At 43.4% G+C, this 57,671-nt stretch carries 47 protein-coding genes and 1 pseudogene (1 of these 48 cut by a window edge); 32 read left to right on the top strand and 16 right to left on the bottom strand.

Features of this window, described 5'->3' with window-relative positions:
* The 3 genes from ECA01S_RS08090 to ECA01S_RS08080 form a co-directional block, all read left to right on the top strand.
* Window positions 1–712, top strand: partial view of a hypothetical protein gene (locus ECA01S_RS08090; RefSeq protein ID WP_067393768.1) — the 3' portion only. It extends 248 nt beyond the left edge of the window; the window shows 712 of its 960 coding nt (coding positions 249–960); its start codon lies beyond the left edge, outside the window; the stop codon is at window positions 710–712.
* Window positions 713–769: 57 nt separating this feature from the next.
* Window positions 770–1,414: a lactate utilization protein gene (locus ECA01S_RS08085; protein WP_245631208.1), complete on the top strand. Its 645-nt coding sequence runs from the start codon at window positions 770–772 to the stop codon at window positions 1,412–1,414.
* A 78-nt stretch (window positions 1,415–1,492) separates the two neighbouring features.
* Window positions 1,493–3,454: a fructose-bisphosphatase class III gene (locus ECA01S_RS08080; protein WP_067393765.1), complete on the top strand. Its 1,962-nt coding sequence runs from the start codon at window positions 1,493–1,495 to the stop codon at window positions 3,452–3,454.
* 108 nt (window positions 3,455–3,562) lie between these two features.
* On the opposite strand, the gene ECA01S_RS08075 is transcribed toward ECA01S_RS08080, so the two are convergent.
* The gene (locus ECA01S_RS08075; protein WP_067393763.1) at window positions 3,563–4,432 is read right to left on the bottom strand and encodes a YtnP family quorum-quenching lactonase; all 870 of its coding nucleotides are present in this window, start codon (window positions 4,430–4,432) and stop codon (window positions 3,563–3,565) included.
* A gap of 212 nt (window positions 4,433–4,644) precedes the next feature.
* On the opposite strand from ECA01S_RS08075, the gene ECA01S_RS08070 reads away from it, so the two are divergent.
* Window positions 4,645–5,013 carry a pyridoxamine 5'-phosphate oxidase family protein gene (locus tag ECA01S_RS08070; RefSeq protein WP_067393760.1) on the top strand — a complete coding sequence of 123 codons (369 nt, stop codon included), beginning with the start codon at window positions 4,645–4,647 and terminating at the stop codon, window positions 5,011–5,013.
* A 95-nt stretch (window positions 5,014–5,108) separates the two neighbouring features.
* Here ECA01S_RS08070 and ECA01S_RS08065 read toward each other — a convergent pair whose 3' ends face one another.
* A complete protein-coding gene (locus ECA01S_RS08065; RefSeq protein ID WP_067393757.1) occupies window positions 5,109–6,098 on the bottom strand; it encodes a PocR ligand-binding domain-containing protein in 990 nt (329 codons plus the stop codon).
* 170 nt (window positions 6,099–6,268) lie between these two features.
* On the opposite strand from ECA01S_RS08065, the gene ECA01S_RS08060 reads away from it, so the two are divergent.
* Genes ECA01S_RS08060 through dhaL form a run of 4 tightly spaced genes read left to right on the top strand, consistent with a single transcriptional unit; the run spans window position 6,269 to window position 9,413 of the window.
* Window positions 6,269–7,399, top strand: a complete 1,131-nt coding sequence (locus ECA01S_RS08060) for a glycerol dehydrogenase (protein ID WP_067393749.1) — start codon at window positions 6,269–6,271, stop codon at window positions 7,397–7,399.
* 19 nt (window positions 7,400–7,418) lie between these two features.
* Window positions 7,419–7,814: a dihydroxyacetone kinase phosphoryl donor subunit DhaM gene (gene dhaM / locus ECA01S_RS08055; protein ID WP_067393746.1), complete on the top strand. Its 396-nt coding sequence runs from the start codon at window positions 7,419–7,421 to the stop codon at window positions 7,812–7,814.
* Window positions 7,815–8,795, top strand: a complete 981-nt coding sequence (dhaK, locus tag ECA01S_RS08050) for a dihydroxyacetone kinase subunit DhaK (RefSeq protein ID WP_067393741.1) — start codon at window positions 7,815–7,817, stop codon at window positions 8,793–8,795.
* A gap of 21 nt (window positions 8,796–8,816) precedes the next feature.
* Window positions 8,817–9,413 carry a dihydroxyacetone kinase subunit DhaL gene (dhaL, locus tag ECA01S_RS08045; RefSeq protein WP_067393739.1) on the top strand — a complete coding sequence of 199 codons (597 nt, stop codon included), beginning with the start codon at window positions 8,817–8,819 and terminating at the stop codon, window positions 9,411–9,413.
* 51 nt (window positions 9,414–9,464) lie between these two features.
* Here the strand turns inward: dhaL and ECA01S_RS08040 are convergent, their stop codons facing one another.
* Window positions 9,465–10,883 (bottom strand): glycoside hydrolase family 1 protein, encoded by a 1,419-nt coding sequence (locus ECA01S_RS08040; RefSeq protein ID WP_067393736.1) that lies wholly within the window; start codon window positions 10,881–10,883, stop codon window positions 9,465–9,467.
* Window positions 10,884–11,059: 176 nt separating this feature from the next.
* Between ECA01S_RS08040 and ECA01S_RS08035 the strand changes: the two genes are divergently transcribed.
* Both ECA01S_RS08035 and ECA01S_RS08030 read left to right on the top strand, forming a co-directional pair.
* Window positions 11,060–11,773: a GntR family transcriptional regulator gene (locus ECA01S_RS08035; RefSeq protein WP_067393733.1), complete on the top strand. Its 714-nt coding sequence runs from the start codon at window positions 11,060–11,062 to the stop codon at window positions 11,771–11,773.
* 145 nt (window positions 11,774–11,918) lie between these two features.
* Window positions 11,919–13,244 (top strand): PTS sugar transporter subunit IIC, encoded by a 1,326-nt coding sequence (locus tag ECA01S_RS08030; RefSeq protein ID WP_067393731.1) that lies wholly within the window; start codon window positions 11,919–11,921, stop codon window positions 13,242–13,244.
* A gap of 74 nt (window positions 13,245–13,318) precedes the next feature.
* Here ECA01S_RS08030 and ECA01S_RS08025 read toward each other — a convergent pair whose 3' ends face one another.
* On the bottom strand, window positions 13,319–13,807 hold the full coding sequence (locus ECA01S_RS08025; RefSeq protein WP_067393728.1) for a GNAT family N-acetyltransferase: 489 nt from the start codon (window positions 13,805–13,807) through the stop codon (window positions 13,319–13,321).
* Window positions 13,808–14,075: 268 nt separating this feature from the next.
* Here ECA01S_RS08025 and ECA01S_RS08020 point away from each other — a divergent pair, with 268 nt between their 5' ends.
* From ECA01S_RS08020 to ECA01S_RS08005, 4 genes are all read left to right on the top strand, one after another.
* Window positions 14,076–15,380 carry a PcsB-like coiled-coil domain-containing protein gene (locus tag ECA01S_RS08020; protein WP_067393726.1) on the top strand — a complete coding sequence of 435 codons (1,305 nt, stop codon included), beginning with the start codon at window positions 14,076–14,078 and terminating at the stop codon, window positions 15,378–15,380.
* A gap of 145 nt (window positions 15,381–15,525) precedes the next feature.
* The gene (locus tag ECA01S_RS08015; RefSeq protein ID WP_067393721.1) at window positions 15,526–16,860 is read left to right on the top strand and encodes a PTS sugar transporter subunit IIC; all 1,335 of its coding nucleotides are present in this window, start codon (window positions 15,526–15,528) and stop codon (window positions 16,858–16,860) included.
* Entirely contained in the window at window positions 16,853–19,147 is a 2,295-nt protein-coding gene (locus ECA01S_RS08010; protein ID WP_071858970.1) for a glycoside hydrolase family 3 C-terminal domain-containing protein, read from the top strand. Before ECA01S_RS08015 ends, ECA01S_RS08010 begins: the two co-directional genes overlap by 8 nt.
* Before the next feature lie 3 nt (window positions 19,148–19,150).
* Window positions 19,151–20,113 (top strand): LacI family DNA-binding transcriptional regulator, encoded by a 963-nt coding sequence (locus ECA01S_RS08005; protein WP_067393714.1) that lies wholly within the window; start codon window positions 19,151–19,153, stop codon window positions 20,111–20,113.
* 228 nt (window positions 20,114–20,341) lie between these two features.
* Here ECA01S_RS08005 and ECA01S_RS08000 read toward each other — a convergent pair whose 3' ends face one another.
* Window positions 20,342–20,674, bottom strand: a complete 333-nt coding sequence (locus ECA01S_RS08000) for a hypothetical protein (RefSeq protein ID WP_067393710.1) — start codon at window positions 20,672–20,674, stop codon at window positions 20,342–20,344.
* Between the two features lie 191 nt (window positions 20,675–20,865).
* Here ECA01S_RS08000 and ECA01S_RS07995 point away from each other — a divergent pair, with 191 nt between their 5' ends.
* Both ECA01S_RS07995 and ypfJ read left to right on the top strand, forming a co-directional pair.
* Window positions 20,866–22,128: an MFS transporter gene (locus ECA01S_RS07995; RefSeq protein ID WP_067393705.1), complete on the top strand. Its 1,263-nt coding sequence runs from the start codon at window positions 20,866–20,868 to the stop codon at window positions 22,126–22,128.
* Window positions 22,129–22,243: 115 nt separating this feature from the next.
* Window positions 22,244–23,128, top strand: a complete 885-nt coding sequence (ypfJ, locus tag ECA01S_RS07990) for a KPN_02809 family neutral zinc metallopeptidase (protein ID WP_067393702.1) — start codon at window positions 22,244–22,246, stop codon at window positions 23,126–23,128.
* Between the two features lie 107 nt (window positions 23,129–23,235).
* Here ypfJ and ECA01S_RS07985 read toward each other — a convergent pair whose 3' ends face one another.
* From ECA01S_RS07985 to rsxC, 3 genes are read right to left on the bottom strand one after another with little or no spacing between them, the layout of a single operon-like run.
* A complete protein-coding gene (locus tag ECA01S_RS07985) occupies window positions 23,236–23,790 on the bottom strand; it encodes a hypothetical protein (protein ID WP_067393699.1) in 555 nt (184 codons plus the stop codon).
* An 11-nt stretch (window positions 23,791–23,801) separates the two neighbouring features.
* Entirely contained in the window at window positions 23,802–24,794 is a 993-nt protein-coding gene (locus ECA01S_RS07980; RefSeq protein WP_067393697.1) for an RnfABCDGE type electron transport complex subunit D, read from the bottom strand.
* Window positions 24,787–26,088: an electron transport complex subunit RsxC gene (rsxC, locus tag ECA01S_RS07975; RefSeq protein ID WP_067393695.1), complete on the bottom strand. Its 1,302-nt coding sequence runs from the start codon at window positions 26,086–26,088 to the stop codon at window positions 24,787–24,789. Before rsxC ends, ECA01S_RS07980 begins: the two co-directional genes overlap by 8 nt.
* A 178-nt stretch (window positions 26,089–26,266) precedes the next feature.
* On the opposite strand from rsxC, the gene ECA01S_RS07970 reads away from it, so the two are divergent.
* On the top strand, window positions 26,267–27,733 hold the full coding sequence (locus ECA01S_RS07970; protein WP_067393687.1) for an aldehyde dehydrogenase family protein: 1,467 nt from the start codon (window positions 26,267–26,269) through the stop codon (window positions 27,731–27,733).
* Between the two features lie 71 nt (window positions 27,734–27,804).
* Here the strand turns inward: ECA01S_RS07970 and ECA01S_RS07965 are convergent, their stop codons facing one another.
* The 3 genes from ECA01S_RS07965 to ECA01S_RS07955 all read right to left on the bottom strand — a co-directional run bounded on the left by ECA01S_RS07965 (window position 27,805) and on the right by ECA01S_RS07955 (window position 31,771).
* Window positions 27,805–28,455 (bottom strand): MIP/aquaporin family protein, encoded by a 651-nt coding sequence (locus ECA01S_RS07965; protein WP_067393684.1) that lies wholly within the window; start codon window positions 28,453–28,455, stop codon window positions 27,805–27,807.
* A 140-nt stretch (window positions 28,456–28,595) separates the two neighbouring features.
* The gene (locus tag ECA01S_RS07960) at window positions 28,596–29,762 is read right to left on the bottom strand and encodes a cation diffusion facilitator family transporter (RefSeq protein WP_067393681.1); all 1,167 of its coding nucleotides are present in this window, start codon (window positions 29,760–29,762) and stop codon (window positions 28,596–28,598) included.
* 245 nt (window positions 29,763–30,007) lie between these two features.
* Window positions 30,008–31,771 carry an FAD/NAD(P)-binding protein gene (locus ECA01S_RS07955; protein ID WP_067393678.1) on the bottom strand — a complete coding sequence of 588 codons (1,764 nt, stop codon included), beginning with the start codon at window positions 31,769–31,771 and terminating at the stop codon, window positions 30,008–30,010.
* Window positions 31,772–32,071: 300 nt separating this feature from the next.
* Between ECA01S_RS07955 and ECA01S_RS07950 the strand changes: the two genes are divergently transcribed.
* The 11 genes and pseudogenes from ECA01S_RS07950 (at window position 32,072) to ECA01S_RS07900 (ending at window position 46,286) form a co-directional block, all read left to right on the top strand.
* Window positions 32,072–33,184 (top strand): glycerol dehydrogenase, encoded by a 1,113-nt coding sequence (locus tag ECA01S_RS07950; protein ID WP_067393675.1) that lies wholly within the window; start codon window positions 32,072–32,074, stop codon window positions 33,182–33,184.
* Window positions 33,185–33,244: 60 nt separating this feature from the next.
* Window positions 33,245–33,808, top strand: a complete 564-nt coding sequence (locus tag ECA01S_RS07945; RefSeq protein WP_067393672.1) for a glycerol-3-phosphate responsive antiterminator — start codon at window positions 33,245–33,247, stop codon at window positions 33,806–33,808.
* Window positions 33,809–33,904: 96 nt separating this feature from the next.
* Window positions 33,905–35,341, top strand: coding sequence for an FGGY-family carbohydrate kinase (locus ECA01S_RS07940; RefSeq protein ID WP_067393668.1), 1,437 nt, complete (start codon window positions 33,905–33,907; stop codon window positions 35,339–35,341).
* 11 nt (window positions 35,342–35,352) lie between these two features.
* A complete protein-coding gene (locus tag ECA01S_RS07935; RefSeq protein WP_067393663.1) occupies window positions 35,353–36,864 on the top strand; it encodes an FAD-binding oxidoreductase in 1,512 nt (503 codons plus the stop codon).
* Between the two features lie 21 nt (window positions 36,865–36,885).
* Window positions 36,886–37,758: a DUF7973 family transport facilitator gene (locus tag ECA01S_RS07930; protein WP_169792771.1), complete on the top strand. Its 873-nt coding sequence runs from the start codon at window positions 36,886–36,888 to the stop codon at window positions 37,756–37,758.
* A 151-nt stretch (window positions 37,759–37,909) separates the two neighbouring features.
* A complete protein-coding gene (locus ECA01S_RS07925; RefSeq protein WP_067393657.1) occupies window positions 37,910–38,965 on the top strand; it encodes a GntR family transcriptional regulator in 1,056 nt (351 codons plus the stop codon).
* Between the two features lie 131 nt (window positions 38,966–39,096).
* Entirely contained in the window at window positions 39,097–40,680 is a 1,584-nt protein-coding gene (locus ECA01S_RS07920; protein ID WP_373277547.1) for a xylulokinase, read from the top strand.
* Window positions 40,681–40,692: 12 nt separating this feature from the next.
* Entirely contained in the window at window positions 40,693–41,388 is a 696-nt protein-coding gene (locus ECA01S_RS07915; protein ID WP_067393651.1) for an L-ribulose-5-phosphate 4-epimerase, read from the top strand.
* A gap of 13 nt (window positions 41,389–41,401) precedes the next feature.
* Window positions 41,402–42,826 carry an L-arabinose isomerase gene (gene araA, locus ECA01S_RS07910; protein ID WP_067393649.1) on the top strand — a complete coding sequence of 475 codons (1,425 nt, stop codon included), beginning with the start codon at window positions 41,402–41,404 and terminating at the stop codon, window positions 42,824–42,826.
* A 177-nt stretch (window positions 42,827–43,003) separates the two neighbouring features.
* Window positions 43,004–45,391, top strand: a pseudogene (locus ECA01S_RS07905) (phosphoketolase family protein); the annotation flags it as partial.
* 139 nt (window positions 45,392–45,530) lie between these two features.
* Window positions 45,531–46,286, top strand: a complete 756-nt coding sequence (locus ECA01S_RS07900; RefSeq protein ID WP_067393645.1) for a MurR/RpiR family transcriptional regulator — start codon at window positions 45,531–45,533, stop codon at window positions 46,284–46,286.
* Window positions 46,287–46,348: 62 nt separating this feature from the next.
* Here the strand turns inward: ECA01S_RS07900 and ECA01S_RS07895 are convergent, their stop codons facing one another.
* The 4 genes from ECA01S_RS07895 to ECA01S_RS07880 form a co-directional block, all read right to left on the bottom strand.
* Window positions 46,349–47,683, bottom strand: a complete 1,335-nt coding sequence (locus ECA01S_RS07895) for a PTS sugar transporter subunit IIC (RefSeq protein ID WP_067393644.1) — start codon at window positions 47,681–47,683, stop codon at window positions 46,349–46,351.
* The gene (locus tag ECA01S_RS07890; RefSeq protein ID WP_067393641.1) at window positions 47,680–49,047 is read right to left on the bottom strand and encodes a glycoside hydrolase family 1 protein; all 1,368 of its coding nucleotides are present in this window, start codon (window positions 49,045–49,047) and stop codon (window positions 47,680–47,682) included. The genes ECA01S_RS07895 and ECA01S_RS07890 overlap by 4 nt, the downstream gene beginning before the upstream one ends.
* Before the next feature lie 171 nt (window positions 49,048–49,218).
* Window positions 49,219–50,994, bottom strand: coding sequence for an ABC transporter ATP-binding protein (locus ECA01S_RS07885; RefSeq protein WP_067393639.1), 1,776 nt, complete (start codon window positions 50,992–50,994; stop codon window positions 49,219–49,221).
* A complete protein-coding gene (locus tag ECA01S_RS07880) occupies window positions 50,978–52,711 on the bottom strand; it encodes an ABC transporter ATP-binding protein (RefSeq protein WP_067393635.1) in 1,734 nt (577 codons plus the stop codon). The genes ECA01S_RS07885 and ECA01S_RS07880 overlap by 17 nt, the downstream gene beginning before the upstream one ends.
* Window positions 52,712–52,779: 68 nt before the next feature.
* On the opposite strand from ECA01S_RS07880, the gene ECA01S_RS07875 reads away from it, so the two are divergent.
* Both ECA01S_RS07875 and efp read left to right on the top strand, forming a co-directional pair.
* Window positions 52,780–53,616, top strand: coding sequence for a MerR family transcriptional regulator (locus tag ECA01S_RS07875; RefSeq protein WP_067393633.1), 837 nt, complete (start codon window positions 52,780–52,782; stop codon window positions 53,614–53,616).
* 73 nt (window positions 53,617–53,689) lie between these two features.
* Window positions 53,690–54,253 (top strand): elongation factor P, encoded by a 564-nt coding sequence (gene efp / locus ECA01S_RS07870; protein ID WP_067393630.1) that lies wholly within the window; start codon window positions 53,690–53,692, stop codon window positions 54,251–54,253.
* A gap of 40 nt (window positions 54,254–54,293) precedes the next feature.
* On the opposite strand, the gene ECA01S_RS07865 is transcribed toward efp, so the two are convergent.
* Window positions 54,294–54,893: a TetR/AcrR family transcriptional regulator gene (locus tag ECA01S_RS07865; RefSeq protein ID WP_067393627.1), complete on the bottom strand. Its 600-nt coding sequence runs from the start codon at window positions 54,891–54,893 to the stop codon at window positions 54,294–54,296.
* Window positions 54,894–55,094: 201 nt separating this feature from the next.
* On the opposite strand from ECA01S_RS07865, the gene ECA01S_RS07860 reads away from it, so the two are divergent.
* Entirely contained in the window at window positions 55,095–55,976 is an 882-nt protein-coding gene (locus tag ECA01S_RS07860; RefSeq protein WP_067393624.1) for an ABC transporter ATP-binding protein, read from the top strand.
* An 18-nt stretch (window positions 55,977–55,994) separates the two neighbouring features.
* A complete protein-coding gene (locus ECA01S_RS07855; protein WP_067393621.1) occupies window positions 55,995–57,605 on the top strand; it encodes an ABC transporter permease in 1,611 nt (536 codons plus the stop codon).
* The last annotated feature ends 66 nt before the right edge of the window (window positions 57,606–57,671 follow it).

Below are 57,671 nucleotides of genomic sequence, written 5' to 3'. Positions count from 1 at the left end.
TAAAGAAAAAGGGGACTTAGAAGAAGGGGTGAACACAGCTAGTAAGATATTAAATAATAAAGATACACCAAGTAGTATCAAGAAAAAAGCGGAGGCTCTAAATTTAGAATTGACAGCTGTACAAACAGAAATGGCAACTCATACTCAAACGTATACTGAAGCAGAGGCATTATCTAAAGAGAAAAAATATGAAGATTCTAATAAGAAACTCGAGACTATTCTGGATGTAGATTTAAATGGTCCTTTTTTCGATACGCTTTTATCACAAGCCAATAATCTTAAAAAAGCAAATGACGGAGAAATAAATCGTGAATCTGAACAGAGAAAACTTGAAGAAGCTAAGATAGAAGAGGAGCAGCAAGCAGCTGCGGAGGCAGAGGCTGAACGTGTAGCTGAAGAGCAACAAACTGCCAGTCAATCAGGAATAATACCTGAAAAATTTAGAGGTCATTGGGGCGAGGCTGGTGCGAATACATCGTTGTTTGAGTTAACAGCGACACATTATATTGACAGTATAGGAGGTAAAGAGTATCGGATTATAAATGTCTCTACGCAAGATGGTGTTTTAGTATTATCTTGGGACCTTGAGGATTTTTCAGATAAATATGGTGCCGCTAGCTTGGGTCCTGGTCCGCAACCGTTTATGTATGTTATAAATGCAGATGATACCTTAAGTAGTATGTCAGGAGCTGACTTACAGAGAATTTCATAAACTATTCCTCTTGCACTACCTCATCTCATAGGTGACAATAGCCTTGGAGGTGTTGAGATGTTGAAGGAATTTCAGAGTCAGCGCTACAAGTTAGCGGCTGAGTCATTGCGGCGTAAGTTGGAGCGACGTAATTTTCAGGTGGAGATCTGTGAAAGTGTTGCGGCAGCCAAAGCCTTGGCTTTAGCAAAACTGGATCCAACTTACGAAGTCGCTTTTGGTGGTTCACTGACCTTGGTGGAGATGGGGTTGATTGAAGCACTGTATGAGCGGCAACAGCCAATTGTTGACCGAGAAAAGGCGCAAACGATTGAGGAACGTTACGAACGAATGCGGCAGAGTTTGCTGACGGATGTTTATTTGACAAGCCTCAACGGTATCTCAGAAGATGGTCAGCTGGTCAACGTGGATAGTGTTGGGAACCGCGTGGCGGCACTGACCTTTGGCCCTAAAGAGGTCTGGGCATTTGTGGGTATGAATAAAGTTTATCCGGATTTGGAGACAGCTATCACAATGGTGCGCAAGAAAACCGCCCCAGATAACGCTAATCGCTTGGGTCTAAAGCAAACGCCCTGTGTGAAAAAAGGCAATTGTGGCGACTGCTTGCAAGAAGAGTGCATTTGTAACACGATTGCGGTGACGCGTCGCTCCCATGATCCTAAGCGTATCACGATTTTTTTGATTACAGATGAAATTGGTCTATAAACAAATCCGTCTTTAGTTAGACGGATTTTTTGTGTTGTAATAGTATTCGAGGATAATTTGTGTCATAATTATTTGGAAATGGTTTACGTGTATTGGCAGCTAGTCACTTGTGGCGAAAATCTAATTGGAGGCGAGCTATTGGATAAGTATCAGTCCTTACTACGTAGTCTTTATCCTAGTAAAAGTGCTATCGCAACAGAAATCATCAACCTTAGTGCAATTTTGAATCTCCCTAAGGCTACGGAACATTTTATTAGTGATATTCATGGTGAATATGAGGCGTTTCAACACGTTTTACGGAATGGCTCTGGCAATGTCCGCAAAAAAATCGACTTTTTATTTGCTGATCGTTACGGGGAAGAAGCCTTACGTGCGTTAGCAACATTGGTTTATTATCCAGAAGAAATCACGGAAAAGGTACGGGAGGAGCTTTCAGAAACGGATTATCACGCGTGGTATGAGCAGAATCTGACTGATTTAATTGAATTGTGTGTGTTTGCCTCCAAACGTTATACTCGCTCGAAAGTCCGCAAAGCGTTGCCCGCAGATAGTGCCTATATTTTGGAGGAATTGCTTTACCAGGCCCGGGAATATTCAGATAAAGACAATTATTATAAAGAGATTTTCAAAACAATTTTTGAGCTGGACCAGGAGCAACAATTGATTATTTCATTAGGTTATTTGATTCAGCGATTTGTGGTGGATCATTTGCATGTGGTGGGTGATATTTATGACCGCGGCCCCTATCCAGACAAAATCATGGACACCTTGCTAGATTATCATTCAGTGGATATTCAGTGGGGGAATCATGACATTCTATGGATGGCCGCAGCTTGTGGTGTCAAAGTTTCTTTGGCCAACGTGATCCGCATCTGCGCTCGCTATAACAACCTGGACATTTTGGAAGATCACTATGGCATTAATCTCTTGCCATTATTGAATCTAGCGACTAGCCACTATCAGGTGAGTGATGTTTTTTTACCGAAAGAAACCAAAAAGCAAACCAGCTTAGAGGTAGCACAGGTAGCGAAGATTCATCAAGCAATCACAATTATTCAATTTAAATTGGAAGGTCAAATTTTGCAGCGTCAGCCAGAATTTTTAATGGCAGATCGCGATTTATTATCAAAAATTGATTATCAGCAGCAGACCATTAAACTCAACGGGGCAACTTACTCATTGCTGGATGGCCAGTTTCCCACCATTGATCCAACAGATCCCTTACGCTTCGCGGAGGAAGAGGAGCAGGTACTCACACATTTGGTAAAAGCCTTCCAAACCTCGGAAAAATTGCAGCGTCATGTGGCCTTTCTTTTCGAGAAGGGGCAAATGTATCAAGTGTATAATGACAGCTTGCTGATTCATGGCTGTATCCCCTTAGATGATGCCCAGACCTTCAAAAATTTTTCCTATCAAGGTACGACTTACAAGGGACGTGAGCTATTGGACTTTTTTGATCATTATTTGCGGAAACTTTATACAGGCAAGGCTGAAGATGAAGGTGATTTGGCGTGGTATTTGTGGACAGGGGAATGTTCCCCACTATTTGGCAAACAGCAGATGACCACCTTTGAGCGCTATTTTATTGCGGATAAAAAGACACATAAAGAAGTCAAAAATTGCTACTATTCATTACGAGATAACGAAGCAGTCTGTCGCATGATTTTACAAGAATTCGACTTGGATGAGGAAAAAGGGCATATTATCAATGGGCATACCCCTATCAAGGAAAAGGATGGCGAAGACCCCATCAAAGGCAACGGCAAAATGATTGTGATTGATGGTGGCTTTTCTAGGGCCTATCAGAAGAAGACGGGGATTGCAGGTTATACGTTGCTGAATAATTCTTATGGGATGGAATTGGTGGCGCATCAGCCATTTACTTCAAAAAAGGATGCCATTAAAAATGGCACAGATATTATTTCAACTAAACGGGTAGTTGATCGTCAACTAAAGCGAAAAACCGTGGGGGAGACCACCGTAGGCACCCAATTATTGGAACAATTGGCTGATCTCAAGGCTCTTTATCAGCAAGTCTAGTCAAAACCGTTGTTAGTGACAGAACATAAATTAAAAAGCAGTTAGGTAGCATTATCGATTAGTGGGAATGCTACTAACTGCTTTTATTGGGTTATCTTACTGTCCCATTTAAAGAGCAGGGATAAAATTTTTCAAGGTTCGTGGTAAGCTGTCGAGACGTTCCTTGCCATCAGGTGACCACTGAACCATTCGGTAGTAGGCGTCATGATAAAAAATAAAACGAGCTTGTCTTTCGTAGGCCTCTTTCAAAATACGTTCCTTGGCAAAAATGGAATCCATCGGGTAATCATCATAGGCGAGGACCCAAAGTGGATTTTGATGGGCTTGAGTAGGCATTAGATCGGCCATGTGGTACAAGTATTCTCCTTGCTGTTCGATCGTAATAATACCGTGACCGTTGCTGTGGCCCCCCGTGTGTAGCAGCTGGATATGGGGGATTTCTAGGTAACTGTCACGATAGGTAACAACCTGCTCCTGTACGGCTTCCCAATTTTCTTGCCAATAGGTGCTTTTTGAGCGAATATTTGGCGCCTTAGTTTCCGCCCATTCGATGTCATTAACGATGATCTCTGCCTTAGGAAAGCGTGAAACTAATTCACCAGCCTGATTGGGAATCGTCAGGCCACCAGCATGGTCAAAATGCATATGGGTCATTAGAATCGTATCAATATCAGTACTTTGCAGCCCTAATTCGGCCAGGCTTTCTTCTAGGCGTGGCTCTGCCCAAACGCCGAAGTTCCGTTTTTGCTTTGCAGAAAGCTTGCCATTACCGACGCTGGTATCAATTAAGATGTTTTTATTTTGGTATTGAATCAAAATTGGATCCGTGGCTAGTTCAATCTGATTTTGTTCATTTGCTGGATAGCGTTTGGACCACAATGGTTTTGGCACAACGCCAAACATAGCACCGCCATCTAAGGCAGCGTTGCCACCATCTAACCAGTAAAGGGTCATATCATGAAAGCGTAAAGTATCCATCCAACTCCTCCTTTTCTTTTTACCGTATCATATTTTTGTTGTAAGCGTCCTCAATCTAGCTTGTTAGTGTCAAAAATTTTTGAGAAAACAACAGAAATAACGCGATTTTTGGTAAATGTTAGTTGCTGTCTGGGAAAAGGATTTTAAGCGGACGGAACTTTTTACATTTTAGTGGAAAGGTGTTATCACTGAAGGAAAGGGAGGTTTTAATTATGTTGAATCCAATAGTCCAAGACGTATTACGCCATGAAGGAGTCGTCACGATTATTTCAGAAGCATCAAACGGCTATCATGTTGTGAATACGTGGAATTCTTATATGCGCGCAGTTGATGATACGCTTTATGCACCGGCTGCGGGAATGCACAGCCTAGAAGCCGACATCGAAGAAAATCCGCACGTCCTGTTAACGTTAGGGACTCGCGAGGTTGAGGGCTTGAAAGGACCTGGTACCGGGTTTCATATCCAAGGAAATGCCAGTTTTTTAACAACAGGACCGCTTTTTGAACAAATGAAGGCGGAGTATCCTTTCTTGTCACGTGTTTTGAAAATTGACGTGACTCAGGTGGACCAAAAAATTTAAGTACAGAAAATACCAGCTATTTAGGCAAAAAATACCGATCTCCAAAAGTTAGACTAAAAATCTAACCTTTAGGGGTCGGTATTTTCTATGAAACCCTACGATTGTGTTTTACGATACTTTAAGGGCGTCGTGCCTTCAATTTTTTTAAAGGTACGGACAAAATAGCTAGGCTCGACATAACCCAGCGCATCACTGATTTCAGCAATGGTCTGATCAGTATCTATCAGTAATTGCTTAGCCCAGTAAATTTTTAAGCGAGCATACATTTGACTGAAAGGTTGACCAAATTCTTCTTTCAGTAGCCGACTTAAATAGCTGGTGGAAAGATTTGTCAACTGAGCCAACGTTTCTAACTTCAAGTGGTTTTCCTTATTAGCAAAGATCGCATCGATCGCAGGCTGTAAAAGCTTATTTTTCGCGCGGTAGACTTGTTGGTCATCTAGTCGTTGCGTCAAAAGGGATTGATGGAGATCTTTTTGAACCAATTCTAATGATTCGGTTGGCTCATCTACCGGTTGGACGCGTACGATATTTAGAGATTTTTGATAGGCTTTGACTAAATAATCTTTTTTAATTGCTTCGGTCACGATATATTCACTTAATTTTTCTAACATTTGGGCTGCGTTTTCTAGGTTCTGCAAGTCCATTAAAGGATACTGCTGATAATCAGCCTGATGTTGGTCTATGAAGCTGTCCAGCAATTGACGATCGGCAGTCAAGACTTGCTCTAACTGCTCTTGCTGCTCTTTAAGGCGGACCTCACCCGCCATAATTGCGCCGACATAGTGATTATCCACCATAATGGGAATTGCCATATCAATGATGTCAAAATGACAACGATAAATAAACGGCTGCCCGGTGCGCACAGCCTCCAAACCGCCACGAGCATCGCATTTTTCACAAAGTTTGGATAAAACGGGGTCTTGCCGCGCTAACTGACAGAAGGGCTGTACCTGACTATGATAAGTGACTGGCCGTCCTTTATAGTCCACCAAAATAATCGCTAATTTCGTAGCGATAGCAATGCTTTCCTGGACAGCTTCCCAGCGCCGCAGATCCAATACCTTTTCTAGTTCAATACTCACAGAAACCGCCTCCAAATTTTATTATAACCAAAATTTGTGAAATGACAAATAAATCCTATTTTGCAAAAAAATTCTATCTTTTTGTGAAAGAAAGCGGTATCAAACTTCAATGCTTTTTAGCTGATAGCGCTTTATGATAAGCATGTAAACAAAAAGAGGAGGAATTATCCATGAGAAAAGCACTGATTTTACCAACGAAGTACGTTCAAGGAGAAGACGAATTATTAAACTTAGGTTATTTTGTAACCACTTTCGGCAAATCAGCTTTATTGATTGCCAACCCTGCCGATGTTGATCGGGTGCGCCCCCAATTAGAAGCAACTGCTGAAAAATTTAACATTACGTTTGTTGAAGGTGGCTTTAGTGGTGAAGTAACCCGAGAAGAAACAAAACGGTTGCAAAACATCGCCAAAGAAAAACAAACCGACTGTATCATTGGTTTGGGTGGCGGGAAAGCGATCGATGCTTCTAAAGTAGTCGCAGAAGGGGAACGTTTGATTATTGTCCCAACAATTGCAGCTCAAGATGCACCAACTTCTCACTCCGCAGTTTTGTATCATGCGGATGGTTCATTTGACGACTACGCATACTTTAAACAAAGTCCAAGTGTTGTTATGGTGGATACTAAAGTTGTTGCCCAAGCACCAACTCGTTTCTTAGTTGCAGGTATGGGCGATGCCTTATCCACTTATTTTGAAGCACGGGCTACTCACAACTCATATTCACGCGTCAATGCTAGCTTACCAATGGGCTCTCGCGAAGGTTTGACACCACCGGCTAGTGGTACCTATGCGGCTTTAGCCATGGCCAAACTTTGCTGGGAAAATCTTCAAGAAGATGGCTTGAAAGCTAAAATTGCTTGTGATGCCAATGTGGTGACAGAATCATTGAATAAAATCGTTGAAACAAATATCCTGCTTTCTGGTTTAGGTTTTGAAAATGGCGGCTTGGCAGCTGCTCACGCCATCCATAATGGTTTGACGGTTCTAGAAGGCACACACCATTACTTACACGGTGAAAAAGTTGCCTTTGCTACCTTAGCACAATTAGTTTTGGAAGATGCTGAAAAAGATGAGTTGGAAGCTGTAATGGACTTCAGTGCATCCATTGGCTTGCCATTAACTTTAGCTGATATCGGCGTTGAAACCATTACTTTTGAAGAAGCGTTAGCAGTTGCTAAAATCGCTTGTATTCCAGAAGAATCAATCCACTCTATGCCTTTCCCAATCGTAGAAGAAGAAGTAGCCAATGCGATTTTGGTTGCGGATCGCATCGGTCAAAATTACAAAGATCGTCATTAAGATAGGAAAAGGTGAAAAGATGAAGAAGAGTATTTTGCTAGTCTCCCATAGCCAAGCAATCACAGATGGCTTGAAAGAGATGATTGAACAGATGCAACAGACAGAAGACGTACAGATCTTTTCACTTGGCGGTACTTCAGAGGGCGAGCTTGGCTCCGACCCTCTGAAAATCATCGCCGCAGTGGAAGAGCGGGAGGCTGATGTTTATCTCGTCTTTGCAGATTTAGGCAGTGCGGTATTAAGTGCGGAGCTTGCCTATGACATGCTGCCGGAAGAGACACAAGCACGTTATCGCTTAGTGGAAGGCCCACTAGTGGAGGGAGCTTTTGCTGCCGCTATCACAGCCGGTGTCAGTGATGATCTGGGGCAAATCCTGTCAGAAGCGCGTCAAGCAGGCGTGAAAGGATGGAATTAAATGAAAAAAATCATGAATGATCCTGGGCAAATCGTTGAGGAAATGCTGCAAGGACTAGTTAAAAGTTATTCAGAAGTTGTTACGCGAGTGGCGGATTCACGTGTAGTAGCGCGGGCAGAAATGACTCCACAAGTTGGATTAGTCTCTGGTGGCGGTAGTGGTCATGAACCCGCCCATGCCGGTTTTGTCGGCGATGGGATGCTTAGTGCAGCTGTGTTGGGCGATGTCTTTACGTCACCAACCCCTGATCAAATCCAAACAGCGATTCAAACGGCGGATCAAGGCCAAGGGGTTTTGCTGATTGTTAAAAATTATACCGGTGATATTTTGAATTTTGAAATGGCAAAAGAATTGGCTGAGATGGAGGACATCGCGGTTGAGTTGGTGGTAGTGGATGATGATATTGCCGTGGAAAATAGTACTTATACTGCTGGTAAACGGGGCGTAGCTGGGACCGTTCTTGTGCACAAGATTTTGGGGGATGCTGCCCGTCAAGGCGCTTCTTTATCAGAATTAAAAGCTTTAGGGGAAAGCGTTGTAGCCGCAACGAAAACAATCGGCGTGGCTTTGCGCGCAGCAACGGTGCCAGAGGTTGGGAAGCCTGGTTTTGAGCTAGCAGAAGATGAAGTGGAGTTTGGCGTGGGTATTCACGGCGAACCTGGTTATCGCCGTGAAAAAATGCAAACCTCTCATGACTTAGCTGTGGAACTAGTGGACAAATTGTTAGCGGCTTACGAAGAATTACCAGCAAGTATCGGGGTATTAGTCAACGGTATGGGTGGTACGCCTTTAATGGAACAATTGGTCTTTATGAATGATGTACTAGATCTTTTAGCAGAAAAAGACGTCAATGTGACCTTCCACAAAGTGGGCAACTATATGACGTCAATCGATATGCAAGGACTTTCTTTGACGTTTATCGCCTTAGAAACGGCTTGGCAAACAGCGCTAGCTAGCAAAGTTACAACGATTTCTTGGTAGTTTTGAGAAGAGGGGACAACAATGGACGTAACTGTAACGATGATTCAAGCTTGGCTCGATAAATTTACCCAAGCGATTGAAACGAATAAAGCTTATTTAAGTGATTTAGACACGCCAATTGGCGATGGCGACCATGGCAATAATATGGCTCGCGGAATGGCAGCCTATCAAGAAGCCTTTGCCAAACAAAATCCGGCCACTATCAGTGATACTTTTAAAGTTCTGTCAATGGCGTTGATTTCCAAGGTTGGTGGAGCTTCAGGACCACTTTACGGCTCGGCTTTTATGAATTTAACGAAAGCGACCAAGGATTTGACTGTGATTCAAAAGGACGAGTTAGGCGCGTTAGTAGCCCAAGGTTTAGCGGGTATCCAAGCGCGCGGGAAAGCCGAAGTCGGCGACAAAACGATGGTAGACGTTTGGGCACCTGTTGCGGCAGCTTTGCAACAAGGGCAGTTGACAACCGAGACCATCACTGTGGCTAAAGAAGGAACGAAAGAGTTAGTTGCCAAAAAGGGACGAGCTTCCTATTTAGGGGAACGCTCTTTAGGCCATATTGATCCAGGAGCGGCTTCTAGTGCGTTGCTGTTTGAAACGCTTTTGGAAACAATCGCTTGATAACATAAGACAAAAAAGAAGCTGAGAGTTATCTCAGCTTCTTTTGATTTATTAGACTAGCCAATCTGTTTCGTACTCAAAGCCATTATTGTCGCTTAAGTTTTTATAGAATTCGCCACTCTTTTTGATTGTGCGTTTTTGCGTCGCTAAATCGAGTGAAACTAAGCCATAACGGTTTTTATAGGCGTTGATCCAAGACCAGCAATCGATAAAGGTCCATAAGTGATAGCCTTTGATATTGCAGCCTTCGTTGATAGCTTTCCAAAGATAGGCTAAGTGGTCTTTGATGAAGTCAATACGATAAGTATCAATAACTTGGCCGTTCTCATCCATAAACCGTTCTTCATCTGCGACCCCCATCCCATTTTCAGAAATAAAGGCTTCAATGTTGCCATAGTTGTTTTTGATATCCATACATAAGTCATAGATACCTTTTTCATAGATTTCCCAACCACGGTATTCATTCATTTTTCTGCCAGGCATAACATGGTGCTCAAAGAACCAGTCTGGTAAAAAAGGTCCTTCAGGATTGATAGCTGTTAAACGTGCTTTGACCCGGCGTGGTTCGTAATAGTTTAGTCCCAGAATTTGCGAGGTATTTTCTTTAATTATTTGTAGATCGGCTTCCGTCATATCGGCTGGCAACTGATCATAAGTTCTTAATAAGTCTGTTAATTTCTCCGGGAAAGTTCCTTTTACCATCGGATCTAAGAAACTTCGTGTATAGAAAAGATCCGCAATTTCTGCCGCTTTGACATCAGCTGGATTTTGGCTACGAGGGAAAGTCGGGCTTAGATTTAGAATGACGCCAATTTTGCTTTCTAATCCATATTTTTTGTGAGCGGCAATAGCTTGGGCATGTGCTAGGATCGTAAAAAAGGCTGCCTGTGCCCCTCTTTTAAAATCGATTACATTTGGATAGTGGAAATCTTCTAAATAGCTCCCTAAAATCGGCCCTAAAGGTTCATTAAAAGTGAACCAATGATAAACTAAATCACCAAATTCTTTGAAACAAGTATCCGCAAAGTGAACATACGCTGCTACCACATCCCGTGATTCCCAACCACCTTGGCCCTGTAGCTTAGCTGGCATATCAAAGTGATACAGATTTGCAAAAACTTTAACGCCATTTTGGTTCATTTCTGTAAATAAATCACGGTAAAAGGCGACCGCTTTAGGATTTACTTCACCAACGCCGTCATTAGGAAACATCCGAGCCCATGAAATGGATACCCGAAATGAATTATGTCCTGTTTGTTTCATTAATTGAACATCTTCATGATAACGGTGAATATGATCCGTTGTTACTTCCGACCCAATCCGTTGATAAAAACGGGTGGGTTGTTCTTTATACCAGCGTTCCCAGACAGTCTCTGCTTTACCAGTTTCGCCACGGCCTTCTGCTTGTTCGGCTGACCAGGCAGAGCCCCACCAAAAATTTTCTGGAAATTGTAATTGTTGTAATGTCATAATATGCCTCCTCTGTTCTCAAACTTATCTTACCATGCTTTTGTAACAAAATAAATAACTTTTATTAAAAATATATACCTTTTTAAAGTGCGCTTGTGTTTTTTAGCGCATATCTTGTAAAAAATTGAAAAAGATATATAATTACTTATAACTTTAAACAGATAAGGAGGCTAAAAATGAAAAAGATTCCTAAATATATGGAAATATATCTTGATTTGAAAAAGAAGATTTTAAATGACTTTTATGAAGTCGGAGAGAAATTACCGGCGGGTGAAGTATTGGCAAAGCAGTACGAAACTAGCAAGCTTACCGTCAAAAAAGGCGTTGATATGTTGGTGTCTGAAGGAGTTTTGCGCAGTCGCAGTGGTTTTGGTACAGAAGTCATGCGTAAACCAATCGACAATTCCAAAGTCTTTGGGCCAAATGAAGGACTTTTTAGCGTGGTTGGAGAAGAGCATGTTGATTCAGAGATCCATACTTTCTCTATTGAGCTACCTTCTGAAAAAGTTGCGGATATGCTGAAAATTGATGCGAAGGATTATGTTTATAATATCATTAGAAGTCGTTTCATTGATCATCAACCCTACTCCATTGAGCAAACCTTCATGCCTTTAGCGATTATACCGGGGCTAGAACCTAAACATCTGAAAAAGTCGGTCTATGCCTATATTACGAAGGAGTTAGGCTTGGAGATAAAAACCTCTCATATCTGGATCAAGGGGGATATAGCCACTGAATTCGATGCCAATATCTTAGGAATTTCTTTTGGCGATTTTATGATTGAGGTGGAAAAAAATGTATCTTTAGCGAATGGTACGCCGTTTGAATATTCCATTACCCGCCATCTATATCAAGACTTTATTTTTGAAGCCGTCTTTGTTGAAAATTAGGAAACAGCAGCTGTCTGTTTCCTTTTTCTTTTGGGTAAAAAAATAAAAATATATAATTTTGTACAAAGTTATTTACTTTTTTATTTTTTGATAGTATGATAGCCCCAAGGGTAAGCGCTTACAAAAAAATAAGGAGCTAAAAAAGATGGGACAGACAAAAAAAGATGCGATTTTTGAAAAATTTGGAATGATTGCCACAAAATTGGGAAATCAGATCCATCTACGAACTCTCCGCGATGCGTTCGCAACGTTCATGCCGTTTATGATGTTGGCAGGTTTTGTAACTTTAATTAATTATGTCATTTTGGAACCGACCGGCTTTATGGGGAAAATCATCAACCCTGAAACTTTGACGACAATTCAACAGATTGGGGTCTCAATCGCCAACGGAACCTTAAGTATCACAACGTTACTTGTTGTAGCAGCTGTTTCTTATCATATGTGTGTCAGTCGCAATTATACGAATCATATCGCCGCTGTTTTAGTGGCAATTTCAACTTTTGTAGTTTTAACACCAATGAAAACCATGTTTACGCCAGAAGGTGGCTCACCTATTGAAGTCAGCGGCGTAATCCCGGTAACGCATACGGGTGCTTCCGGAATGTTTGTAGGGATTTTCGTAGGTCTATTGGCAACAGAATTATTTATCAAACTCTCTAACAATGAAAAATTACAAATCAAGTTATCTGGGAATATTCCGCCCGCTGTGTTGAAATCATTTAATGTATTGATTCCAATCATGATCACAGTAACGAGTTTTGCTATCTTATCCTTTATTGTGAATCAATTGTTCAATATGGACGTAAACGGACTTATTACCCGGGTCATTACTGGTCCGCTAAGTAAAGTAACGACCGGTTTACCAGGCTTCTTGCTGATTACCTCCATTGCAAACCTATTTTTCGGTTTCGGGATCCATCAAGCTGTTATCTCCGGTTCTTTATTGGATCCATTTTTGATTCAAAATATGCAAGAAAATATGTCGGCATATGCTAACAATGAATCGATTCCCCACATCATCAATATGGCATTCAAAGATACTTTCGCCGTGATGGGTGGCTCCGGTAATACAATTGCCTTGCTGATTGCCATCTTCATTTTCAGTCGTCGTAAAGATTACAAGGATTTTGCCAAGCTGTCAGTTACACCAGCAATCTTTAACATTAGCGAACCGATTATCTTTGGCTTGCCGATTGTGTTTAATATTAGCTTGATCATTCCGTTTGTTTTGGCACCTATTTTTTCATTAACAGTAGCCTACTTTGCGACTGCCGTCGGTTTGATTAATCATGTGGTGGTACAGATTCCTTGGACTACGCCACCAATCATCTCGGGGTTCTTAGCAACTGGCGGCGACTGGCGCGCCGCGGTCTTGCAGATTCTCATCATCATTGCAAGTGTCTTTATCTACTTGCCATTCTTGCGTGTGGATGAACGAGTAACAGCCAATATGGCGAAAAATCAAGATTAAATTATAAAAACGACCTTCTTGAACTAGCTAAAAGCTTCGTTCGGGAAGGTCGTTTTTAGGTGATCATACTAGATTTACAGTCGCTTTCCTAAGATATCTAGCGCATAAGTTTGTTCGTCCATTTCAGCTACCGCAGGCAAATGGCCCCACAGCTGATAATCATTGCGCTTAAACAGACGCTGGCTGGCGGTATTATGGTGGAAAATGAAGGCCAATAACGTTTCAATCTCTAACTGAGGAGCGGTCTGCTCCGCAAAGGTTAATGCCTGCTGCCCATACCCGCGGCTTTGAGAATCAGCAGTTAAGTATAGACTGATTTCTGCGGTTTTTTGATAAGCGGGTCGTCCGTAAAAATCGCTAAGGCTGAGCCAACCAACTAACTGATCGTGATCTTTCACCAGCCAAAGCGGCCGCTTAGCGTGATGGGCGGCAAACCAGTCTTCTCTAGCGGCGACGGTAACCGGTTCGGTATCGGCAGTTGCTAGCCGTGAAGGAATACTTTGATTGTAAATAGCCACAATTGCAGGGAGATCCTCACGGAGAGCCGGGACAAAATGCAACATAACTAGCCCTTCTTTCGTGTTTTTCTTATCCTACTAAAAAAAGTGGTCGTTGTCAGTAAGGAGGCTGTTTTTACCGGAAAACTCAGCGAATTCGTTATCAAAGAGCAGAAAAGTGACTAGTATGTCATGTGATGTGTCTGATTTGAAATGTTTTTGTAACATTGTTTTCTTATAAGTGAAATATACGTATGTTAGAATCAATATGCTGAATATAAGACATATGAAGAACATTTACATAAATAATTAGAAAAAGTCGGAGGCATACAACGTGAAAAAAGGTATTTTCGCATCACTACTTATTTGTTCACTAGCACTTACAACTGTCGCAGGTCCAACCGCCGTTTTTGCAGATAGCGTCGATGAAAAAATCGAACAAAAAAACCAAGAAATCTCTTCACTACAAGCACAACAAAGTGATGTTGATTCTCAAATCACTTCTTTAGAATCAGACATCTCTGCTATTTTTGATGAAGGGATGGCTTTGAAAAAACAAGAATCAGAGCTAAATGCTACTTCTAAAAAATTAGAAAAAGAAATCAAAGAATTGAACGAACGTATTGCAAAACGGACAGAAGCGATCAAACGCCAAGCTCGTGATGTACAAGTAAACAGTAAAGGCGCCGCTTTGATGGATGCCGTATTGAGTGCTGATTCAATTGCAGATGCAATCGGCCGTGCACAAGCAATCACAACGATTGTAAAAGCAAACAATGATTTGGTAGAGCAACAAAAAGAAGATAAACAAGCTGTTCAAGATAAACAAGCTGAAAATAAAGAAAAATTGCAACAACTAGAAGAAACTAAAGCAGAATTGGAAACAAAAAAACAAGACCTTTCTTCTAAACAAAATGAATTAACAGCCTTGAAATCTGACTTGTCAAAACAACAAGCTAATGCTGAAAATTCAAAATCTTCTCTTGAACAAGAGAAAGCAGCTGCCGCTGAAAAAGCACGTGTTGCTGCTGAAAAAGCAGAAGCAGAAAAACAAGCAGCTAAAGAAACTGAAAAACAAGCAGAATCAGCTTCATCTGAATCTAGCAGTGCTTCATCTGAAGCTTCAAGTTCCAATGAAGCAACGCCAGAAAGCAGCTCTGAAGAATCACAATCAAGTACAGAAACTGCTGAAAAACCAAATAACAGCAATAACAATTCTAACAGTGGCAATGAATCAAACAATAGTGGTAGCGAAACTGCTAAACCAGAAACACCAGTTGAACCAGAAGCACCATCAACATCCGCTGATGCAACATTAAATGCTTTAAATGACTTACGTCGTTCATTAGGCTTGAATCCTGTTCAATGGGATGCCGGCTTAGCAGCTTCTGCAGCAGCTCGTGCAGCAGTTATTGAAGGAGCGGGTGGACAAATCCCGTCTGATCACTGGTCTCGTGGCGATGAAGTTATTGCGATTATGTGGGCACCAGGAAATTCCGTTATCCAAGCTTGGTATAACGAAACTGGTATGGTAACAGCCAGCGGTAGCGGTCATCGTGATTGGGAAATCAACCCAAGTATCACACGCGTTGGTTTTGGTTACGCAGGCGATACAATTGTAGGACATTCAGGATACTAAAATCGACTTTGACAGTCGCTGAGAAATCAGCGGCTGTTTTTTTTTATGAGAAAAAAATAATCAAAAAAAACCTTGCAAGAAATGTAAACGATTGCTATATTATTTTTGAACCGGTTCAAAAATAATGATTTCAAGGAGAATATACATGAATGTAGTAGACAGACTATCAGAAAAATTATTACCAATCGTCGCTAAAATTAATAATCAACGACACTTGTTGGCAATTCGGGATAGCTTTATTATCACGATGCCACTAGTAATGGCAGCTTCTTTTATGGTCTTATTAAATGCACTGATTTTTTCCAATGCCACTATCCAACGCATTATTGATCTTAGCTCTTTAGCAGAGTTGGCCGTTATCGTGAATAACGGAACTATGAGTATCTTATCAATCGTAGTTTGCTATAACATCGGTGTTAATTTAGCTAATTATTATATCAAGAATAGCATTATCACTGACCCGGCGTTTAACTCTGTTCATGCGGGTATTTTAAGCATTGCAACAATGTTTATCCTAATGCCAGTAAACAGTATCGTAACTTTGGCAAATGGCGAAACCGCAGAAATTGGTGGTGTCTATTTGCAGAGCTTGACCTCTTCTTCTGGTTTAGCAACAGCAATGCTATGCTCTTTGTTGGCGACAGAACTATTCGTTCGCTTAACAAAATTCAAGAAGTTAAAAATTAAAATGCCAGATGGTGTACCGCCAGCTGTTGCTACTTCCTTTAATTCACTAGTACCTGAAGTGCTGGTTATTCTAATTTTTGCTTTATTTGTTTTCGTTTTAAATAAAACGACAGGTCTGAATGTTCCAGATTTAATTAATCTCATTATTCAAACACCACTAAAAGGCTTTGTTCTTTCAGTACCTGGTATCTTATTCTTACAATTTTTCTCCGATTTCTTATGGGTTTTTGGGATGCATGGTTCAAGCATTCTAGCACCAATTCGCCAAGCACCCTTATTACAATCAATTGAAGAAAATATGGCAGCATTTGCTGCGGGACATGATATTCCTAATATCATCACTGATCCTTTTACAAATGCTTTTGGTTTGATTGGTGGCGGCGGCTGTATCTTACCGCTGGTTATTGCGATTTTATGGGTGTCGAAGCGCGCGGAACAACGCCAAGTTGCTAAATTAGGACTTACAACTTGTCTCTTTAATATCACCGAGCCGGTCATGTTTGGTTTACCAGTTGTTATGAATCCTATTTATATGATTCCATGTGCATTGATTCCTTCAATAAATATTATTATTGCGTACTTTGCAACAAGCATTGGTTTAATCAGTAAGACGGTCGCAGCGGCACCGTGGATTACGCCGCCGGTTGTTCAATCGTACATTTCTACTGGTGGTGACTGGCGAGCGGCGCTTCTAACTGTTGGATTAATTATTCTGGATGTATTTTTGTTTATGCCATTTGTCCTGGCAAGTAACAAGGCTGCAGCTATGAGAGGGGAACAACTCGTTGGTTAAGTATCCGTATCAAGATCCAACCCTAACTATTCGGGAGCGAGTGACTGATTTACTAGGTCGCATGAGTCTTCAGGAAAAAGTGGGCCAGGTAAATCAACATCTTTATGGTTGGGAGTGTTATGAAAGTGAACCCAGCCTAGCGCTAACGGACACCTTTAAAGAGCATGTTGCTTGGGGTGGTGGACTGGGAGCGTTGTATGGTCTGTTTCGTGCCGATCCTTGGTCCAAAGTGGACTTTCATAATGGTATAAAAGCAGAGGATTCTTGGAAAGTTGCAAACTTGGTTCAAGAGTATGTGATTCAGCATTCTCGCTGGGGCATCCCGGCATTACTGGTTGAGGAATGTCCTCATGGGCACCAAGGCTTATCCGGTATTTCCTATCCTACTAACTTGGGGCGTGGGAATTCATTTAATACAGAATTGATGACAGAGACCTCTCGCTTGATGGCTCGGGAGTTAGCAGCGAAAGGCGTTCATTTAGCCTTAGTCTCAACCTTAGATTTAATGAAGGATCCGCGCTGGGGAAGATCGGAAGAATGTTTTGGCGAAGATCCCATTTTAGCTGCTCGCTTTAGTGAAGCAGTGGTGGCCGGCTTCCAAGGAGAAATGATCTCTGAAAAAGTTTCTTTTCTAGATCAAACAGTTGCGGAGATTAAGCGGAAGCCAGGAAATATTGGCGTAGTCTTGAAGCATTGTATCGCCCAAGGGGAAGCCTTGGGCGGGCATAATTCAGGAACTGTGACGATTGGTTCACGAGAATTTAGCGATGTTTATTTTCCTTTGTTAAAGAGTACGCATAATGCTGCTGGTGTTATGGCGGCATATAATGATTTGGATGGTGTGCCTTGTCATATCAACGAAACTCTTTTTGAGCAATTGCTACGAGAAGAATATCATTATCAAGGGATCGTAATGGCAGATGGCATCGCTTTAGATCGTTTGAACGATGTCTTCGATTCGCAATTGGAAGCTGCTAGTGCGGCGTTAAGTGCTGGTGTCGATTTAAGCTTATGGGATGAAACGTATACCAAAATCGCTGAGGCAGTAACTGCCGGTCTAATTTCAGAAGAAGTACTCGATCGCGCCGCTGGCCGAGTGTTATCTTTGAAATTTATGTTAGGGCTATTTGAGCAACCATTTGTGGCAGACCCCAATGCGACGTTTGGTAATCTTTTAGAAGAGTCGCAAGCTGCTAATTTGCGTATAGCAGAAGAAAGTATCACCTTGCTGAAAAACGAGGGTATCTTACCGCTTGCAGCAACGACTAAGCAAAAAATTGCAGTAATTGGACCGAACGCAGATGAGCTGTACAATCTTCTGGGAGACTATACCGCACCTCAATCTGAAGCTGCTCAGCAAGCAACGATTTTTCGAGAACTAAAGCAGTCATTCTCACAAGCGGAGGTTGTCTACGCTAAGGGCTGCGAAGTTCGGCGTGAAATAGAGCAGGAACCATTGTTAGCAGAAGCGGAGGCTGTAGCATCACAAGCAGATGTCATCGTATTAGTTTTAGGCGGTTCCAGTGCCCGCAACTTTGATATGGCTTTTCTACGAAATGGTGCTGTCTCGTCAAAAGGCATCAATATGGATTCAGGCGAGAATGTCGACGTTGCTTCATTAGCATTAGGCGGATGCCAAATTGAATTGTTGCAAAGAATAGCGCAATTAAATAAACCAATTATTAGTATTCTCGTGCAGGGGCGTCCCTATGAATTGACAGAAGTAGTGAACTACTCAACTGCCGTTTTAACTGCCTGGTTTCCAGGGCAACAAGGAGCCCAAGCTATTGCACGGCTTTTGACGGGGGCTGCCAATCCTAGTGGTAAGTTGAGCATTTCGTATCCGCAATCCAGCGGTCAGTTACCTGTATACTACTATCAACGGGCTGCAGCTAAGCAGGATGATTATTACGATTTACCAGGAAAACCACTTTATCCATTTGGCTTTGGATTGAGCTATACGGAGTTCTCTTATCACAGTCTTGTAGCCAGTTCCGCTATTGACAAAGTAACGGTTTCCGTTAAAGTGGAGAATAAGGGAGATCGTATAGGCAAGGAAACTGTCCTGCTATTTGTGAAACTGCACGGTGGTCGTGTGATTCAACGGACCAAACTATTAAGAGCTTTTCGAAAAATTGTGTTGCAGCCACAAGAGGAACAGCTAGTTCAGTTTGATTTATCCGAAGCTGATTTTACTTATACCGATCTTGACAATCAATTGAAAACTGCTGAAGCGGTAACCATCTTTGTGGGCGATCAGCAGCTGAAGGTAACTAGGAGAGGATAAGATTTGGCTTCTATTAGAGAGGTAGCAGAACTGGCAGGTGTTTCTGTGGGAAGTGTGTCACGTTATTTGAATGGGCAACAGCTGAAGTCTGCCAATATGGTGAAGATTGCTGAGGCAATCAAAGCACTAGACTATAAAGAGAACATTATTGCCAAAGGGCTGAAAAATAATCGTAGTTTTTCGGTGGGGTTGTTGATGAACAGCATTTCTAGTCGTTTTGGTGCGGAAGTTGTATCTAGTATTGAAGAAATCATGGAGCAGCAAGGATACAGCTTGCTACTTAGTGGTTTTAAGAACGATGCAACTTTGATTGATAAAAAGATTGATTATCTATTAAAACATGCAGTGGATGGCTTGATTGCTTTCGTGGCAGATGATGAATGGCAAGGAATGGAACGTTTATCAGAGCTGGGAATCCCAGTGGTTGCAATCAACAGTCCCCAGCAATTAATTGGTGTAGATCTTGTTTCTTCTAATGATCGTGAAAGTGTTGCGACCGTGATGCGACATATTTTAGCCGAGGGACATAAAAAAATTGGCATCATTGCAGCAGCACAAACTGATTATGTAGCGCGGGAACGACTGCAGGGAATTTATGAAGTAGCAGATGGTCAGGCTGACATTTTAATTGAACTTGGTGATTATTCACGCCAAAGCGGTTATGATTGTACGGAAAAACTACTTGCTGCAGGGATCACAGCTCTTTTTGTCAGTAACTATAATATGTCTATTGGTGCTTTAGCTTGTTTAAACCAACATCAAATCAAGGTGGGCCATGATTTTCTATTTAGTCATTTTGATTATGAAGATCATGATGCCTTGGTATTACCAGCACAAGTCGTGATTCAGCAACCTACTCGAAAAATTGGGCAAGTTTGCGCAGAGTTGCTATTAAAACGGATGAAAGATCCATCCTCTAAGGCAGGCCAAGCGATTCAATTGAATAATCAAATTAGTGGTTTATGATAGTAAACAGACTTTACATATTGGTAAGGTCTGTTTTTTTGTAAAGAGGTTCTGCTGTTAGAGACTTCAACTTGGCGATAATTATGATTTTATAAGAAAGCATAACGAAATTTATAAAAAAGATAGTTACTATGAAAGAACTACAAAAAAATCGAGAAACAGTAACTCCCCTTAAAGATTACCTTCTAAAGTTAATCTTTAAGGGGAGCATAATATTTTGGAGCTGGTTTAATGCTGATCCACAATCTTTTGAACATCGTCATGCAGTTTTTGGAGCAGCTTGGCGGCGTTAGTTTGGAAGTCTGCGCTGAAGGTAGTAGTGGTTGGGGTGATTTCTCCGATTGGTTGTCCGATGACATCGAGGACTTGGATCTGGCGGTCTGGCTCGAGCCATTTGGCTTTCCAGTAGGCCCCTTCCAGCGCGCCATTTAGCATGTCTTGAGTATTATCCAAAATGGCTTGTTGAATCACCTCATTAAGGCTGGTAGCCTGTCCTTGTTGGGTAAACCAGTTGAACTTTTCAGTAGCTTCCTGCATATTAGTTGGGACTATTTCATACATAAGAATTCCTCCTCGTATCAGTTATACCGCGAATTAGGCGAAAATACGACTGATATGTTCTTCTAAAAATGATAAAAATAACGAAATAGCAGTGGGTTTGATATTTTAGATGCGTCCTTTAACTAAAGACGAGTATCAAGATTGTCTTCTTTAGCTATTTCTTATAAAATAACAGTATAGTGAGGAGTGAAATGATGTCGGAAGAATTTCAGTTACCGCATTGGCGGCGTAACATTTATTTATTTTTAAGTGGACAATTCTTATCGGGGATTACCAGTATGATTGTGCAATATTCCATTATTTGGTATTTGACGAATGAAACAGGTTCAGCTACGATTTTGAGTTTTGCTACTTTGTTAGGGATGATTCCCATGGTTCTTTTGAGTCCGTTTGTCGGTCCTTTTGTAGATCGTTGGAATAAAAAAGCCTTATTGATTATCACGGACATAATAGTAGCAATTTTTGCCATCATTTTATCTGTTGTCGGCTTACTTTCTGCCGAGTTTCCATTATGGCTGGTTTTTGTTTCGTTATTGATGCGCTCGATTGCCCAGACTTTTCAAATGCCTACGATTCAATCCATCTTGCCTACCATGGTACCTGAAGCGGAGCTAACGAAGATCAACGGGCAGTTAGGTATGGTTCAGTCGGCTAATTTTATTATTGCGCCGGCGTTAGGGGCCTTTCTATTTTCGGTGGTACCCATTGCTTATCTCATTTTATTAGATGTTTTGGGGGCGATTTTCGGGGTTAGCTTGTTACTGTTTGTGACGATTCCCAAGATTGTTTCAGAAGGGGAGGCAGTCCATGTGTTGGCCGACTCCAAGCTAGGCTTACAAAAGTTGATAGCTAACAAGGGCTTATGGCGAATTACGTTGATTGGGGCAGCCTTTACCTTGATATTTATGCCGGCAGCTAGCTTGTACCCCCTAATGACGATGGACTATTTTAATGGAACTGTCGGACAGGCTGGTTTGATTGAGGTGGTTTACTCCATTGGTATGCTAGCCGGTGGTGCCTTTATTGGTGTTTTTGGAAACTGGCGCGATCGCATGAAGCCAGTTCTTTTAGCCTATGTAGTGATTGGCGTGACGATTGCTGCTAGTGGTTTATTGCCTGGCACCGCACAAGGGTTCATCTGGTTCGCCTGTTTGAATGCTGGTGCGGGTTTCGCAACACCGTTCTTTAATACCTTACTGATGGCGATGATTCAACAAAGCTATGAGCCAAAATATTTAGGCCGGGTCCTAGGAGTGTTGAATGCATTAATGAGCGTTACAGGTCCCGTTGGCTTGATATTTGCGGGGCCATTAGCTGATGCAATTGGCGTAGAGAAAATGTTTGTGATAGCCGGTGTAGGGACGCTGTTGTGCGGGGTGGCTACTTTCTTGATACCAGCAGCGCGAGACTATGACAAAGGCTTACAGCAGCGACTGGCCGCAAAACAAGACTGATAGAGAAGAGTGGTGTTTTTTAACACTGCTCTTTTTGTTGTTAGGGGCTTGTTTCAGACAAGCGCTCTGGAATTTTGTAAAATGAAGGTAAGGAGTAAATAAAAGGAGGGGTCCTATGCGATGGCAAGGCGGGCGTAAAAGCTCAAATGTGGAAGACCGAACTACTGGTACTGGCGCTAAGGTAGCTGGTGGGGGTATCGGCGTAATTGTGATAGTGGTCCTCGCATTTCTATTTTCCGGCGGGGATCTGAATAGTGTGGTGGATGTTCTAAATCAATCTGGGGGTATTCAACCGGCTAGTTATGAGACTGAAAATGTCGGGACGCAAGAGTACACGGAACAAAAAGAGTTTGCCGCGGTTGTCTTTGGTTATTTGGAAGATTATTGGCAGCAGGAATTCACCGCAATGAATCAAACGTATACTGATCCTAAATTAGTGCTTTTTTCAGGAAGTGTCCGTTCGGCCTGTGGTCAAGCCAGCGCCCAAGTTGGGCCCTTTTATTGTCCAGCGGATGAAAGTGTCTACTTAGACCTTAGCTTTGGCGAGGAGTTGGCGCAACGATACGGGGCAACTGGGGACTTTGCCATGGCGTATGTATTGGCTCATGAGGTGGGCCATCATGTGCAAAATGAACTTGGTGTTTCTCGACAGGTGGATCAGTTACGGCAACAATTATCGGAGAAGGAATATAACCAGTATAGCGTGCGTTTAGAGCTACAAGCAGACTATTTAGCTGGTTGTTTTGCGAAATACCTAGAAGGTGAAACCTATCAAGGTCAGCCAATTTTAGAGGTAGGTGACATCGAAGAGGCGATTACCGCCGCCAACGCTATCGGCGATGATACCTTACAGAAGGAGTACCAAGGCTATGTAGTGCCGGATAGTTTCACTCATGGAACGTCACAGCAGCGGGTCGCTTGGTTCAAACGTGGGGTAGAGTACGGGGATTTGGCCCATGGAAATACCTTCCAAGATACAGCTGTTCGTTATGACTACTAAAATATTGGCTAGCCGGTTACCGGTAACTTTTTAATTAGCAAAACGCCTAGAGTTTTCCTTATATTGGAAAACCTTAGGCGTTTTTGAGTATTGTATCGGTTTAAATTCTAAAAAAGTTGGCCATAAAAGACGCCTTGGAAAAAGGAAAGGCTCAGCCAAATCAGAAAAAGTGCAAGTAGCCGCAAAGGTATTCCTTGAAGAAGTGCGGGGATCGGCGCATCTTGCGTACGTTCTTCGATGCCGGTCAAAAAAACACTACAAAAGAATAGGAACAGGCTGACGGCTGCAACTTGGATGAAGTAACTGGTAGTGCCAAAAGTGTGGGGTAGTGTTAAATCCAAGAGCACCGTCAAAGGTAGCAGAAAGCGGATTTCGCTTAGGGAACGTTTAAATAGGAAACATAGTAGACCACTGATCAAGCAGCTGCCTAATAGGAATAGCAGAAACAACATGACAGAGGCATTTCCTGGCAATGTTAATTTTTGCAGAAAGAAGAACAAGCTGCTACTAAGAACTACGCTAAGGCCAGCGACGACAGCACCCCATAGTGAACGGTTGAAAGGTGTGGGTTCAGGGTGCTTCAGATTTGCTGGCTGCTGATAGTAATGGGTCACTAGCCATAGACTACCAAAAAAACAGCACATAATACTTGTGATATGCATAAGATTCCCTCCTAATGGTCCAATTTCACGCCGAGAGTCTTAGAGCCTGGTTCCCCCAAAACGCGTCTGCGAATCAAGCGGTCGATTAAAGGAGTGGCACAATTCATCGTGAGGATAGCATAGCTGACACCTTCATAGGTCGCACCCCAAAAACGGAAGAGTAAAATAATCAGGCCAATTCCCAAAGCATAAAGATATTCTCCTAAAACCGTTGCCGGACTAGAGGCGTAATCGGTTGCCATGTAGATGCTGCCTAGAATCAGGCCACCACCTGTTAGGTGTCCTAAAACGGTTTGCCAGCTAGCTAATCCTTCGCCGGAAAATAGCCAGACACCGAGACCAACTGTTACAAAAATAGTTGCGGGAATCCGAATGTGGATGATGCCTTGCCAAAGTAGTAAGCCGCCACCTAGCAAAAGGAGTAAACTAGAGGTTTCGCCGATTCGACCGCCAATATCCCCAATAAAGGAAGACCACAAAAAGGAACCTGACAAGAGCTCGCCGTTGCGCAACAGCTCTAAGGGGGTGGCTTGCGTGACGACCTCAGGCGGAATCCGGTCAAAAGGTGGCGCTGACCAGCTGATTTTGAACATTTCCGAGAAGAAAAGTCCCACTAATAAAGCACGTCCACCTAGGGCGGGGTTTAAAAAATTATAGCCGAGGCCACCGAAAAATTCTTTGACTACGATAATGGCAAAAAAAGTCCCAATAACAGGAAAATACCAAGGAGCTGATGGTGGCAAGTTCATGGTTAACAAAAGTGCGGTTACCACAGCGCTCAAATCATGGGTCGCCGTTTTATTCGTGAATTTGAACCACAGGGCTTCAGCAACTAAGGCAGTTACAGTTGCCAGCAGATATAATAGCCAGACGCGTGGTCCGAAAAAATAGCCAGACGCTAGAATAGCGGGTAAAAGTGCTAACACCACCCAGCCCATGATTTTACGCGTAGTCCAGTCGCCACGCAGATGGGGCGAAGGTCCCGTTAAAAGACGTTCAGTCATTGGCAAGCTCCTCCTTTATTGTGGCGACTTTATTGCCAGCTGCTACGATATTAGCGGCAAGATTACGACGGGCGGGGCAAACGTAGGTACAACAGCCACAGTTGATACACTCCTCGGCTAGTAATTGTGCCACGCGAGCATAATTGCCGCTACGGTAGGCTAAGTCGATATGATGAGGCTCCAAGCGAATTGGACAGACCGTTACACAACGATTACAGCGGATACACGGAGATTCTTCTGTTTTTCCGTCGTGAGCATGATTCAAAACCACCAGTCCATTACTCCCCTTGGTTAAGGGAACCTCTAGATTTGGTAAGGTTTTTCCCATCATGGGTCCGCCATTTAAGATGCGGGAGGGAGCGCCGTTAAAGCCACCACAAAAGTCAATCAACTGTTCAGCGGTGGTGCCTAAGGGGAATTCCACAATTTTAGGCGTCATCACGTCACCGGTAACAGTTACATACCGCCTGGTTAGCGGACGCCGCTCATCCACTGCATCGGCAACTGCTTTTGAGGTGGCCACGTTGGTAGAAAAAGCCCCTGTAGCAATGGTCCGATCGTGCATCGGTGACTCAACCCCTAGCAAGGATTCTAAAATTTCCTTTTCGCCTCCTTGCGGATAGATAGTAGGCAAGGTAACGACTTCAATATCTGGAAAAGGGGCGGCTGCCTGAGCCATGGCGGCGATCGCCTGCGGCTTGTCGGCTTCGATTCCTACTAGAATTCGCTTCGCTCCCAATAGTTCCTGCATGATTCTGCCGCCGCGTATGATTTTCTCGCTTTCACGAATCATTAACAGATTGTCCGACAGGAGGAAGGGCTCACATTCGGCACCATTCAAGACAACGGTATGTACAGTAATCTCAGGGTCTGGATCTAATTTTACATGGGTAGGAAAGGTGGCACCGCCCATCCCTACGATACCAGCATGGCGGACAGTTTCTAATGGGGACATTTCTGATAGGCGCACCTCCTCGGCTGGTCCACGTTGTATCCGGATAGCCAATTGCTGTTCGCCAAGTCCAGGGACCTCTTTAATAGCTGTCACAATACCGCTGATGGAGGCGTGAACGTAGCCGCTGACTGCAGCTGAATTGCGAGCAATCAATTGTCCTTCTGCTACTTGGTCACCAACCGCCACTAATACTTCATTAGGGGCACCAATATGTTGGCTAACGGGAATCACAACATAATCCGGTTCAATCCTAGTCAATTCTAGTGGTGCTTTAAATAGCTTTTTTAATTCTTCAGTACTAGGGGCTAATTGGATGCCACCGGAAAATTTCTTTTTCATAGAAAGTCAGCTCCTTTCTGTGCTATAACAATTCCTATTTTAATGGTAACAGAAAAAACAGACAGGATAAAGAAATAACACAAGAGCTAGCCTCGGAATGAAAGCGATATCTTATTGTTTGTCCTCTAAATTATTTTCTTGCTATACTAAAAGTAATTACGATAAAGGAGATGAGTGGATGCAAGTGGATAAAGGAAAATGGTTAGATGAGGCCTATCAATTGTTGATTGATGGTAAATGGACAGAAGGTAGTGAAGGAAAAAGACTGACAACCAAAAATCCTAGTACAGGAGAAGCTTTAGCAACTTTTATCAGTGCAACAGAAGCAGATGTGGACCGGGCAGTTGAAGCAGCGCAGAACGCCTTTCCTGACTGGAGTAAGACCAGTGTGGAAGAGCGCAGTAGCATACTGCTCATGATTGCAGATCAATTGGAAGAAAATGCAGAACGCCTTGCTATGGTTGAAACTTTGGATAACGGCAAACCAATCCGTGAAACTAAAAACGGTGATATCCCGCTCGCCATTGACCATTTTCGCTACTTTGCCGCACTTGTTCGCTCTGAAGAAGGAACCATCAAAGAACTGAACGAAGAAACCTTGACAATGGTCTTAAAAGAACCAATTGGAGTGGTAGGGCAAATAGTTCCTTGGAATTTCCCATTGCTGATGGCGGCCTGGAAAATTGCACCAGCCTTGGCTGCTGGGGATACGATCGTGATCCACCCATCTTCCTCAACGCCACTTAGTCTTTTGGAAGCAGCTAAAATCATGAATGATCTTTTACCTAAAGGGGTACTTAATATCATTACCGGGAAAGGATCTGAGTCAGGAAATTATATGCTGACTCATCCAGGCTTTGCAAAACTAGCTTTTACGGGGTCAACAGAAGTTGGCTATAAAGTGGCAGAAGGTGCGGCGAAAAATCTAATCCCGGCTACTTTAGAATTAGGCGGTAAGTCTGCGCATATCATTTTTGATGATGCTGATTTTGACCGGGCCTTAGCTTTCGCCAAGAGTGGGATTTTGACTAATCAAGGGCAAGTTTGCTCGGCTGGAAGTCGTCTGTTAGTTCATGAGGCCATCTATGACCGTTTTACGGAGGCTCTAGCGAAAGAATTCCAACAAGTGAAGGTAGGATTGCCATGGGAAGAGGCAACTGAGATGGGGGCTCAAATCAATGAAGGACAGATGGACACAATTTTGGAATATATCAAGATTGGCCAAGAGGAAGGTGCTGAAATTTTAACAGGTGGTGCACGTTGTGAAGGCGAACTGGCAAAAGGTTCCTTTATGCAGCCAACAATCTTAACGAATGTGACCAATGATATGCAGGTTGCTCAGGAAGAAATTTTTGGTCCTGTATTGGTGGTTATCAAATTTACAGATGAAGCGGAAGCCATTCAAATTGCTAATGATTCCGACTACGGTTTAGCAGGTGGCGTCTTTACTGAAAATATCGACCGAGCTTTCCGGGTTGCTCGTGCTGTTCGTACAGGGACAATGTGGATTAATACCTATGGTGAACTGCCAGCTGGGACGCCTTTTGGTGGGTATAAAAAATCTGGGATCGGTCGAGAAACCTATAAGACAATTTTAGACGCTTATACACAGGATAAAAATATTTATATGCATATTAATAAATAAAAAAAACTTCGGCAACACATTCCATTCCAAGTTAATCTTTGGAAGTGTTAGCCGAAGCTTTTTTCTGATAGTTATTCTTCACTGCCCATCCATTGGCCTAAGAAAGCAGCGATGGCACTACCAACAAAAGGTGCCAACAAGTAGACCCAGTAGTGGCTCAAAGCAGAACCGCCGGCAAATAGAGCTGGTCCTAAGCTACGAGCAGGATTTAGGGAACCGCCGGTCAAATTCAACGCAACAATAATCAAGAAGGCTAGCGTGATCCCGATTGTTAGGGGCGCCATCGTACTGTTGCCAAATTTTTGGCTAGTAACCATCAAAATAACAAAGACAAACAAGAAGGTAATCAATGTTTCCACTAAAAAGGCAGTACCTGCCGAAATATTAGGGAAATCTGTTTGGCCGTAGCCATCGCTTGGTAATTTCAACGCATGAATAAAAATTGATAAAACACCAGATGCAGCAATGGCGCCTAATGCTTGAGAAAGCATATAGAACAAGCCATCTTTAACGGATAAACGTTTGTTAAAAATCATTGCAAGTGAAACCGCAGGGTTAAAGTTCCCACCAGAAATACCACCTAGGCTATAAGCCATAATAGTGATGGCTAGTCCAAATGCTAAACCGATTGTTAAGGTATCCCCTTGTGCCACAACAACTGTACCTGTACCTAAAAAGACTAACATAAAGGTACCTAAAAACTCTGCCACATATTTTCTCATTACCAACAACTCCTAAATAGAAATAGAATAAGTACAGAGATATCATACGCGCTGTTTTTTTAAAAATAAAACAATTTACCTCAAGCTGCTTCACAAAAGTAAAAGACCGGTACTCTCAGAAACGAGTAGCGGTCTTTTGGTTAGTTCAACAAATAATTATGATCGAAGACAACTTCGACTTGGGTCAAATCAAATTCATCTGCTAAAAAGCGTCGAATCCGGTCTAATAATTCTTGGTCTGTGAAACGACAATTTTTAGGCACGACCACATCAAAGGTCAAGCGTTCGCCTTCCGCTTCTCGGAAGAGGCGCAGGTCATGAAGACTGAGACCGTCATCTAGGTAGCGTAAGAATCGTTTCAATTGCTTGCGGATTAGTTGGCGCCGGTGGTCATGGAGGTCAACAGGATCTAGATGACAAACTAGTTGCACATTCAGTCCTTCTTGAAAATCGCGTTCAATGCGGTCGCTGACGGCATGAGCTTCTTCAAGAGTCAGTTGATCATCTACCTCGATGTGCACGGTAGCAAAGCGTTGTGTCGGGCCATAAGCATGGACCATTAAGTCATGATAACCAATGATTTGGGTGTAACGATCTAATCGATCTTCCATATCCTGGATTTCCTCGTCAGTTGGCCGGGTCCCCAGTAACTCATCAATAAAGCTTTTGATCATTTGGACGCCACTGAATAAAATGTAAAGGGCAATCAAAAGACCAATATAACCATCCACGCGCCAGCCAGTGGCCAATTCAACACCTGCGGAAAGCAAAACCACGATGGTCGTCAAAACATCGTTGCGGCTATCTTGGGCTGTAGCGGCAAGAGTGTTCGATTGAATGGCGGTGCCCATTTTAGTATAGACTGTACTTTGCCATAGTTTGATCAAAATCGATAAGACCAAAATCACGAAAACAATCGGGCTGATTTTGGTACTAACAGGGTCAAGAATTCGCTCAAAGGAGGTTTTCAAAAATTGAAATCCGACAAAGATGATCAAAAGTGCGATGAAGAGACCACTAATATATTCAAATCGTTCATGTCCATAAGGGTGTTCTTTATCAGCTGGCTTACTGCTAACATGAAAGCCCAACAGCGTCATGACCGAAGAGGCTGTATCGGAAAGATTGTTGATGGCATCTGCCATAATTGAGACGCTTTGTGTGATTAGTCCTAAAAACATTTTAGCTATAAAAAGCAATAGATTAGTGCCTAAGCCGATCAAGCCGGCAGAAATGCCAATTTTGGTACGGAAGACTTCTTGTTCAGGATAACGCTGTTGAAGTCGCTGAATCAATGTGCGAATCATAAGAATGCCTCTTTTCAATAGAGTATAATGCCATTATGCAGTTGCTAGGTTCACTTGTCCAAAATTTGGCAAGAAACAGAACTACTTTAGCGAAAAAAGACGACTTTGTCTAGTGAAAGCCAGCATTTCGCTAGTAATATCTAAAATAACTCCTATGGAAACTGGCTAAAATGAGGTTGCTTCTACTTTCACTGTTTATTCGGAAGGAGTCTGGGCCATAACTTAAAAAGTTATGGTCCAGACTCTTAAGCTAAAACTCGTTGGGCAATTCGATCGGTTTCTTGGAAAAATTGTTCATTGACACCAGGTCTAGGACTAAGCGCGGTTAAAAAGTGGTAGCCTTCAGTAGGAATACCCGCTAAAAAAAGCGTAGGTTGCGGCTGACCGTCTGCCGCCAACAAGCGACCATCTGCATCAATCGCCAGCGCACCAGTTGCCGTGTCAGCCAATTGATGTAAACGCGCAAAGCCTCTATTTAAAAGTGCTTGGGTCAGTGGATTTAAGCTTTTATCAGCTTGAATGCCAGGTAAACGCGCTTCTACTAATTTCGTTCCCCGAAAAGTTTCTGGATAAGTAGAGGTGACTACAAAGGCATCGCCATCATGGGTAACTTGCATATCTGGTCCTGTGAACGTGACGACACCAGCTGCTTGTAAAGCCGCTAGTTCGAGTCCTTTGTGACTTGGTGGGCCGATGGATAGAGAGGCGTTGATACCAACGAACTCGCCTAAAAAGCATTGTGAACGCTCTTCCTCAGAGAGTAGCGTTATCATCAAGCGGACCTCATCACGCAAATCTTTTAAGGCATCAAGGGCGCTAGCTAACGGACCGTTCAAATTGCCTTTGCGTGCTTCGCGGGCATCTTGTAGTAAGAAAGTCTGCAGCTGGGCCTGAAAATCTGCTAAATCAGTGGCTTTGACCGGCTCAAGTACGTTGTCCCAAGACCAGGTAGGTAAGGTGAGCTGGTAGGCTTGTTTAAACTGTTCTGGTTGTTGACGAGAGTCTTGATAGTGTTGATAAAAAGCGGTTCGTGAGCCAGCTGCTAGCGGTACTTTTTGACAATGAGCCGTCCAGTAGTAGCAAGCTTCGATTTCGATTTGTAAAAGTTTCCATAACTTAGTATAAGGCACTGGTGCGCTTAAATTTTGCAGCGTCTTTTTTGTGAAAAAGACTGGCTGATAACTTTCGCCATACCGCTTTTGGTTGTCTCCCCGCACGTGGTAGGGCAGTCCGGAACGAGAACTAGCCAGGATGAGGGGGTCTTCACCAGAGGGAAGGTAGTGCAGCTGTCCTGCTTGCCACGCAAATAAACCGCCGCGTCCTTGGGTTAATAGACTGAGATAGTCAAAAAAACTTAGCCCTAGTCCCCGCAAGATGACAATATCTGTTTTTTGAATTGTCTGAAGATCCACCTGGGTGGGCACCTGAGCCGGAAAATAAACGGGTGTCGTTTTATTTAAGGCGAAAAATGCCTGTTCCTCAGCTTTGAACTCATTGGGAGAATGTCCCAATGTTAGGATGGCAGCATCTACAGTCAAAGGCTCGTTACTAGCTAACTCTAGTACGACAGGCTGGGATTGGCGTATATCAGTTACTGTGTCTTTTAGGACATGAAAGGTCACCTGTGGGTAGCGCTGCTGTAATTTTTGGAAAAACCATTCTTGATAAACACCATAGAGTGCTCTGGGAGCTGGTTCATCTGCTGTCAATTGACGAGCGGCTGCCTGTAGCGTCTTGGGCAATGTGTGTGACTCTGTTTCTTGTAACCATTGATATAAGTGAGGACCGTCAATGATAGGGCCGTCTAATTGGCAACTGCTATCAGTAAATAGGGTTACTTGCTGACTGATAGTATTCATAAGAAAATAAGGGGATTGCTCTTTTTGCCAAACGATTCCGCCAATCCCAAAAGGGTCGATCAAGTAAAGTGTCAAAGTTTCATGACGAGCACATAGCCGTTCAGCGACTGATAAGCCACGCGGGCCGGCGCCAATGATTGCAATCTTCATAAGGTCACCTGTCGAGACTCAAGAATGAATCTCGCCTTTCCTATAAAATTAGAAGAACAATTTTGAAGAAAACGTCATCAATGTATTGTAAGCATAGCATAAAAAGTAGACAGAACCTACTAACACAAGCACGAAATATTCAGTGGAAAAACGGAATATTCTAATAGTTATATTATCTATATTTAATGTAAGCGCTATCTATACGTGCTATTCTATTGGTGGTTGACAGAGACGAGAGAAAGGCAACCTCCTAGTTGGAGTTTGCCTTTTTTTGCGTTTTCAAATAAGGAGGGAAACGATTTGGTAAAGATTTTTGTAAGTCCATCAGATTTTGTATTAGGCAGTGACGTACTAAAAACAGGGAAAGACTTTTTAGTAAAATTTGGGAACAAGCCTTTCCTATTGGGCGATCCATTTATTATGGAAAATGTCGGCAAAGACTTTGCGGAGTACCTGACAGATGAAGGCATGAAGGTGACATCGGTATCTTTCACAGGTGAAGCGACGATGGCAGCGATTGACAGTGTGGGCAATCAAGCGAAAGATGCAGATTGTGATTTCTTGATTGGCTTAGGAGGCGGCAAGACGATTGATACTGCTAAATCGGCAGCTAGCAATCTAGGGATTCCGTTAGTAATTATCCCAACATTGGCGTCAACAGATGCCCCGACTTCCCGTTTGGCGGTCATTTATAAAGAAGATGGTAGTTTGGAGAACTATTTAGGCTTCAACGCTAATCCAAACTTAGTCTTAGTAGACTCCAAGGTAATCGCTGGCGCACCAACGCGATTCTTAGCAGCTGGTTTTGGTGATGCGTTATCTACTTGGATAGAAGCCCGCGCTATTAAACGTGCTTTTGGTAAAACAATTCTTTCTGGTCATCAAACCTTAACAGCCTTAGCAATTGCAGAAAAATGTGAGGAAGTTATTTTCGAATACGCTTTTGAAGCATTAGAAGCTAACGCGGCAAATGTTGTAACACCAGCGTTGGAGTATGCGATTGAAGCCAACATTTTAATGAGTGGTCTAGGGTTTGAAAGTGGTGGTACTTGTGCTGTCCATCCAATCCAAAATGCCTTTTTAGTATTGGGACGTGGGAAAAACTTGATGCACGGGGAGCGGGTTGCTTTCGGCATTCTTTGCCAATTAATGATGGAAGGTGCACCGAAAGCAGAATTTGATCGGTACCTTGATTTCTTGATTCGTTTGGGGTTACCGACAACTTTAGAAGACCAAGGCTTAGCTGATATTACCGCTGAAGAGTTAAAAATGGTTGGTGAAACTGCTAATGCTCCATGGGAATCAATTCACCAATTACCAGCTGAAGTCACACCAGAATCGGTTGTCAATGCGATTGTTGCCGTGGATAAATATGCGACAACTTACAAAAAAGAACACGGATTTTTAAACTAAAAGAGATTGACAGCGCTTTCCTTTAAAGGTACAATTTTTAAAAACGATAGGAGCGCTAACATGTCTAGGATCAAAGATTTAATCGAAGCGAATCCTGTGATCCCCGCTATCAACCGTCTTTCTCAACTACCAGAAGTTATTGAGGGAGATAGTGAGGTAGTATTCATCTTAACAGGGGATATCATGAATCTACCTAAAATAGTCGAACGATTAAAAAAAGCCGGCAAGACAGTGTTTGTTAACATCGATCTAATCGATGGTCTTTCTGGAAAGAAAATTGCGATTGAGTATATCAAGAAAGTCACAGCGGCAGATGGTATCATTACTTCAAAAGCGGTCTTGGTGGCGGAAGCAAAACGGGCCGGATTGATGACGGTTCACCGCTACTTTATCTTAGACTCGCGTTCATTGATTGCCTTAAAAGGACAATACCAGATTTCCAAAGCCGATGTGGTGGAAATCATGCCTGGGCTAATGCCTTCTGTTATTAAGCAGATTGCTCAAGCTGGCGCAACACCTGTAATTGCCAGTGGTTTGGTCTGTGATAAGGAAGATATATTAGCGGCTCTTAATAGTGGAGCATTAGGCATCTCCACTACCAATGAGGCATGCTGGTCTATTTAAAACAAAATATAAATTTGATGTGGTTGCTAGAAAATGAAGAGAAAAGCAGGCTCTTATAGGAGTGTGCTTTTTTCTTTGTCTTAAGGAGGAATAGAGATGGGAAAATATATTTTATCAATCGACCAAGGGACACAATCAACAAAAATTAGCATCTTTGATTTTGAAGGCAAGGAATTGATGTCGGCCAAACGACCATTAGCACCAATGGTTACTGCACTCGGCGGTATCGCGGAACAACATGAGGACATTTATGAGAGCGTCGTAAGTACGATGCATGATTTAATGGAAAAATTCGAGGGCGATCCCCAAGAAATCATTGGGATTGGCTTGGGAAGTATTCGTTTTGACCGGGTCTTGATGAAAAAAGACGGTACACTAGCGCAACCTATTCAAACCTGGATGGACGAGCGGATTGGGTCCCCTTATGCGGAAACAAATCCAGAGATTGCTTATATCGCCGCAGATACAGGGTACCTGACAGTCCGCATGACAGGAAATTTTGTCGATACGTTCTCCAACTATGCCGGTGCTTGGCCAATCGACCCAGAAAAATGGGATTGGAGTACTAACCCAGATGTTTTAGGCTACTTCAATATGCCTCGAGAAATGCTTTTAGACTTGAAATTACCAGGAGATACTTTAGGAACACTATTGCCGGAAGAAGCTAAGCGCATGGGCTTACCAGAGGGACTACCAGTTATTGCAACAGCTAACGACAAAGCGGTAGAAGGCTTAGGCGCAGGATTAATCGATGATGAGACGGTGTTAGTTTCATTAGGAACCTATATCTGTGCCATGATTGCCAATAAATACACACCGTTTGATCCTAACTTGCCATACTGGCCTAATCCCGCATCCATTCCACATCGTTTCTTAAACGAAAGTGGCGGTATCCGGCGTGGTATGTGGATGGTGAGCTGGTTTGTTAACGACATCTTAGGCAAACCTTGGCAGGATTTAGCTGAATCAGAAAAAACAATTGTTGAGCAATTATTAAATGAAGAAGCAGCCGCAGTGCCAGCCGGCAGTGATGGTCTAATGACCGTTATGGATTGGCTGCCACATCAAGCAGCGCTTTATCGTAAAGGCTCGATCTTAGGCTTTGACGAACGTCATACCCGCGCCCATGAATACCGTTCTATTTTAGAAGGAATTGCTTATTCAATTAAATTGAATGTGGATGCTATGCTCTCAGCCCAAGGATTGACCCGTAAGCGCCTAGTGGTTTCAGGTGGCGGTTCTAATAGTGATTTGTTTATGCAGATTTTTGCCGATGTCTTTAATATGCCAGCTTGCCGCAATGTTATCAATGGTGCTGCTAGCTTAGGGGCAGCGATCAATGTAGCGGTGGGCTTAGGTATCTATCCAGACTATGAAACAGCTATTGCCAAAATGGTTCGAGTAGCAGATACTTTTGAGCCAATTGCCGAAAATGTTACGGTCTATCAAAAACAAACAGAATTATACGGCACCATTCGGAACTTTACCGATTCATATTATAAATTAGCCAATGGCGAACAAACAGCAGAATAGGAGCGAATATTATGTCACAAATTGTACCGGATATTGAAATTCAAGCAGCAAAAAATCAAACAATCACCCATGAGGAGATCATTGTTTATTTAGAATCTATCGTTGGGAAAAACAACGTAGTCGTAGACGAGGCAACTCGCGAAGAAAATAGTATCGACTTATACCGTAAATGGCAAAAGGCGAAAAAATCCTATACACGTCCCATTCCAGAAGCTATCGTGATGGTTCATTCTGCTGGAGAAGTAGCAGAAATCTTGAAGTATGCCGATCATCATGGCATTAACGTAATCCCAAGAACGGGTAACTCAGGTATTGAGCAAGGTTTGGAGAGCGCGCGTAAATTATTCATTATTTTAGATGCGTCTGAAATGAACGAAATCTTGAATATTGATATTGAAAATATGCAAGTAACCGCACAAGCTGGCGTATCTTTAGAATTAATGGAAAACTTGCTACGGGAAAAAGGCTATACTACTGGCCATTCACCGCAATCAAAACCAGCTGCACAAATGGGGGGCTTAGTGGCAACTCGCAGTATCGGTCAGTTTTCAACTTTGTATGGCGGGATTGAAGATATGATCGTTGGTTTAGAAGCAGTCTTACCAAGTGGTGAAATCGTGCGCATCAAAAATGTTCCACGGCGCGCAGCAGGGCCAGATATCCGCCACGTCTTTGTGGGGAATGAAGGGGCGATCGCCTATATTACCGAAGTGACAGTGAAATTATTTAAATATATGCCTGATAATACTGAGTACATGATCTGGAACTTTGAAAATTTGGAAAAAGGTTGGAAAATGCTGCGGGAAGTAATGGTTTCAGGTTACCGTCCAGCAGTCGCACGAGTTTATGATGCAGGCGATGCGGGCATCCATTCCTTCTCCAAAGGCGTTGAAGGCAAACATATTTTGATGTTTTCAACTGAAGGAAATAAATTGATTGCTGACGCAACGGCGCGTGGTATTCGCGAAATCGTGGCTCAAGATCCTGAATTTAAAGAAATGCCAAGTGAAGTGCTAGCTCATTGGTTGGCAAACTTAAATTGGGATCATAAACGTATTCAAGATGAAATTACGACCTTTGGCAAGGAAGGCAATGTCGGCTATACTACTGAAATTTCAGCTGGCTGGAGTGAAATCCATAATATCTTTGAAGCAGTTGTGGCTCGTGTAATGGCAGAAGTGCCAGATATGCAGGGGATTGGCGGTCACTCTTCTCATAGCTATATTAATGGGACCAATATCTACTTCGTTTATGGCTATTATGTGAAGTCAGATGATCCAGAAGATGAAGTAACGAAGTACCATCATTTGGTAAATAAAATCATCGTGGAAGAAACCTTGAAACGCGGCGGCAGTATGTGTCACCACCATGGTATCGGGAAAGCTCGGGCTCCTTATGTGAAGGATGAGTATGAATCTTCTTACATCGTTATGAAGAAGCTAATGAAAGCCTTCGATCCAAACAACACGATGAACGCGGGAACCATCATTCCGATTCCTTTCTTTGAAGAGGCGGATGAGTAAGTCAAATAAAAGAAATGAGGAATGGAGATGGAATGGGCAACACTCTTTTTAATGGCTTTTGGCGGCGGCGCATTTGGTGCATTATTTGGTGGTACAACGATCTTCATCATCATGGGGTTCTTTATTTTAGCAGGCTCGGGCATCGCTTTAGCAGGGGGTGGTGACGCCTTCCTGTTAAATGTCGCTTTTGGTACGACTTTCGCCCCCCACATTTCCTTTGTGGGGGGAGTTGTGGCGGCAGCCTTTTATGGTCGTCACCGAACGGTTTTATCTCACGAAGAGGAATTTGTGGAAAGTACTGGCGCGTTTTCAGGAGCGGATACCATTACCCCCCTCTTTAAAATGAAAGATATCAGTACGTTGTTCGTTGGTGGAATCTTTGGAATGGTGGGCTTAGCACTAGTCACGCTGTTTACCAATCTACACTTGCCGCTTGATCCTAGCGCTCTAACGGTAGCCACAACGGGGATCATTGCCCGTTTAGTATTTGGTAAAGCCGGTTTATTAGGCAAATACCCAACAGAAGAAAAACGCTATGATCTATCACCTAAACATTTAGCCTTTACGACCTTTTGGGGAGCGGTGCTCGCAATCGTTAGTTATCAAGTAGCGACTGTTACCCAGATTGATGTTGTGATGTTTGGCTTTAGTGCTTTATCACTAATTGTGTTGTATTTTGGACTGGAAATTCCCGTGACCCACCATATTACGTTGATTTCTGGCCTGGCTGCGTTGACCTTTCAAAATATCTGGCTGACGATCCTCTTCGGTATCTTGGCGACCTTCTTAGGAAACTTCTATCAGCGTACTTTTAATACTCATGTTGACAGTCACTTGGATAACGCGGCATTGACTATTGCCACCTGCTCCTTGATCATTGGACTGATTGCATAAGTTAGCAAAGAGTCTAGGGTTAAACCTAGACTCTTTTTGTGTCCTAAAGACATCAGAAGAGCTTTATTAGGAAAACGCTAGAAGTAGTTCTTGCGGAAATAAGGAAAAGCGCTTATGATAGATGTACGTACAACTATTATGAGGTGTTCAAATGAAAGCAAAATATCAACAAATCGCTGATGAACTACGGTTTAAAATAGTCAATGGTGATTATCCCCAAGGCGCCGTGATTCCCCCAGAGATGAAACTACAAGAAATGTATCAAGTGAGCCGCCATACGATCCGTCAGGCGATTGCCTTATTAGCGAATGAAGGTTATTTGCGAAAAGAGAAAGGCAGTGGCACTTACGTTGATCAGCCCGCGGTACCTAATACAGGGGCGCGGCGCAAAACGATTGGTGTGATTACGACTTATTTATCGGACTATATTTTTCCTTCAATCATTCGAGGCATCGAAGCGGTTTTACGCGATAATAACTATTCCCTTTTGCTAGCCAGCACTAGCAATGATCCTGAACAAGAGCGCAAGTGTTTAGAATCTATGCGGAGTCAAGGGGTAGATGGTTTAATCGTGGAACCCACTAAAAGCAATTTGTATAATCCTAATTTGTCCTACTACTTACAGTTTAAAGAAGCAGGAATTCCGGTGGTAATGCTGAATGCCGGCTATGAAACCTTGGATTTACCGGTGATTCGTTTAGATGATGTCCGGGCGGGTTTTTTAGCCACAGACTATCTGTTGAAACAAGGTCATCAAGAGCTAGCACTGATTACTAAAATGGACGATATTCAAGGGAAATTACGGATGAAGGGCTTTATTGAAGCTCATGAGACGGCGGGACTTAGCTTTGATTCTAGCAATATTTATACGTACACCACAGAATCTAAAACAGAAGTCATCCAGACAGCATCAGTACAATTACTAACAACTTCTGTTACCGGGGTTGTCTGCTATAATGATGAAGTTGCCAATTTATTGGTGCAAATTCTCTCCGATAAAAAGGCCATTCCGCAAGAATTAGCAGTGATTGGTCAAGATGATTCTTACTTGAGTACAGCCGGAGAAATCCCGTTAACTACGGTTTCTCATCCGAAAGAACAAATGGGCCGGGCGGCAGCCGAATGGATGCTGAAGGCGATTGAAACAAATGAACAGCCAGCGGATATTATTTACGAACCGAAGGTGATTCCACGAACATCCGCTTGAAAACATACGTACAAATTTTAAATATATAGTTTACTTGTACGTACATACCTGTTATAATTCTTCTTGAAGAGAGGCTCTTTAAGAAGAATTTTTTTTGACTCTAAATGAAATCGCATACAGGAGGGATAAACTTGACGATAAAGGAAAAAATTCAACAAGGTCAAACAGCTTTAGGTATTGAGTTAGGTTCTACACGAATTAAAGCCGTATTGATCGATGACCAGCAAAAACCCATCGCTTCAGGTAGTTTTGAATGGGAAAACCAATTAGTAGATGGCATTTGGACCTATGACTTAGAAACGGTCTGGCATGGCTTGCAGCAAAGTTACCAAGCTTTAGTAAAAGAGGTAGCAGCCCAATATCAGGTGTCGTTAACGACGATTGGGGCCATTGGCTTTAGTGCCATGATGCATGGCTATTTGGCTTTTGACGCTCAGGACCAATTACTAGTGCCATTTCGAACATGGCGCAACGCGATTACGGCGGATGCTGAAAAGGAACTGACAGACCTGTTCCAATATAATATCCCGCAACGCTGGAGTATTGCTCATTTGTATCAAGCTGTTTTGAATCAAGAAGCTCACGTACCAGAAATTGCCTTTTTCACGACCTTAGCAGGCTATGTTCATTGGCAGCTAACCGGTGAAAAGGTGCTAGGTGTCGGTGACGCTTCTGGGATGTTCCCGATTGATCCTAAGACCCATGATTATGATGCTGCGAAAGTTGCTCAATTTGATGGACTGATTGCGGATAAATATCCTTGGAAATTGACGGAGATTTTGCCCAAAGTCTTAGTTGCAGGTGAAACAGCCGGGACGCTAACCGCAGCCGGGGCCCAATTACTAGATCCAAGTGGTCAACTGCAAGCGGGTATTCCTCTATGCCCACCAGAAGGGGACGCCGGGACTGGGATGGCAGCTACGAATAGTGTGGCGCGCCGCACGGGAAATGTTTCGGCCGGAACTTCAGTTTTTGCCATGATTGTCTTGGAAAAAGAACTGCAACAAGTCCATCCGGAAATCGACTTAGTGACTACGCCAGCTGGCGATTTAGTAGCGATGGTCCATGCCAATAACTGTTCGTCAGACATCAATGCTTGGGTCAAGATTTTCCGGGAATTTGCTGAAGCCAGTGGGTTTACCATCGATACAGACCGTTTATATGAAGTATTGTTTACACAAGCACTACAAGGTGATGCTGATGGTGGCGGTTTATTGACCTATGGCTATTTTTCCGGAGAAAATATCACGAAGATTCCGGAGGGCCGACCGCTATTTGTACGGACACCAGACAGTCATTTTAATCTAGCGAACTTTATGCGGGTTCATTTATTCTCCGCATTTGGTGCCTTACACATTGGTATGAAAATTTTGGCACAAGAAAATGTGGCCATTGATAAAGTTTATGGCCATGGCGGCATCTTTAAAACCGCTGGTGTGGGACAAAAAATCTTAGCAGCGGCGATGGATACCCCTGTCTCCGTTATGGAAACTGCGGGTGAAGGTGGTGCTTGGGGTATTGCCGTGTTAGCCGACTATTTACAATATCGCGAAAACTTGTCGCTAGCTGATTATTTGAATCAAAAAGTCTTTGCCGATACTGAGGGAACCGAAGTTGCCCCTGATCCGCGAGATGTGACCGGCTTTAATGATTTTGCGGCTCGTTATCAAAACGGTCTGCCAATTGAAACAGCCGCTATCGAATTTTTGCAATAAGGAGGAAGACACGTGTTAGAACAATTAAAGGAAGAAGTCTTTCAGGCCAATCTAGAGTTACCTAAACAAGGTTTGATCAAATACACTTGGGGCAATGTCAGCGGCATTGACCGGGAAAAAGGCTTGTTCGTCATTAAACCTTCGGGCGTTGACTATGAAACATTGAAACCCAGTGACATGGTGGTTTGCGATTTAGAGGGCAAAGTGGTGGAAGGTGAATTGAATCCTTCTTCCGATACACCGACCCATGCGGTACTTTATCGCCATTACCAAGAGTTAGGCGGCATTGTGCATACGCACTCTACTTGGGCGACGATTTGGGCGCAAGCTGGTTTAGATGTACCCGCCATGGGCACGACTCATGCCGATACTTTCTACGGAACAGTTCCTTGCGCGCGCTTTTTGACGCAGGCGGAAATTGACCGCGGTTATGAAGAAGAAACAGGTAATGTCATTATTGAAACTTTTAAAGAACGTGAAATCGAACCACTAGAGATTCCTGGAGTACTGTTACATGGTCATGGGCCCTTTACTTGGGGCAAAGATGCCAATAGTGCCGTGATGAATGCGGTGGTTTTAGATGAAGTTTGTAAAATGAATCTCTTTGCACGGCAACTGAACCACTTTGCGAAGGAATTACCGCAACGAATTTTAGATAAACACTACTTACGTAAACATGGCGCTAATGCCTATTATGGACAAAAATAAAGGAGCGGATCATATGTTAACAATTGGAAAAAAAGAATTTTGGTTTGTGGTAGGTTCTCAACATCTTTATGGAGAAGAAGCCCTACAAGAAGTAAAAAGTCATGCTGAGAAAATGGTAGCAGCGTTGAATGACAGCGGCAAATTACCTTATCCTATCGTGTTACAAGAATTAGCGGTAACGCCAGATGTCATTACGAAAATCATGAAAGAAGTCAACTACCGTGATGAGGTTGCCGGCGTGATTACCTGGATGCACACCTTCTCACCAGCAAAAATGTGGATTCGTGGGACGAAATTATTGCAAAAACCATTGCTACATCTAGCTACCCAATACAATGAAAGTATTCCGTGGTCAACGATTGACATGGACTTCATGAATTTGAACCAATCAGCTCATGGTGACCGCGAATACGGCTTTATCAATGCACGTTTGCAAAAACAAAACAAGATTGTAGTCGGCTACTGGCAACGAGCAGAAGTTCAAAAACAAATCGCTGAATGGATGGATGTAGCGGTTGCTTATAATGAAAGCTTCGGCATCAAAGTTGCTCGTTTTGGCGATAATATGCGCAACGTTGCGGTGACGGAAGGCGACAAAGTTGAAGCACAGATTCAATTTGGCTGGACAGTAGACTATTTTGGCATCGGCGACTTAGTGCAGTATGTGGATGCAGTGAAAGAAGATGAAATTGAGGCAGTCTTTAACGAATATAAAGAATTATATGACTTTGATTATGGTGATTATGACCATCAAACTTGGGAAGATCACGTGAAAGTCCAAGCACGTCAGGAAATTGGTTTGCGTCGTTTCTTAGAAGCCGGCAACTACACGGCCTTTAGTACCAACTTTGAAGATTTATACGGGATGCAACAATTACCAGGCTTAGCAGTGCAACGTCTGATGGCAGAAGGGTACGGCTTTGCCGGCGAAGGTGACTGGAAGACAGCCGCCATTGACCGCTTATTGAAAATTATGGCGCACAATCAAAATACTGGCTTTATGGAAGACTACACGTATGAATTGGCAGCCGGTCATGAAGCGATCTTGCAGTCTCATATGATGGAAGTTGATCCAACTTTAGCAGTTAATAAACCCAAAATTGTGGTATCACCATTATCGATGGGGGACCGTGAAGATCCTGCACGTTTAGTTTTTGATGGCAAAGCTGGTGACGGTGTCGTTGTTTCAATGGCTGATTTTGGCACCCACTATAAATTGTTAGTGAACGAAGTCGCTGCCTTTGAACCAACTGAAGCAGCACCAAACTTACCTGTCGCACGGGTTTTATGGGAAGTGAAACCAAACTTCCAAGACGGCGTCCAAGCATGGATCGAAGCTGGTGGTGGTCATCACACGGTGGTATCCTTGAGCTTAACAACGGATCAAGTATTAACTTGGGCCAAATTAGTAGGTTTAGAAGTTACCGTTATTAAATAAACAAGTAGATTTGGCCGTCTGACGGGCGGTCAAATCTTTTTCTAGTTCATTTTAGTAAAAAATACCAAAAAAGCCTTTTCATTAAATGAAACTACTGTTATAATCAAGAAGAGAGTTTTGGTAAAAAATACTTTTTTATTTCAAATTATTTGTGAATAAAAGCACAAGGAGGAGCAATTCATGACACAGACAGATTCGCAGAATTATTTAGACAAGGTAGATGCTTGGTGGCGCGCAGCCAATTATATTTCCGTGGCGCAGATGTATTTGAAAGACAACCCATTATTAACCCAACCGTTAGAAGCTAAAGATGTGAAGGTTCATCCCATTGGTCACTGGGGCACGATTGCCGGTCAAAACTTTATTTACGCGCACTTAAACCGAGTTATCAATAAATATGATTTGAATATGTTTTATGTAGAGGGCCCTGGTCACGGCGGCCAAGTGATGGTTTCCAACTCTTACTTAGATGGCAGTTATACTGAAATTTATCCCGAAATTACGCAAGACGAGGCGGGTTTAAAAGAATTATGTAAAATCTTTTCTTTCCCAGGCGGAATTGCCTCCCACGCAGCACCAGAAACACCAGGCTCTATCCATGAAGGTGGCGAGTTAGGTTATTCGCTTTCTCATGCTACTGGCGCCATTTTAGATAACCCCGATGTGATTGCGGCAGTGGTTGTCGGCGATGGCGAAGCTGAAACAGGTCCGTTAGCGGGTAGCTGGTTCTCTAATGCTTTTATCAATCCAGTCAATGACGGCGCTGTTTTACCGATTCTTTATTTAAACGGTGGTAAAATTTCCAACCCAACGATTTTGGAACGGAAGTCAGATGAAGATTTGCAGAAATATTTTGAAGGTCTAGGTTGGGAACCAATCTTTGTAGCGGGTACTGATCCGGCTGCTGTCCATCCGGTCATGGCCGCAAAATTAGACGAAGCAATCGAAAAAATTCAAGCAATCCAAACAAAGGCACGCCAAGGTAAAGCCGAAGAAGTAACAATGCCAGCCTGGCCGGTGTTAATCGTGCGCACACCTAAAGGTTGGACGGGGCCAAAAGAGTGGGACGGCGAACCTATTGAGGGTGGTTTCCGGGCGCACCAAGTGCCAATTCCAGTGGATGCTCATCATTTAGACCATAGTGCAGCCTTAGTAGAATGGTTGAAGTCTTACCGTCCGGAAGAATTATTTGATGAAAATGGAACTTTTAAAGCGGAACTCCGGGACCTAGCACCAAAAGGTGACCGCCGCATGTCAATCAACCCAATCACGAATGGCGGTATCAATCCGCAGCCTTTGAAGATTACTGATTGGAAGCAACATGCAGTGGATACTAGTACACCTGGAGCTGTCATAGCCCAAGACATGATTGAATTTGGTAACTTTGCGAAAGATTTAATTGTAGCCAATCCTGATAATTTCCGGATTTTTGGTCCTGACGAAACGAAATCTAACCGTCTCAATAAAGTTTTTGACGTGACGAATCGCCAATGGTTAGAAGCTCGGAATGAGGCTTACGACGAATGGTTGGCACCAGCTGGCCGCGTGATTGACTCACAATTGTCTGAGCATCAATGTGAAGGCTTCTTAGAAGGTTACGTTTTAACGGGCCGCCACGGCTTTTTTGCAAGTTATGAAGCCTTCCTGCGGGTAGTCGATTCTATGATCACCCAGCATTTCAAATGGTTACGTAAAGCCAAAGAACAAACTTGGCGCAAACAGTATCCCTCTTTGAATTTGATTGCCACCTCAACGGTCTTCCAGCAAGATCATAATGGCTATACCCACCAAGATCCAGGTTTATTGACGCATTTGGCAGAAAAGAAACCGGAATTTATCCGGGAGTATTTACCAGCCGACACGAATACCTTGATGGCAGTAATGGCTGAAGCCTTAAGCTCTGAAGAACAAATCAACTTAATCGTTTCTTCTAAGCATCCACGGCCACAGTTCTATTCAGCAGCGGAAGCTGAAACTTTGGTTCGCGATGGTTTGAAGATTATTGACTGGGCCTCCACTGATGGGAATGAAGAACCTGATGTTGTCATTGCTGCAGCCGGGACTGAACCTAACTTGGAAGCTTTGGCCGCTGTGACTATTTTAAATCAAGCCTATCCTGATTTGAAGATTCGCTTTATCAATGTTTTAGATATCTTGAAATTACGTCATCCGAGGGTTGATCCGCGAGGCTTAAGTGATGAAGAATTTGATACCTACTTTACCAAAGAAAAACCAATCGTCTTCTGCTATCACGGCTATGAAGGCATGATTCGTGATATTTTCTTTGATCGTCACAATCATAACCTCCATCTGCATGGCTACCGTGAAAATGGCGACATTACAACACCATTTGATATGCGTGTGATGTCTGAAATGGACCGTTTCCACGTTGCGAAAGATGCGGCAGTGGCAGCTTATGGGGAAACCGTAGCTGAATTTGCGCAAAAAATGGAAGACACGATCACTTTCCACCATGACTATATCCGTGAAAATGGCGTTGATATTCCTGAAGTGGAAAACTGGCAATGGGCACCACTTAAACGGAAAGAAATCCATTTTAATTAAGAGAATAGATGGGAACCTATGGCTGGAAACAGGTCATAGGTTCTTTTTGAAGGCGGTGGTGAGCCCCAGCGATGCTTATTTTGAGATTGTACTTTGTTAAAGGGTCTTATGCTATACTGAGAAACGAGGAGGGAGACGTATGCCTATTTTTGAAGGACAAGACACTAAAAATTTCTCCAGTACTGATTTAGCTATTTATCAATATATTTTAAGTCATTATGAAAATCTGCCTCAAATGCGGGTGCGGGAGATTGCCCAAGCTTCCCATACTTCAGCGTCTTCTGTGATGCGTTTTATCCGCAAGATGGGTTTCAATAGCTATCCTGAGTTTCGCGCTTCAGTCCGGCAAGTGATTGCGGCTGAAAGAGAGCAGGGGGCTGATTACCGTGATCGTGTGCTAGCTTCCCTAGAGCCGCAAAATTTTTCCTTTGATTTTGAGGAAAACGTGCGGATTCTAGCTGACTTAATTATTCGTTCCGATAATATCGTCTTCGTCGGAATCGGTATTTCCGGGATTTTATGTGAGTATGGCGCCCGTCGTCTAGCCACCTTAGGCTTTAACAGCTTTGCAGTAACTGATCCGTATTATCCACTACGACCACGCTTGTACAATACGACGGATAATTTGGTGATTGCGGTTTCCAATTCTGGTGAAACGCCGGATTTAGTGGATATGATTGCTTATTATCAGCCACTACAGGATTATCAGATCATTGGTATTACAGGGAACAGTGCTAGTACATTAGCCAAAATGAGCAGTATGATTATTGCTCATGAATATACTGAAGCCCGCAAATACGGCTTTTACGATGCCAGTAGTCAGATTCCCACCATGTACATCATGGAAAAGATTTTAGATGCTTTAGAACAGCATCCGGATCTACCTAAGCAATAACCGAAAAGAAGCACCTAGCGTTCCGTCATGGAAACGTTAGGTGCTTCTTTTTTTATAGTATTTTAGGCTTGGCCAGCAGCTTGTTCATTTTGGTATTCTTTATTGTCAGCGACTTTAAAGAATGGGTACCATAGCGCAAAGTTGGCTACTAATACGACTAATGCGATAACCAGGAATTTCCAACCACCGACGATTGCTGCGGTGATCGGTGTTGGCATGGTCCAAGGTAATTGCAGAGCTGCATTGTAAGTTTGGATATTTAATAAAGCAGCCAGCCCCCAAGCGATACCCCCTTGAATGATGGGACCTAAAACCATTGGGAAGAAGAAAATTGGGTTTAGCATGATGGGCATCCCAAAGACTAAAGGTTCGTTGATATTGAATAAAGAGGGTGCGGCTGAAAGTTTAAATAATTCTTTGTAACGAGCAGAGCGCGAACGGAACATGGAAATAATTAGACCGTAAGTCCCACCTTGACCGCCCAATGCGTTAGAGGTGAAGACGTAAACAACTGCCATCATCAAGTGAGGAACTGCCTCGCCATTGATATAAGCGTTGGTATTGGCAGTGAAGTTCGCCATTAAGATTGGTGTCACAATGCCGTAAACGACATTGGGATGGATCCCAAAGAACCAGAAAAGGTTGGCTAATGTATAAATAAAAATGATACTGATTGGTGAGGCCGTTAAGCTTTCCAGTGGTGCTTGCAGGACGCCGTAAATCAAGTTGAAAATATTACCGAATGGTGTATAAGCTAAGCCAACACGAATCACGAAGAAGAAAGCGAAAATCAAGCCAGCCACAAACGTTGGGCTTAGGGACTCAGAAACATTCGGTGGCACTGTTGCGGGTAATTTAATCATCAAGTTACGTTTTTTCAGCGCTAGATATAAGACTGAGGTCAAATACCCTACGAAGATTGCCACGATTAAACCAGGACCACCTAGTTGAGCAGTTTGGAAAGCTTCCACTGAATTAACAGCAGTGACAGTAGCGGTTGCTGGAAATTCAGTAACCGCTGATTCTAGAGCGGGTACTTGGATGATTTGTGGTGCTAATAATAAGAATGAAACGGCAGATAATAGCCCTGGCGTTAAGCCATTTTCGTTTTGATTTTTAACATAGACATAAGCAAAGTTGAAAGCTACAAATAAAGCTAACACATTGAAGCTGGCGCCGACTACGGCCGCAAAATGGGCGGATAAGCCGGTTTCATTTAGCCAGATCAACCATGGTGGGATTGGGAAATTCCCTAAGAGCATTAGGAACGATGCCCCCAACGTGATTGGTGTCGTTCGCATAAAAGCTTCCGCTAAAGCGGAGAAAAATTTATTTTGGCTCATCCAGTTGGCGATAGGGCCTAAAAGTTTGTCTAAAACGATTTCTAGACTTTTCATGAATCGAGTCCTCCTTGTTGGATTATAGTTTGGTACCAATAAAAACTGTCTTTCTTATAACGAGCTAAGTCTTTCAAATCAAAGTCAGCGCGGTTAACATAAATGAAACCATAGCGCTTGCGCATACCTTCATGGGTACTGATAACATCAATGGCGCTCCAAGGGCAATAGCCAAAAACATCGGCACCTTCTGCGATAGCTTTTTCCATTTCACGAATATGGGCGCTTAAGTAATCAATCCGATATTGATCATGAATGGCACCGTCCTCTACAATATCACGACCACCTAAGCCATTTTCCGTGACAATCATAGGCAAGTGATAGCGCGAGTAAATTTCGTGAATCGTGGTGCGGAAACCAACCGGATCAATTTCCCAACCGAATTCTGTCATAGGCAAGTGGTCATTGCGGTGACTTTGGAAAAAGCCAGGAATGCCAAAACCACCTTGTTGGTCGCCTTCTAACATTTCTGCGTCAGCGGGATATGCTTTGACAGTATTGGTGTTGTAATAGTTAAAGGCGATGAAATCACAACGGCCCGCGGCTAAGATTTCTGCGTCACCTTCGGCAAAAATAGGCGTAGCATCAAGAGCTTTCAGCATATCCCAGGCTTGATGGTTGTAACGACCAAAAACCGGCATATCCAGATAAAGCCAGTTACGGATAGCATTAAAACGTTGGGCTGCTAACACATCTTCCGGGTCAGAGCTGGCTGGATTGATGTAGGCAATATTAGGAGCCGGTCCAATTTTACCAGGATAACCTTTGTCATGGTAATCTTTCATGACTTGGGCTTGCGCTATGAGCATATGGTGGTTTTCTTGGAAGTTCTCTTGTAACGTTTTTGTTCCGGCTAATACGGCTGAGCTTGCTAAAACCATCATATTTTGTTCGTTGATAGTCAACCAATAGTTGATACGGTCACCAAAATGTTCAAATAAGACATTGCAGTAATGCACGAAGGCATCAATCGTGGCGCGATTGCTCCAACCGCCTTGTTCTGCTAGCTTCGCTGGTAAATCAAAGTGATAAACCGTGACAATCGGCTCAATACCGGCAGCCAACAGTTCGTCAATCAAGTCTGAATAAAACTGTATCCCCTTAGGATTGACCGCGCCGGTGCCATCGGGCAAAATTCGCGTCCAAGCGATGGAGAAACGGTAAGCTTTTAAACCCAGCTCTTTAAATAAAGCGACGTCTTCTTGGTAATGGTGATAATGATCAGCTGCGACTTTGAAGTCACTGGTATTTTCGGGCAGCTTTTTGATGTCTTGGACGGACAAGCCTTTGCCATCTTCGTTCCATGCGCCTTCTACTTGATAGGCACTGGTGGATGCGCCCCATAAAAAATCTTTTTGTACCACAGTGTTCCCTCCTTGTTTTCTTCAATATAGCACGCTTTTTAGAAAAGTGAATCCCCTTCCAAAGAGTTGGGCAAGCTGGTAGTGAAAACGGTTTTTGTGCCGCATTTGGTACGATTTGTACCAAAAAAAGCCTGACCACAAAGGATCAGACTTTTCGATAAATTGTTATTATTAAACCGCGAATTGGCTGTTGTATAGATTGGCATAGAAGGATTGCTTCTGCATTAACTCTTGATGGGTACCTTGCTCGATAATATCGCCATTTTGCATCACTAGGATTAAATCAGCGTTTTCGATCGTGGAAAGTCGGTGGGCAATGACAAAGCTAGTTCGGGCTTGTGTCAGTTGCGCCATCGCCCGTTGGATCAATTTTTCCGTGCGGGTATCTACGCTGGAGGTTGCCTCGTCCAAAATCAACAACTGTGGATCAGCTAGAATTGCACGGGCGATTGTCAGCAGTTGTTGTTGCCCTTGGGAGATGGCGGTGCCGTCTCCAGAAATGACCGTGTCGTAGCCTTGGGGCAGTGTGCGGATAAAGTGATCACATTGGGCTTTTTTGGCTGCAGTTACGATTTCGCTGCGTATTGCAGCGGGTTTGCCGTAGGCGATGTTTTCCGCTACCGTGCCTTCAAAGAGCCAGGTGTCCTGCAGAACCATGCCAAAATGTCGCCGTAAGTCAGCCCGGCTAAATTGGCGGGTATCTTGACCATCTAAAAGAATCTGACCACCAGTTACCTCATAAAAACGCATCAAAAGATTGATCAAGGTCGTTTTGCCAGCACCGGTAGGACCCACAACTGCAACCGTTTGTTGGGGTTGCGCCGTAAACGAGACATCTGTCATTAGTGGTTTGTCAGCTTGATAGGCAAAGGCCACATGTTGGAAACGCACTTCTCCTTTTAAATCTGGTAGAGGTTGAGCGGCTTCCTGCTTTTCCTCGGGCAAGTCAAGAATCTCAAAGATCCGCTCCAAGGCAGCTAAGGCGCTTTGCAGACTGTTGATGACGTAGGCGGCTTGTGTGATGGGTTCCGAGACTTGGTTAACGTATTGCAAATAAGCTTGCAGTACCCCAATCGTCAAATTACCTTGTAAAACCAAGTTGCCTCCTACGACCGCACTAACGACAAAGCCTAGTTGATTGACTAAACGAATTAAGGGATTGATGGCATAACTGACAAACTGAGCTTTTTTAAAGGCTTCGTATTGGGCATCGTTTAAAGCCGCCATTTTCGCCTTGACTTGTTCTTGCTGGTTAAAGGTTTTAATCAACAAGTTGCCGGTAAAATATTCTTCGGCTTGGGCGCCAACTGCCCCCAAAGTCCGTTGATTTTCAGCAAAATAGTGTTGGTTTTTAGCTGCTAAAAAGCGCGTCAGCAGGCTGCTGCCGACTAGTAAAACTAAAATGCCAGCCGTTAGCCAAGGACTGATAAAAAGCATTAAGCCGAAGCCAATTGCGATACTAAAGACGGCGGTAATCAGCTGCATCAAGCCCACTTGCAGGACTTCCGAGACCTTATCTAAGTCAAGCGTGGCACGCGTCAGTAAGTCACCCGTCTTATAGGTATCATAGAATTGCATGGGTAGTCGGTTTAGCTTGGCCGTCAATTCCTTACGCAGGGTCAGTGTCAAGGTTTCGCTGACGCTAGCCATCGTATTTTCCTGTAGAAAGGAGAAGAGACTAATAGCCAGCCAACAGCCTAGTAGCGCAAAAAGTGGTGCTTTTAAGACCGTTAGCAGTTCGTTGGTAGTGCCAGTTTTGATTAAGTGGATTAGCTGATCCAAGCCCCACCCCAGTAACAAAGGGGTCACGGCCATCAATAGGGCGAAACACAGGGCCGAGGTGAGAATCACTAAAAACTTCTGTCGCTGCTGTAATAATAGTTGCAACAAACGCTTGCTAGTAGCGGCGGTTGCTTGTGGTTTTTCTAACTCAACTTGCTTGCTCATTGCTAGCTCCTTTCAGCCCTTGAGACCGGGCAAATTCTTGATACACGGCGTTGCTGGCCATTAATTCTTTATGGGTGCCGGCGCCAACGATGCGTCCTTGATCTAAAACGATGATGTGGTCCGCCTGCATAACGGTAGCTAAGCGCTGAGCGACAATCACCACGGCTGCGTCCTGTAAATAGCTCTTTAACGCCTGTCTTAGGGCGGCATCGGTTTGATAATCCAAGGCAGAGAAGCTGTCATCAAAAAAGTAGAGATCCGCCGGCTTCATCAAGGCCCGGGCGATGCTTAGGCGCTGTTTTTGCCCGCCAGAGAAATTACTACCTTTTTGACTGACCGCTGCTTCAAAGCCGGCGGGCTGTTGGTGAATAAAATCCGCAGCTTGCGCCACCGTGGCCACTTGCTCCATCTTAGCTAGGTCAGCCTGCTGATCACCGTAGCGTAAGTTGTCGGCAATAGTGCCGCTGAATAAAAAGGCTTTTTGGGGGACATAACTGATTCGTGCTCGTAGATCCTGTTGTTTCAGGGTCCGGATATCTTGCCCGTGAAATAAAATGCGACCAGTGGTGACATCTTTTAAGCGTAGTAAAGCTTTAGCGATCGTGCTTTTCCCTGAACCAGTACCTCCAACAATGGCAAAGGTTTGCCCGCGATAAATTGTCAGGTCAAGGTCTTGCAGAACAGGTTCTTCGGCACCGCTATAGCTAAAGTTGACATGTTGGAAGCGCACGATGGCGGACTCGCTACTTGGTTGCAATTGCCGTGCGCCATCTTTGATTTCGGGCGTCTCTTGAATGACCGTTTGAATCCGTTCATAGGAAGAGAGGGCTTTAGGAATCATCACGATTACCATAGCGGCCATCGTTAGAAACCATAGACTTAAAATCGTATATTCACTGATAGCCGTTAAACTACCTACAGGAATCGTGCCGCTGACGCTAAGCCAGCCGCCAAAAGCTAAAATTGCTGTCATGCCAAGTCCCATAACTAGGTTGACGGTTGGATTCAAGACGGCAAAGAGCCGGTTGACTTTGATCATGATGGTGGCATACGCGGTGAAGCGCTGATCAGTCCGTTCTTTTTCAAAGGTAGTCTTATCGAAAGCGCGGATGACCTTAACCCCTGTTATCAATTCCCGCAAAACCTGCATCATCTGATCCATCTTCACTTGCATGACATGGGCTAAAGGTGTAGCTTGGCGAATCACCATGAGCGCAACCAAAGAAAAGCCTAAAATGGTAGCAATTGGAATCCAAATCAATTGCCAAGACACCATTCCGGTTAAAATGATGGACGCTAAACAGACTAAGGGAGCCGGTAAAATCATTTGAAAGCTCATCATGGCGATTTGTTGCAGATTGGTAATGTCACTAGTTGTGCGCGCTAATAGTGTTGGCGTGCCCAATTCATCGACGGTTGTAACCGAAAGGGTCTGGATTTTTTCAATCAGCTTGTTTCGCAGAAAATGTCCGAAGCGACCTGCTAGGACAGCGGAATAGTAGCTAGCTGCAATTGCCGTCAGACCCGTTAGAACCGCGACCCCTAGCATCAAACCACCATTTTGCCAAATGGTAGAAAGTGAGCCCTGTAAAATCCCCTCATCAATGATGGCAGCTACGTAGTAGGGCACCAGTAAAGTCCCAACTGCCTGTAAAATCATAAAAAGCAAGGTCAAGGTACTTTCCTTCTTATGTAGTTGATAAAATTGTTTCAACATTGTTTGTTCCTCCTCTCGACTATGCTAGAATAAACTGTAACGTAACGTTACAGTCAAGGAGGTTTTTCATGAAACGTCTACTTTCTATTAGTGAAATGGCCGCTTATGCCGGCGTTAGCCGCCGAACACTACTTTATTATGATGAAATCAATCTATTTAAACCCACTCAAATTGGTGAAAATGGCTACCGCTATTATGGAATTGAGCAGTATGAGGAGTTAGACCTGTTACTGATTTTGCGGGCTTTAGGTATGCCGCTACAGGATATCCGTCAGTTTTTGAAAAACCGCAATCCGGCCTACGCACAAAAAGAATTTACGCGGCAACGGGCAAAAATCGATCGAAAGATCCAAAAATTGCAGGAAACGAGAACGGCCATTGATGGCTATTTGGCTCGTTATGAAAAATTAGCGCAGCTTGATTTTGAGGAATTGACCTATAATTATCGCCCAGCTGAGTATTTTCTGGCTTCAGAATGGATCGAGAATGTCGATGAGATGAATACCTTTGAAGTGTATACGCGCTTCTATTCGTTGGTAGAGGCCCGTGACTTATTTAGCGGACATCCCATCGGTTTTATGTCAGAAGGGCGCTATTTCCAGCAGCAGAATTTTCATGCTGCGCCTTATCGTGCTTTGGTAAAGCTGCCGGAAGAACGGTTATCTCGCTATCCTAAGGAGCAGATCCTGCAGCGACCAGCCGGGACCTACGTTTCTGGTTTTACGCGGGATGAACTCCACCAGCTAACCACCTTCAATGACCGTTTCCGGCGTTATCTAGAAACCCATGAATTAGTGATTGATGGCGATATTTGGGAGCTTTTGTGGCAAGATGAAACTGCCGCAGCCAACCGCGAGCAGCAAGTTTTTGAGGTGATGTTGCCGGTTAAGCCTCGCAATCAATGAATCTTTGCTAGCTACTAGCCCGCTCTTTTGCTACAATGAGTGAGGATCATAACCAACAAAGGAGAATGTAAAGATGATTGCAGCAAGTGATTTAAGAGCTGGTATGACATTTGTCCAAGACGGCAAATTAATCAAAGTATTAGATGCCAGCCACCACAAACCTGGTAAAGGGAATACCGTTATGCGTATGAAATTACGCGACGTTCGGACTGGGGCGACTTATGACACAACTTTGCGTCCTGACGAAAAATTTGAAAAAGCCCATATCGACACGAAACCGGTTCAATATTTGTACACAATGGACGATATGGCGTTCTTCATGGATCTAGAAACCTATGAACAATATGAGATCCCGGTGGAAACCGTAGCGGAAGAAATGAAATATATCTTGGAAAACATGGAAGTGAAGATCCAATTCTTCGGTAGCGAAGTGATTGGTCTGCAACTGCCAACGACGGTGGTTTTACGCGTAGTTGAAACGCAGCCATCCATCAAAGGCGCAACGGTTACCGGTTCTGGTAAACCAGCCACAATGGAAACCGGCTTAGTAGTCAACGTGCCAGATTTCATTGAAACGGATGAATTGTTAGAAATTAATACACAAGAAGGTACGTATTTAAAACGCGCCGCTAAATAACAAAAAGTCTTGGGCCATTATAGTGACCCAAGACTTTTTTCTATTTAGGAGCAGGGGCGATGCCTTTTAACAAAACCTCTACCCATTCGGCGGTATACGGTAAGATGCGGGAATAGATCAAAGGTGAAGAGAGCCCTTCAACGAGTGCTTGGAAATAGAGCAATAGAAATTCATCGGAATATTTTAGGTCTACCTTGCCTTCTTTGCGGCCACGGTGGAATAATTCTAGCATGACTTGGAGACTTTGCTGGGTGTATTCCTCATGGATTAGGGTTTGACCTTGGGGGCCTTCCGCCGTCAAGGTGTCCATTAAATCAATAAAAAAACGGCGTTGGGTTGTTTCAAATTTATCCAGTTCGTAACGGCTAGTAGCCATGATGGTTTCTTCAAAAGGTAATTGCGCGTTGATAATTGCCATAGATTCCTGTTTCATAGTCTCTAAAAAATCCTTAAAGACGGCTTGAATCAAATTTTCTTTGCTTTGAAAATATTTGAAGACGGTTGCCTTTGAAACGTGGGCCAGCTGGGCGACTTTATCCATAGTCAGATTATCGACGCCGCTTTCCGTATTCATCAATTGAAAAGCCGCCTCTAAAATCTGGCGTTGCTTCGCAGCTGCTCGTTTTTCAAAACCATTCATTAGAATTCGCCTGCTTTCATCAATAGTTGGAAAATCTCTTCCTATTATATAAGAGATATTATGAACTGTAAATGAAAAAATAGTTTAAAATACTTGCTGTTTTCGTTGACTAGTCTGCTAGAAAGAGATATTATGAACTCGTTAGATGGATATAGTTTAAAATTAACGGATCATAGAACGAATATCAAGGGAGTCTTAAAAATGGGAGAAATGGTAAAAGTTCAAGGGCTGCAAAAGAAATTTGGAAAATTTACGGCATTGCATGATGTGTCATTTTCCGTCAATCCGGGAGAAGTGGTGGGCTTCATCGGTCCCAATGGTGCGGGCAAATCAACCACAATTCGCACACTTTTAGGGATTATTCAGCGGGATGCCGGGGAAGCAACTATTTTTGGTAAAGATGTTTGGCGGGATAGTCTTGCTATCCACAAAAATATTTCTTATGTACCGGGAGACGTGTCTTTATGGGGCAGTTTGACTGGTGGCGAGATTATTGATCTATTTATGAAACTGCATGGTCAAGGGGATCCGGCTAAGCGGGATTATCTAATTGAACGTTTTGAGTTAGATCCCAAGAAAAAAGCCAAAGGTTATTCAAAGGGAAATCGCCAAAAAGTGGGCTTGATTGCGGCTTTAGCAGTAGAGTCTGAATTGTATATTTTTGATGAACCAACTTCCGGTTTGGACCCATTAATGGAGGCTGTTTTCCAAGAAGAAGTAGCAAAAATCAAACAGGCAGGCAAAGCCATCTTATTGTCTTCCCATATTTTAAGCGAAGTCGAACGGCTGGCCGATAAGGTGGTTATCATTCGTCAAGGACGGGTGGTAGAAACTGGTGCTTTAGAAGAATTGCGCCACTTAACCCGTTCGACAGTCACAATTGCCGCTAAAGGGGACTTGAATACCTTGGCACAAGTTCCGGGAGTTCATGATTTGAAATTGACCGCTAAACAGGCGACCTTCTCGGCAGATAACCAAGAAATCAATGGAATCCTAGCTGCTGCCGCAAAACTTGATGTGACGAAATTTGAAGCTGTGCCGCCGACACTGGAAGATCTTTTCATGCGGCATTATCAAGGTTAGCGGGACGGAGGAAGAGACATGACGGAAAATTTTGCTCGTTGGAGCGTACTGCTATGGCAGTATTTAAAGCGTGATTGGAAGAAAATACTATTTTGGATAGCTGGTCTAGGTCTTTTTACCGGCGGCTTTGTGCCGGCCTTTGAAGAGCTAGCCAAAGGTCAAGGCTTGCAGGGAATGTATGAGACAATGCAAAACCCCGCGATGGTGGCAATGATTGGACCTTCGCCGGTGACACAAGCTGCAGATTATACAGTTGGTGCCATGTATGCCAATGAAATGCTGCTTTTTTCAGGATTATTTGCCATGATTATCAGTGCCCTGCATGTGGTGAGTCATACCCGTAAAGAGGAAGACTTGGGCTTAACGGAATTGGTTCGCTCCTTCCAAGTAGGACGTTTAGCCAACTCCTTCGCCGTTTTGGTAGAAGTAGTGTTGATCAATCTACTATTGGCGGCCTTTATTGGCACTTTAATGACTAGCTTTGGAGTCACTTCCATGGAGGCGGGTGGCGCTTATCTTTTTGGGGCCTCTGTTGGTTTAGCGGGCCTTTTAGGTGGGGTAATTGCGCTAGTATTTGCACAAATCATGCCTAATAGTTCTGGCGCTACCGGAGTTAGCCTGGCCATTGTGGGCGTACTCTATACGTTACGAGCTAGTAGTGATGTCACGAATATCGACTGGTCTTATTGGAATCCCATGGGGTGGACTTATTTAACCCATCCCTTCACCAATAACGATAGTAAGCCACTACTTTATGGCTTAGTATTCAGTGTAGTTATGACGGGGGTTGCCTTTCTGTTGGAAAGTCGTCGTGATATGGGGGCCGGCTATTTGCCTGAGCGGGAAGGGCGCGCCCACGCGAAAGCGACCTTGCTTTCAGTACCAGGTCTACTACTACGTCTGAATCGAGGCGTTATTATCAGCTGGTTAGTGGCCTTTGTCTTATTAGGGGCAGCCTATGGGTCGATTTATGGTGATATGCAAACCTTTTTGGAAAGTAATGATTTGCTAAAACAAATGTTTACGCAGTCAGGCGTTTCTCTAGAAGCCTCCTTTACTAGTACGATTATGCTGATCTTAGTGGGCTTAGCAGCTATTTTACCAATTGTTTTAGTCAATAAGTTAGCAGCTGAAGAAAATCGCGGCCACCTTAGCCAGTTATTTGCGACAAAAGTCAGTCGCGGTAAGTGGTATTGGACCACCATTTTCTTAGCAATTGTGATGGGAGCGCTGGGTATTCTGTTGACGGCAGGTGGCTTAGGCGGCGCGGCTTTGGCTGTGATGGGGGATAGTACCTTATCCATGTCAGATTTTCTAGCCGCGGGCTTCAACTTCTTACCAGCTGTCCTCTTCTTTACTGGTTTGGCGGCGGTGTCCTTAGGTTGGCTACCAGGGGCCGGCAAAGTAATTTATGCTTACTTAGCCTATTCACTATTGTTGAATTACTTTGATGGTATCTTGGATTTACCTGATTGGTTTTTAAAAACGGCGATTCAAAGCTGGTTGCCGCAGCTGCCAGTAGCTGATTTTGAATGGGTTCCCTTTGTAGTGATCACTTTAATCAGCATTGGCCTTTTCCTATTAGGTTATGTTGGCTACCGACAACGGGATCTTTCAGAAGGCATCTAATCAAACTGACTGCCAGGCAACAAAAGTAAGGTTGGGACTTGACTTTCCTGACACTATCTTGTAAGT

It is taken from the genome of Enterococcus canis NBRC 100695, from assembly GCF_001544375.1.
Lineage (GTDB): Bacteria > Bacillota > Bacilli > Lactobacillales > Enterococcaceae > Enterococcus_H > Enterococcus_H canis.
This window is presented reverse-complemented; position numbering and strand designations above follow the sequence as displayed.

Excerpts from the sequence above, each read along its gene's own strand:
- rsxC (WP_067393695.1), bottom strand. The coding sequence starts at position 26,088 with ATGAAAAAGAAATTTTCCGGTGGCATCCAATTAGCCCCTAGTACTGAA.
- dhaK (WP_067393741.1), top strand. The coding sequence starts at position 7,815 with ATGAAAAAAATCATGAATGATCCTGGGCAAATCGTTGAGGAAATGCTG.
- ECA01S_RS07945 (WP_067393672.1), top strand. The coding sequence starts at position 33,245 with ATGTCTAGGATCAAAGATTTAATCGAAGCGAATCCTGTGATCCCCGCT.
- ECA01S_RS07880 (WP_067393635.1), bottom strand. The coding sequence starts at position 52,711 with ATGTTGAAACAATTTTATCAACTACATAAGAAGGAAAGTACCTTGACC.
- ECA01S_RS07970 (WP_067393687.1), top strand. The coding sequence starts at position 26,267 with ATGCAAGTGGATAAAGGAAAATGGTTAGATGAGGCCTATCAATTGTTG.
- ECA01S_RS08025 (WP_067393728.1), bottom strand. The coding sequence starts at position 13,807 with ATGTTGCATTTTGTCCCGGCTCTCCGTGAGGATCTCCCTGCAATTGTG.
- ECA01S_RS07900 (WP_067393645.1), top strand. The coding sequence starts at position 45,531 with ATGCCTATTTTTGAAGGACAAGACACTAAAAATTTCTCCAGTACTGAT.
- ECA01S_RS08075 (WP_067393763.1), bottom strand. The coding sequence starts at position 4,432 with ATGGATACTTTACGCTTTCATGATATGACCCTTTACTGGTTAGATGGT.
- efp (WP_067393630.1), top strand. The coding sequence starts at position 53,690 with ATGATTGCAGCAAGTGATTTAAGAGCTGGTATGACATTTGTCCAAGAC.
- ECA01S_RS07960 (WP_067393681.1), bottom strand. The coding sequence starts at position 29,762 with ATGATTCGCACATTGATTCAGCGACTTCAACAGCGTTATCCTGAACAA.
- ECA01S_RS07935 (WP_067393663.1), top strand. The coding sequence starts at position 35,353 with ATGTCACAAATTGTACCGGATATTGAAATTCAAGCAGCAAAAAATCAA.
- ECA01S_RS07865 (WP_067393627.1), bottom strand. The coding sequence starts at position 54,893 with ATGAATGGTTTTGAAAAACGAGCAGCTGCGAAGCAACGCCAGATTTTA.
- ECA01S_RS07955 (WP_067393678.1), bottom strand. The coding sequence starts at position 31,771 with ATGAAGATTGCAATCATTGGCGCCGGCCCGCGTGGCTTATCAGTCGCT.
- dhaL (WP_067393739.1), top strand. The coding sequence starts at position 8,817 with ATGGACGTAACTGTAACGATGATTCAAGCTTGGCTCGATAAATTTACC.
- dhaM (WP_067393746.1), top strand. The coding sequence starts at position 7,419 with ATGAAGAAGAGTATTTTGCTAGTCTCCCATAGCCAAGCAATCACAGAT.
- ECA01S_RS07995 (WP_067393705.1), top strand. The coding sequence starts at position 20,866 with ATGATGTCGGAAGAATTTCAGTTACCGCATTGGCGGCGTAACATTTAT.
- ECA01S_RS08085 (WP_245631208.1), top strand. The coding sequence starts at position 770 with ATGTTGAAGGAATTTCAGAGTCAGCGCTACAAGTTAGCGGCTGAGTCA.
- ECA01S_RS08060 (WP_067393749.1), top strand. The coding sequence starts at position 6,269 with ATGAGAAAAGCACTGATTTTACCAACGAAGTACGTTCAAGGAGAAGAC.
- ECA01S_RS07940 (WP_067393668.1), top strand. The coding sequence starts at position 33,905 with ATGGGAAAATATATTTTATCAATCGACCAAGGGACACAATCAACAAAA.
- ECA01S_RS08040 (WP_067393736.1), bottom strand. The coding sequence starts at position 10,883 with ATGACATTACAACAATTACAATTTCCAGAAAATTTTTGGTGGGGCTCT.
- ECA01S_RS07985 (WP_067393699.1), bottom strand. The coding sequence starts at position 23,790 with ATGCATATCACAAGTATTATGTGCTGTTTTTTTGGTAGTCTATGGCTA.
- ECA01S_RS07965 (WP_067393684.1), bottom strand. The coding sequence starts at position 28,455 with ATGAGAAAATATGTGGCAGAGTTTTTAGGTACCTTTATGTTAGTCTTT.
- ECA01S_RS07925 (WP_067393657.1), top strand. The coding sequence starts at position 37,910 with ATGAAAGCAAAATATCAACAAATCGCTGATGAACTACGGTTTAAAATA.
- araA (WP_067393649.1), top strand. The coding sequence starts at position 41,402 with ATGTTAACAATTGGAAAAAAAGAATTTTGGTTTGTGGTAGGTTCTCAA.
- ypfJ (WP_067393702.1), top strand. The coding sequence starts at position 22,244 with ATGCGATGGCAAGGCGGGCGTAAAAGCTCAAATGTGGAAGACCGAACT.
- ECA01S_RS08080 (WP_067393765.1), top strand. The coding sequence starts at position 1,493 with ATGGTTTACGTGTATTGGCAGCTAGTCACTTGTGGCGAAAATCTAATT.
- ECA01S_RS08070 (WP_067393760.1), top strand. The coding sequence starts at position 4,645 with ATGTTGAATCCAATAGTCCAAGACGTATTACGCCATGAAGGAGTCGTC.
- ECA01S_RS08035 (WP_067393733.1), top strand. The coding sequence starts at position 11,060 with ATGAAAAAGATTCCTAAATATATGGAAATATATCTTGATTTGAAAAAG.
- ECA01S_RS07875 (WP_067393633.1), top strand. The coding sequence starts at position 52,780 with ATGAAACGTCTACTTTCTATTAGTGAAATGGCCGCTTATGCCGGCGTT.
- ECA01S_RS07855 (WP_067393621.1), top strand. The coding sequence starts at position 55,995 with ATGACGGAAAATTTTGCTCGTTGGAGCGTACTGCTATGGCAGTATTTA.
- ECA01S_RS07860 (WP_067393624.1), top strand. The coding sequence starts at position 55,095 with ATGGGAGAAATGGTAAAAGTTCAAGGGCTGCAAAAGAAATTTGGAAAA.
- ECA01S_RS07885 (WP_067393639.1), bottom strand. The coding sequence starts at position 50,994 with ATGAGCAAGCAAGTTGAGTTAGAAAAACCACAAGCAACCGCCGCTACT.
- ECA01S_RS08015 (WP_067393721.1), top strand. The coding sequence starts at position 15,526 with ATGAATGTAGTAGACAGACTATCAGAAAAATTATTACCAATCGTCGCT.
- ECA01S_RS08000 (WP_067393710.1), bottom strand. The coding sequence starts at position 20,674 with ATGTATGAAATAGTCCCAACTAATATGCAGGAAGCTACTGAAAAGTTC.
- ECA01S_RS07895 (WP_067393644.1), bottom strand. The coding sequence starts at position 47,683 with ATGAAAAGTCTAGAAATCGTTTTAGACAAACTTTTAGGCCCTATCGCC.
- ECA01S_RS07930 (WP_169792771.1), top strand. The coding sequence starts at position 36,886 with ATGGAGATGGAATGGGCAACACTCTTTTTAATGGCTTTTGGCGGCGGC.
- ECA01S_RS07980 (WP_067393697.1), bottom strand. The coding sequence starts at position 24,794 with ATGACTGAACGTCTTTTAACGGGACCTTCGCCCCATCTGCGTGGCGAC.
- ECA01S_RS08030 (WP_067393731.1), top strand. The coding sequence starts at position 11,919 with ATGGGACAGACAAAAAAAGATGCGATTTTTGAAAAATTTGGAATGATT.